Source organism: Pseudomonas sp. RIT-To-2 (genome assembly GCF_029623465.1).
In the GTDB taxonomy this organism is placed as follows: domain Bacteria; phylum Pseudomonadota; class Gammaproteobacteria; order Pseudomonadales; family Pseudomonadaceae; genus Aquipseudomonas; species Aquipseudomonas silvicola.
This window is the reverse complement of the sequence record NZ_JAPYKM010000011.1, coordinates 1-57,671: the sequence shown is the minus strand read 5'-3', so window position 1 is coordinate 57,671 and position 57,671 is coordinate 1. Positions and strand designations below refer to the sequence as shown.

General features: G+C 64.2%; 42 protein-coding genes (1 of these 42 running past the window's edge). 25 read left to right on the top strand and 17 right to left on the bottom strand.

The annotated features are described in order from the left end of the window. On the top strand, positions 1-370 hold the 3' end of the coding sequence (glyA, locus tag QBK88_RS12285; RefSeq protein ID WP_277962249.1) for a serine hydroxymethyltransferase. The gene continues 869 nt to the left of window position 1, outside the view; 370 of the gene's 1,239 nt are visible here — the last part of the coding sequence; its start codon lies beyond the left edge, outside the window; it ends in the stop codon at positions 368-370. A gap of 211 nt (positions 371-581) precedes the next feature. Further along, positions 582-1,481: a DUF2242 domain-containing protein gene (locus QBK88_RS12280; protein WP_277962248.1), complete on the top strand. Its 900-nt coding sequence runs from the start codon at positions 582-584 to the stop codon at positions 1,479-1,481. 273 nt (positions 1,482-1,754) lie between these two features. On the opposite strand, the gene QBK88_RS12275 is transcribed toward QBK88_RS12280, so the two are convergent. Continuing rightward, the gene (locus QBK88_RS12275; RefSeq protein ID WP_277962247.1) at positions 1,755-2,795 is read right to left on the bottom strand and encodes an AraC family transcriptional regulator; all 1,041 of its coding nucleotides are present in this window, start codon (positions 2,793-2,795) and stop codon (positions 1,755-1,757) included. Positions 2,796-2,798: 3 nt separating this feature from the next. Continuing rightward, positions 2,799-3,908: a carbon-nitrogen hydrolase family protein gene (locus QBK88_RS12270; protein WP_277962246.1), complete on the bottom strand. Its 1,110-nt coding sequence runs from the start codon at positions 3,906-3,908 to the stop codon at positions 2,799-2,801. 305 nt (positions 3,909-4,213) lie between these two features. Between QBK88_RS12270 and QBK88_RS12265 the strand changes: the two genes are divergently transcribed. The 3 genes from QBK88_RS12265 to QBK88_RS12255 all read left to right on the top strand — a co-directional run bounded on the left by QBK88_RS12265 (position 4,214) and on the right by QBK88_RS12255 (position 10,980). Beyond that, complete coding sequence (locus QBK88_RS12265; protein WP_277962245.1) at positions 4,214-6,250, top strand: NADPH-dependent 2,4-dienoyl-CoA reductase; 2,037 nt, start codon at positions 4,214-4,216, stop codon at positions 6,248-6,250. A gap of 157 nt (positions 6,251-6,407) precedes the next feature. Then, positions 6,408-10,046, top strand: a complete 3,639-nt coding sequence (locus QBK88_RS12260) for a dermonecrotic toxin domain-containing protein (protein ID WP_277962244.1) — start codon at positions 6,408-6,410, stop codon at positions 10,044-10,046. Positions 10,047-10,095: 49 nt separating this feature from the next. Further along, complete coding sequence (locus tag QBK88_RS12255; RefSeq protein WP_277962243.1) at positions 10,096-10,980, top strand: 1-aminocyclopropane-1-carboxylate deaminase; 885 nt, start codon at positions 10,096-10,098, stop codon at positions 10,978-10,980. An 8-nt stretch (positions 10,981-10,988) separates the two neighbouring features. On the opposite strand, the gene QBK88_RS12250 is transcribed toward QBK88_RS12255, so the two are convergent. Together QBK88_RS12250 and QBK88_RS12245 are read right to left on the bottom strand one after the other, a co-directional pair. Further along, a complete protein-coding gene (locus QBK88_RS12250; protein WP_277962242.1) occupies positions 10,989-11,537 on the bottom strand; it encodes a cytochrome b in 549 nt (182 codons plus the stop codon). A 34-nt stretch (positions 11,538-11,571) separates the two neighbouring features. Next, complete coding sequence (locus QBK88_RS12245) at positions 11,572-12,525, bottom strand: DUF1853 family protein (protein WP_277962241.1); 954 nt, start codon at positions 12,523-12,525, stop codon at positions 11,572-11,574. 196 nt (positions 12,526-12,721) lie between these two features. On the opposite strand from QBK88_RS12245, the gene QBK88_RS12240 reads away from it, so the two are divergent. From QBK88_RS12240 to QBK88_RS12195, 10 genes are all read left to right on the top strand, one after another. Then, entirely contained in the window at positions 12,722-13,612 is an 891-nt protein-coding gene (locus QBK88_RS12240) for an NAD(+) kinase (RefSeq protein ID WP_268144419.1), read from the top strand. Beyond that, positions 13,612-14,583 carry a metallophosphoesterase gene (locus QBK88_RS12235; RefSeq protein ID WP_277962240.1) on the top strand — a complete coding sequence of 324 codons (972 nt, stop codon included), beginning with the start codon at positions 13,612-13,614 and terminating at the stop codon, positions 14,581-14,583. The genes QBK88_RS12240 and QBK88_RS12235 overlap by 1 nt, the downstream gene beginning before the upstream one ends. Beyond that, complete coding sequence (locus QBK88_RS12230) at positions 14,580-15,449, top strand: rhomboid family intramembrane serine protease (protein WP_277962239.1); 870 nt, start codon at positions 14,580-14,582, stop codon at positions 15,447-15,449. The genes QBK88_RS12235 and QBK88_RS12230 overlap by 4 nt, the downstream gene beginning before the upstream one ends. A 14-nt stretch (positions 15,450-15,463) precedes the next feature. Then, positions 15,464-15,724 (top strand): YeaC family protein, encoded by a 261-nt coding sequence (locus QBK88_RS12225; protein ID WP_158153667.1) that lies wholly within the window; start codon positions 15,464-15,466, stop codon positions 15,722-15,724. Then, positions 15,721-16,551 carry a DUF2797 domain-containing protein gene (locus tag QBK88_RS12220; protein WP_277962238.1) on the top strand — a complete coding sequence of 277 codons (831 nt, stop codon included), beginning with the start codon at positions 15,721-15,723 and terminating at the stop codon, positions 16,549-16,551. Before QBK88_RS12225 ends, QBK88_RS12220 begins: the two co-directional genes overlap by 4 nt. Positions 16,552-16,563: 12 nt before the next feature. After that, positions 16,564-19,221: an aminopeptidase N gene (gene pepN, locus QBK88_RS12215; RefSeq protein ID WP_277962237.1), complete on the top strand. Its 2,658-nt coding sequence runs from the start codon at positions 16,564-16,566 to the stop codon at positions 19,219-19,221. 331 nt (positions 19,222-19,552) lie between these two features. After that, positions 19,553-21,562: a DUF1302 domain-containing protein gene (locus QBK88_RS12210; RefSeq protein ID WP_277962236.1), complete on the top strand. Its 2,010-nt coding sequence runs from the start codon at positions 19,553-19,555 to the stop codon at positions 21,560-21,562. An 11-nt stretch (positions 21,563-21,573) separates the two neighbouring features. After that, the gene (locus QBK88_RS12205; protein ID WP_277962235.1) at positions 21,574-22,941 is read left to right on the top strand and encodes a DUF1329 domain-containing protein; all 1,368 of its coding nucleotides are present in this window, start codon (positions 21,574-21,576) and stop codon (positions 22,939-22,941) included. A gap of 307 nt (positions 22,942-23,248) precedes the next feature. Next, positions 23,249-24,316: a YCF48-related protein gene (locus tag QBK88_RS12200; protein ID WP_277962234.1), complete on the top strand. Its 1,068-nt coding sequence runs from the start codon at positions 23,249-23,251 to the stop codon at positions 24,314-24,316. A 20-nt stretch (positions 24,317-24,336) separates the two neighbouring features. Further along, on the top strand, positions 24,337-26,712 hold the full coding sequence (locus QBK88_RS12195; protein WP_277962233.1) for an efflux RND transporter permease subunit: 2,376 nt from the start codon (positions 24,337-24,339) through the stop codon (positions 26,710-26,712). A gap of 185 nt (positions 26,713-26,897) precedes the next feature. On the opposite strand, the gene QBK88_RS12190 is transcribed toward QBK88_RS12195, so the two are convergent. The 7 genes from QBK88_RS12190 to puuE form a co-directional block, all read right to left on the bottom strand. After that, positions 26,898-27,689, bottom strand: coding sequence for an outer membrane protein OmpK (locus QBK88_RS12190; RefSeq protein ID WP_268144405.1), 792 nt, complete (start codon positions 27,687-27,689; stop codon positions 26,898-26,900). A 397-nt stretch (positions 27,690-28,086) separates the two neighbouring features. Next, on the bottom strand, positions 28,087-29,442 hold the full coding sequence (locus tag QBK88_RS12185) for a nucleobase:cation symporter-2 family protein (RefSeq protein ID WP_268144403.1): 1,356 nt from the start codon (positions 29,440-29,442) through the stop codon (positions 28,087-28,089). Between the two features lie 131 nt (positions 29,443-29,573). Continuing rightward, on the bottom strand, positions 29,574-30,878 hold the full coding sequence (locus tag QBK88_RS12180) for a urate hydroxylase PuuD (protein WP_277962232.1): 1,305 nt from the start codon (positions 30,876-30,878) through the stop codon (positions 29,574-29,576). A 47-nt stretch (positions 30,879-30,925) separates the two neighbouring features. After that, on the bottom strand, positions 30,926-31,429 hold the full coding sequence (locus QBK88_RS12175) for an ureidoglycolate lyase (protein WP_277962231.1): 504 nt from the start codon (positions 31,427-31,429) through the stop codon (positions 30,926-30,928). A gap of 139 nt (positions 31,430-31,568) precedes the next feature. Next, positions 31,569-32,564, bottom strand: coding sequence for an allantoicase (gene alc / locus QBK88_RS12170; RefSeq protein WP_277962230.1), 996 nt, complete (start codon positions 32,562-32,564; stop codon positions 31,569-31,571). Between the two features lie 40 nt (positions 32,565-32,604). Further along, positions 32,605-33,120: a 2-oxo-4-hydroxy-4-carboxy-5-ureidoimidazoline decarboxylase gene (uraD, locus tag QBK88_RS12165; RefSeq protein WP_277962229.1), complete on the bottom strand. Its 516-nt coding sequence runs from the start codon at positions 33,118-33,120 to the stop codon at positions 32,605-32,607. Further along, complete coding sequence (gene puuE / locus QBK88_RS12160; RefSeq protein ID WP_277962228.1) at positions 33,117-34,046, bottom strand: allantoinase PuuE; 930 nt, start codon at positions 34,044-34,046, stop codon at positions 33,117-33,119. Before puuE ends, uraD begins: the two co-directional genes overlap by 4 nt. 379 nt (positions 34,047-34,425) lie before the next feature. Here puuE and uraH point away from each other — a divergent pair, with 379 nt between their 5' ends. The 3 genes from uraH to QBK88_RS12145 all read left to right on the top strand — a co-directional run bounded on the left by uraH (position 34,426) and on the right by QBK88_RS12145 (position 37,038). Next, positions 34,426-34,779, top strand: a complete 354-nt coding sequence (gene uraH, locus QBK88_RS12155) for a hydroxyisourate hydrolase (protein WP_176570148.1) — start codon at positions 34,426-34,428, stop codon at positions 34,777-34,779. Positions 34,780-34,946: 167 nt separating this feature from the next. After that, positions 34,947-35,402 carry a hypothetical protein gene (locus tag QBK88_RS12150; RefSeq protein ID WP_277962227.1) on the top strand — a complete coding sequence of 152 codons (456 nt, stop codon included), beginning with the start codon at positions 34,947-34,949 and terminating at the stop codon, positions 35,400-35,402. A 151-nt stretch (positions 35,403-35,553) separates the two neighbouring features. After that, a complete protein-coding gene (locus QBK88_RS12145) occupies positions 35,554-37,038 on the top strand; it encodes a YdgA family protein (RefSeq protein ID WP_277962226.1) in 1,485 nt (494 codons plus the stop codon). A 54-nt stretch (positions 37,039-37,092) separates the two neighbouring features. On the opposite strand, the gene QBK88_RS12140 is transcribed toward QBK88_RS12145, so the two are convergent. Both QBK88_RS12140 and QBK88_RS12135 read right to left on the bottom strand, forming a co-directional pair. Further along, positions 37,093-37,719, bottom strand: a complete 627-nt coding sequence (locus QBK88_RS12140; protein ID WP_277962225.1) for a LysE family translocator — start codon at positions 37,717-37,719, stop codon at positions 37,093-37,095. Positions 37,720-37,730: 11 nt separating this feature from the next. Next, a complete protein-coding gene (locus QBK88_RS12135; RefSeq protein WP_277962224.1) occupies positions 37,731-39,080 on the bottom strand; it encodes an NCS2 family permease in 1,350 nt (449 codons plus the stop codon). A gap of 322 nt (positions 39,081-39,402) precedes the next feature. Here QBK88_RS12135 and QBK88_RS12130 point away from each other — a divergent pair, with 322 nt between their 5' ends. Next, positions 39,403-40,155 carry a GntR family transcriptional regulator gene (locus QBK88_RS12130; RefSeq protein ID WP_277962223.1) on the top strand — a complete coding sequence of 251 codons (753 nt, stop codon included), beginning with the start codon at positions 39,403-39,405 and terminating at the stop codon, positions 40,153-40,155. 141 nt (positions 40,156-40,296) lie between these two features. Here the strand turns inward: QBK88_RS12130 and guaD are convergent, their stop codons facing one another. The 4 genes from guaD to xdhA all read right to left on the bottom strand — a co-directional run bounded on the left by guaD (position 40,297) and on the right by xdhA (position 46,398). Beyond that, positions 40,297-41,601 carry a guanine deaminase gene (gene guaD, locus QBK88_RS12125; RefSeq protein ID WP_277962222.1) on the bottom strand — a complete coding sequence of 435 codons (1,305 nt, stop codon included), beginning with the start codon at positions 41,599-41,601 and terminating at the stop codon, positions 40,297-40,299. A 13-nt stretch (positions 41,602-41,614) separates the two neighbouring features. Next, positions 41,615-42,451: a xanthine dehydrogenase accessory protein XdhC gene (gene xdhC, locus QBK88_RS12120; RefSeq protein WP_277962221.1), complete on the bottom strand. Its 837-nt coding sequence runs from the start codon at positions 42,449-42,451 to the stop codon at positions 41,615-41,617. Positions 42,452-42,572: 121 nt separating this feature from the next. Further along, on the bottom strand, positions 42,573-44,966 hold the full coding sequence (gene xdhB / locus QBK88_RS12115; protein ID WP_277962220.1) for a xanthine dehydrogenase molybdopterin binding subunit: 2,394 nt from the start codon (positions 44,964-44,966) through the stop codon (positions 42,573-42,575). Continuing rightward, positions 44,959-46,398: a xanthine dehydrogenase small subunit gene (gene xdhA, locus QBK88_RS12110; RefSeq protein ID WP_277962219.1), complete on the bottom strand. Its 1,440-nt coding sequence runs from the start codon at positions 46,396-46,398 to the stop codon at positions 44,959-44,961. Before xdhA ends, xdhB begins: the two co-directional genes overlap by 8 nt. A 361-nt stretch (positions 46,399-46,759) precedes the next feature. On the opposite strand from xdhA, the gene QBK88_RS12105 reads away from it, so the two are divergent. From QBK88_RS12105 to QBK88_RS12080, 6 genes are all read left to right on the top strand, one after another. Continuing rightward, the gene (locus QBK88_RS12105) at positions 46,760-47,419 is read left to right on the top strand and encodes a GntR family transcriptional regulator (protein WP_268144379.1); all 660 of its coding nucleotides are present in this window, start codon (positions 46,760-46,762) and stop codon (positions 47,417-47,419) included. A gap of 2 nt (positions 47,420-47,421) precedes the next feature. Further along, entirely contained in the window at positions 47,422-50,910 is a 3,489-nt protein-coding gene (gene smc, locus QBK88_RS12100) for a chromosome segregation protein SMC (RefSeq protein WP_277962218.1), read from the top strand. Positions 50,911-51,115: 205 nt separating this feature from the next. After that, a complete protein-coding gene (zipA, locus tag QBK88_RS12095) occupies positions 51,116-52,009 on the top strand; it encodes a cell division protein ZipA (RefSeq protein WP_277962217.1) in 894 nt (297 codons plus the stop codon). A 113-nt stretch (positions 52,010-52,122) separates the two neighbouring features. Continuing rightward, complete coding sequence (ligA, locus tag QBK88_RS12090; RefSeq protein ID WP_277962216.1) at positions 52,123-54,480, top strand: NAD-dependent DNA ligase LigA; 2,358 nt, start codon at positions 52,123-52,125, stop codon at positions 54,478-54,480. Between the two features lie 194 nt (positions 54,481-54,674). Then, on the top strand, positions 54,675-56,738 hold the full coding sequence (gene treS, locus QBK88_RS12085) for a maltose alpha-D-glucosyltransferase (RefSeq protein WP_277962215.1): 2,064 nt from the start codon (positions 54,675-54,677) through the stop codon (positions 56,736-56,738). Between the two features lie 39 nt (positions 56,739-56,777). Further along, a partial coding sequence (locus QBK88_RS12080; RefSeq protein ID WP_277962214.1) for a putative zinc-binding peptidase occupies positions 56,778-57,671 on the top strand: 894 nt, incomplete at its 3' end.

The following is a 57,671-nucleotide window of genomic DNA, read 5'->3' as shown; positions in this document are numbered from 1 at the left end:
CATGGCCCAGGTGCTGACCGAGCGTGGCCTACGGGTGATTTCCGGCGGCACCGATTGCCACATGTTCCTGGTCGACCTGCAGGCCATGAACATCACTGGCAAGGATGCGGAGGCGTTGCTGGAGAGCGCGCACATCACCCTGAACAAGAATGCCATCCCCAATGACCCGCAGAAGCCTGCCGTCACCAGTGGTATTCGCGTGGGTACGCCGGCGTTGACCAGCCGGGGCTTTGGCCTGGAGGAGGCGAGGGAAGTGGCGCACCTGATGGCCGATCTGTTGTCGGCGCCCACCGACATCCAGGTGCGTGAGCGTGTGCGTCAGCGCATCATGGCGCTGTGCGAGAGCCATCCTGTGTATGTGCGCGCTTGAGTGAAGGGCGCCTGTCCGAGCGGTGCTCGGGCAGGCGCTGCATTGCTGGCGGGATGATGTCATTTGCCTTCGTCCATCGGCCAAGCGTCAATTCGACTTTTCTCCTGAGCGCAGCCGTAGTAGGGTTACAGGTTGTCTAAAACTCATTTCATGCGCCTTGCCTTGCGGTTGTGAGGCACAATAGGGGCTGATAGTTTGCCCAGGATTCGCAATGTCTAAGTCACCGAGCTTGAGTGCCCCGCGGTTGGGGTGTGCTTTGGCGTTTTCGCTGGCCGCCCTGAGCGGTTGTTCGTCGAACAAACCGGCCATGTACGAACACGAGGAATTCTCGGATTCGGGCACCTACTCGCGCAATTATCCGGTCAGCGACTCCTCGTCCTGCGAGGCTGCCCGGCGGGCGCTGCTCAGCCAGGGCTACATCATCACCAGCAGCGACCCCAAGCAGCTCAGTGGCCACAAGAGCTTCCAGCAGACGGGCGAGACCCACATGGAGATCAGCTTCAGCGTGACCTGCGCCGCTGACGGCAACGGCAATACGTCGTCGACCATGTTCGCCAACGCCCTGCAGGACCGGTATGCGCTGAAGAAGGTCAACAACTCCGCCAGCCTGGGCGTGGGTGTGTTGGGCTCGGTGTCGATGCCAATCGGGTCCACCGACGATTCCATGGTCAAGGTGGCCAGCGAGACCGTGACGTCGGCCAAGTTCTACGACCGCTACTTCGCGCTCGTGGACGTGTACCTGCCCGCCGAAGTGAAGAAAGCCGCGCATATCGCCGATAAGCCCAAGGCTGACCTGGGCGTGCCCGAGCCCAAGGCCGAAGCCAAGCCCGAGGCGAAGGCGCAAACCAAGGCCGAACCGGTCAAGCCAGCGGAACCGGTGGCTGCAGCCACGCCGACGCCGACGCCAGCCCCGGCGCCCGCGACCCCAGCCCCAGCGGCGGCCACTCCGGAACCGGCTGCGACGCCGGCCGAGGGTTCGCAACCGGTGACGCCACCGGCTGAAGCCGCGCCGATTACCCCAACCTCGACCACCACCGAGACCACCACGCCGGCGGCCAGTACGCCAGCGGAAGCAGCCCCTGCGGCGACCACCCCGGCTGCCAGCCAGTAAGGGCTGGCAGGCGCTGAGCCCCATGTCGCGCGGCGCCCTCCTTGTGCAGGCGCTGGCGCCGCGCGACCATCACGCGGTGCTCCGCCACCGCTAAATTTCCATCGCCCTCGCGCGTTCATCCCCTGACCCACGTCATTTTATATTCACGGGCAGGCGCTATCCTGCCCGGACATCGAACAGAGGACATGAGCAATGGATGAGTACCAGGAAGAACTGCTTGAATCGCGCGCCGTGGAGCTGGACCCGCTGGAACCCGCCGAAGACGCCACCGAGCTATAGCGCCCGCACGCTCTGGCGCCGGTATTCCCCCGGTGTCTGCCCCTTCCAGCGCTTGAAGGCGCGCGCAAAGGCTTCAGCCGAAGCAAACCCCAGCAGGTAGGCGATCTCGCCAAACGCCAATTCCGTGTCGCGGATATAGGCCATGGCCAGGTCACGCCGCGTGTCATTGAGAATGGCGCGGAACTGCGTGCCCTCGTCAGCCAGTTTGCGCCGCAAGGTCCAGGTCGGCAGTTTCAGCCGCGCCGCCACTTCCTCCAGGTCCGGCTCCCGCCCGCCATCGAGCAGCGGCCCCAGCAATTGGGTGATGCGCTCGCGCAGGCCGCGGGTGCGGGTCAGCTGTTGCAGTTCCTGCTCGCACAGGCCCAGCAGGTAGCGGTAGGTGCTGGGGCAGTGGTCCGGGTTGCGCAAGGCCAGGTTGGCCAGGCTCAGGCGCAACTGGTTGTGGCTCGCGCCGAAGGTGACTGGCCCGCTGCTCAGGGCCTGGTACTGCTCGGCATAGGGCGGTGTCTGGTATTCGACGTCCACGCGCTCGGCGTGCAAGGTCTGCCCGCACAGTGTGCCCAGTTGCTGCAGCCACCCAGCCAGCACCGAGTCCACCACGAAGCAGTTGTAGGCGTTGTACGGGCTGATGGAATAGAAGCGCAACCAGGCCCCGCGCGAATCTTCGTGCAGGCTGGCCTGGCCACGGTAGTTGGATTGGTTCAGCGGGGCGAAGCGGATCAGCGTGCGCGCCGCTTCGCGCACTGTCGGCGCCTGGGCCGCGGTGACACCGGCCAGGCCTGCCTGGGCCATGCGCGATGCCCGCCCCATGCGTAGCCCCAGGGCCGGGTCGCCGGTGAGCTGGATGGCCGCATGGCCCAGGCGCATGTAGCGGGGAATCGACAGCCGCGCGCCGGCTTCGGCCAGGCGCAAGGGCTCAAGGCCGTATTGCAGCAGCAGTGGGGCGGGGTCCAGGCCATGGCTGGCCACGGCATCGGCCAGGCTGTGGATGAAACCCACGGACAGGTCGCCCAGCCTCACCGGTGTGCTTGGCATGGGCTACAACCACACATTGATCAGCCGCGCACCGCGGCCGTCATCGGTGGGGTGAGTCAGGCCATCGTGGTTGGCGAAGCTCTGGCCACCGCTGAACTGGTCCCAGAACTGCCCGCGCAGGAACACGCTGACGCTGGCCCGGTCGGCGTGGCTGAGGCGGTGCCAGGCTTCGCCCTCGCTGACCTCTCCCGGCTTGATGCTCAATGGCTCGGCGTCGCGGCGGTCGGGGTTGCCACGCCAGGGTTCACGCCATACGTCCTTGCCATTGAGGGCCGCAGGGACGGCGATCAGCTCGCAGCCCTGGGCGTCGAGCCTTGCATAGTTGGCCGGGTACCAGCTGTCGTTGCCAATCAGCACGCCCAGCCGTCCGGCCGGGGTATCCAGCACCTGCAAGGTCGAATCGGGGCTGGGCTGCACGTAGCGGCGCTGGACGAAGTCGGGGTACAGCTGGCGCTGCGGTTCGCCCAGGGGTTTGCCGTCGGCACCGAACACCAGGCTGACGTTGTAAAGCCCGCCACGGCCGGTCACCAGGGTGCCGTCGCGCAGCCTAGGATCGGGCAGGATGATGGAACCCGCCACCAGGGTGACGCCGAACTCCTTGGCGAGGCCGCCAAACACCTGCTGGTAGTCACTGGCCATGCTGCGAGCCTTCATGCGCAGGCGGGTGTCCTGGGCGCGGTCGTCGCTGGTGGCGTCCAGCCAGGCGCGGGCGAACAGCAGGGGGTTGCTGTAGCCCAGCCACTGGTTGGCCTCGGCCAGGCGCGGCGCCTGGTACAGCTCATCCTTCTCGCCCCGTGCCCACAGCAGGGTGCCGATATGTTCAGGCAACACCACCACGGTCCTGGCGCTGATCATGCCCAGGTCCCGGGCCTGGCTCAGATAGGCCGCCAGCTTGCGGTGCAGGCGTTCCAGGCTCTGGTAGTCGGTGGCGAACAACTCAGGCTGAACCCCCAGCAGGTTGCCACGCCCGGTGCTCACCCCCTGGTCAACGGCCACCTGAATACGCAGGTCGGACAAGTAATGGCCGGCGGGGCGGTCCTGGGTCCACACGCCATAGGCGCCCAGCGCCACGAGCAGGGTCAGGGAAAGCAGGCTTAGCAGCAAACGGGCCATGGGCTGGCGTGGGGCTCCTCGATCAGTGGCACTAGGGTACGGGAAAACAGCGGGTGGCGGTCGCATTACCGCGCAGCACACTGTTTCTGCCGCGGCGGATTTTACCCGGTGGCGCAACAGAGCGACACACACCGCCAGGGTAAGCCTCCACCGCGCCCTGTGCAATTGGATCAATAACTTGTCATTTTCGGTCATTGAGACCCATACACCTTGGCCGTAAATTCAACGACAGATAAACGACGGGGCCCGCCAGCTATTTCCCGAGGCCACCGCATACCGTGATTTGCCTGTTGATGGAGTGACACATGGCCGCCGCTCGCTACCCGCACTTGCTCGCCCCCCTGGACCTGGGGTTCACCACCTTGCGCAACCGCAGCCTGATGGGTTCGATGCACACCGGCCTGGAGGAAAAGCCCGGCGGGTTCGAGCGCATGGCAGCCTATTTCGCCGAGCGCGCCCGTGGCGGCGTGGGCTTGATGGTTACCGGCGGCATCGCGCCGAACGAGGAAGGCGGCGTCTATGCCGGGGCGGCCAAACTCAGCACTGCGCAAGAGGCGGACAACCACAGGGTGGTGACCCAGGCCGTGCATGACGCGGGCGGCAAGATTTGCCTGCAGATTCTGCATGCCGGGCGGTATGCCTACAGCCCCAAGCAGGTGGCGCCCAGCGCCCTGCAGGCGCCCATCAACCCGTTCACACCGCGTGAACTGGACGAGGAGGGCATCGAGAAGCAGATCGTCGATTTCGTCAATTGCTCGCGACTGGCCCAAAGCGCCGGTTACGACGGTGTCGAGATCATGGGCTCGGAAGGCTATTTCATTAACCAGTTTCTTGCCGCCCACACCAACCGCCGCACTGACCGCTGGGGGGGCAGTTACGAAAACCGCATGCGCCTGGCAGTGGCGATCGTCACCCGCGTGCGTGAGGCGGTCGGCCCGCATTTCATCATCATCTTCCGCTTGTCGATGCTTGACCTTGTGGAAGGCGGCAGTGACTGGGATGAAATCGTCACCCTGGCCAAGGCCATCGAGCAGGCCGGCGCGACGCTGATCAACACCGGTATCGGCTGGCATGAAGCGCGTATTCCCACCATTGCCACCAAGGTGCCACGCGCCGCATTCAGCAAGGTCACGGCCAAGTTGCGCGGCGCGGTGCAGATACCGTTGATCACCACCAACCGCATCAACACCCCGGAAGTGGCCGAGCAGATCCTCGCCGAGGGGGACGCCGACATGGTGTCCATGGCCCGGCCGTTCCTGGCCGACCCCGACTTCATCAACAAGGCCGCCGAAGGCCGTGCCGATGAAATCAATACCTGTATCGGATGCAACCAGGCCTGCCTGGACCACACCTTTGGCGGCAAGCTCACCAGTTGCCTGGTCAACCCGCGGGCGTGCCACGAGACCGAACTCAACTACCTGCCCACCCCGCAAGTGAAGAAAATAGCCGTGGTCGGCGCCGGCCCGGCGGGTCTGGCGGCGGCAACGGTGGCGGCCGAGCGGGGGCATCAGGTGGTGCTGTTCGATTCCGCCAGCGAGATCGGTGGGCAGTTCAACGTCGCCAAGCGCGTGCCGGGCAAGGAAGAGTTCTACGAGACGCTGCGCTATTTCAACCGTAAGTTGCAGACCACTGGCGTGGAAGTGTGCTTGCAGCGTCGTGTCGACGTGGCGCAACTGGTGGAAGGCCGGTTCGATGAAATCATTCTCGCCACGGGCATCGCGCCACGCACGCCGGCCATTCCCGGCATTGACCACCCCAAGGTGCTGAGTTATTTGGACGTCTTGTTGCAACGTCGACCGGTGGGCCCGTCGGTAGCGGTCATCGGTGCCGGGGGCATCGGCTTCGATGTCAGTGAATTCCTGGTGCACGAAGGCGTGGCCACCAGCCAGGATCGGGATGCTTTCTGGAAGGAATGGGGTATCGACACCGCCCTTCAGGCCCGCGGTGGCGTCGCCGGGATCAAGGCCCAGCCCCACGCCCCGGCACGCCAGGTGTACCTGTTGCAGCGCAAGGCCAGCAAAGTGGGTGATGGCCTGGGCAAGACCACCGGCTGGATTCACCGTACGGGCCTGAAGAACAAAGGGGTGCAGATGCTCAACAGCGTCGACTACCTGAGCATCGACGATGCGGGCCTGCGGGTGAGTATCGCTGGCGGTGAGCCCCAGCTGCTGGCGGTGGATAACGTGGTGATCTGCGCGGGTCAGGATCCGCTGCGTGAACTGCACGATGGCCTTGTTGGCGCTGGCCAGTCGGTGCACCTGATCGGCGGTGCCGATGTAGCCGCCGAACTGGATGCCAAGCGCGCGATCAATCAGGGTTCGCGGTTGGCGGCGCAGTTGTAAGCCGTGTGACGGCTGCAAGTGTTGCTGCCTGGGCGCCATGCACCTGATGTTCCGGTTGTCGAACGCGAACACCCGGCATGGCGCACTCTCATTATCTAACACCTCGGGTGGCGGGTGCCTTGGCAGGCTGCGGGTTTCTGACCAAGGAGTAGAAACCATGTTGCCCCTGATTCCCGACCCTGTGCCCCGGCGCGCACCGTTGCCCGACGGCCTGCCTGATCTTGCCCTGTTGCCCCGTCATGACCCAGTTGACCCCGCCACGTTCATCAGCGCTTCCCTGGCGTACTGGCAGTTGCCCATCGACCAGCATCACACCACCCGCCAGTTGCAGCAGGAGGTGCGGCTGCGCGACAACTTCCTCGAACAGGCCCGGCTGCATCGGTTGTTCGACGGGCTATCGGAAGAGGCCTACAACCTGGCCCGTGAATGTGTTCGCTACCCGCGCTGGCAAGACCGCGCCAGCGGCCGCGAGGTGTATGGCCTGCACCTGGTGGATGACACCGGGCAGCGTACCGCGCCCCTCCCTGGGCTGTTCGTCCTGACCGAAACGCCCGCTGGCGTGGACTACAGCACCCGCCAAGTGGTGGCGCGTGCTACGGCCACAGGTCCGACCCTGGCTCACTGCACCGGCACCTTCGGTTTTCTGCAGGGCTTCGACCACCTGCAGCAGGCCCTGGATACGCTGGCCCGGCGGTTTCATGACGACGCTTTGCAACGTTGCCTGATGCTGGCGCGCCTGTCGGTTCCGGACCAGGCCCAGTGGCTGAAGGCCCTGGCGGCCGGGGTGCCTGAGCTGGTAGCAGTGCCGTTGCGTGACAATGTGTTTAGCGCTGCCGTCAGCCAGCAGGTCGCCGCTTGGAAAAGCAACGAGGAACAGGCCCAGGGCAACCTGTGGCAAGCGTTGATTGGCCTGGACGTGTCCATGAGTGGCAAAGCCCAGGCCTGGAAGGGCTACTCACATTTTCGGCAGGTGATTCGTGCGCAGTGGCCGGTCGCCTTGCTGGCGGATGAGCCGGCGTTGGATAGCCTCCTGGCCCTGCAATGGCAGCGCCAGCGCCAGGCTCATGAGTATTTCGGCGACCTGCCGAGTTTTCATGACTACGCCCGCCAGCGCATCGGTGCCGAGGTGGCGGGGGTGGACCCGACGGCTGTCGGTTTCATGATCTACACCGCGGCCTATGCCCCCGACCCGCCGATCAGCGAGCTGGTGCCTGCCACCCCTGGGCGCCAAGCCAGCCACGAAGTCAGCAGCGATTACGTTTCGCTGCTGGAGTACATCGCCTTGCGCCTGGACCGCACAGGCCTGGAGGCGCGTCGCATCGAGCCCGTGGGCCTGCACCCCGATCAGCTCAGCCTGGCCCAGGCCGACCGGCTGGCCCAACGGCTGAAATTGCAGGAGGGCTATGAAGCACTGCTGGAGGCGCGCCTGGCGCGCCCGCAGGCGGCCGTCGCGCGCAAGGCGTATGACACAGCGCGAGCCGCCGCCGAAGGGCTGATCGACGGCCAGTTGCGCCTGGATGCGCGGGTCGCCAGCGCCGCGGGGCATCTGGACGAGGCAGGCCTGCGGACGGTGCTGCAGGTGCTCGACCACCCCACCGCGCACGGGCGGCCCTTGCTGGACGGCCACAAGGTGCAGGTCCAGGGGCTGGTAATGGCGGGCAACAGCCTGCGTGATGTCTTTGTGTTCAACCTGGAGGGCGAGCCTTCGTTGATCCTGTACCGCCCCGGTTACCCCGGTGGTGCGGCATTCCAGCGTTTTGCGTCGGTGCGCAACATGCTTCGGCAGTTCAAGGCCGACCTGGCCGGGATCGCGTCGCCAACCAGCAGTGCGCCTGCGCGCTACTGGCTAGGCCGCTTCGGTGCCCATCAGCAAGGCGCGGCGTTGCGGGTGCTCAGCGCATTGGCGGGCGGGCGCGGTGGCAGTGACGTGGCGATGCGGCCCCTGGAGAGGCCATTGCCCCAGGTGGCGTTCGACTACCGTAGCCGCTACCTGCGCAGCGATGCCGATGCCCAGGCGGTGTCCGATACCGAGGTGGCGGTGGACAAAGGTCTGGCCATTGCCGTGGCGCTGTTTCGTATCGCCAGCCTGGTGCTGCCGGGGCGCTTGATGACGGTGCTGGACGTGGCCGAGCTGGGCTTTCTGGCCTTCAAGGGCTACGAGGCCTACCAGGACGACCAGAAGCAGCTGGCGGCCGAGTACACCCTGGAAGCCCTGAGCAGTGCCGTCGGTTTGCACAATGCCAAGCGTCCCTGGAATGCCCGGCCCGGTACACGGGCGCCTTTGGTGCGGCTCGCCTTGCCCGCCCGTGCGGTGGCGGGCCAGGCACCCCAGCTTCAGCGTCTGCTCGGCACCCAGCCTTCGGCACAGCCCTTTCAGTTCAAGCAAGGCCCGCGGCACGGGTTGTACGTGTTCGATGGGGCGCTGCACGCGCGGCTGGACGATGGACGCTACCACCGGGTGTACGAGGTGCGTGACCCGCTGGGCGGCCCGTCCACTTTCCGGCTTGGCGCGGGTGAGGGGCCCTTGCACGCATCGCACTTTTCCAACCCCGACCCGCTGCTGCGCCACGAGGGTGGGGGGCGCTGGCGCCTGACGCCGCAGCCAAGCCTCAAGGGTGGCATGGACGCTCAACAAGCCCTGGAGGAGGCGCGATATGTACTCGCTGGCGTGGAGTTGGACCAGCAGGCGATCCGCGACAGTGGCGAGGTCAGTTATACCCTGCGCATGGCCGGTGGGCGCCTGTCGGTCAAATACGACCTGGACAGTCATCAGTGGTACTGCGCTGACAACGGTTACTACTACCGCCTGGACCGCGATACCGGGCAGTTCATCGCCAGCCGCGAGGGTACGCGGCTGGCCGATGCCGCCGAACAACAGCGCGCCCGGCGTGCGCTGGGCTGTCCCGACCGCCCGGCCTTCTCACCTGCCACGCGCCCCTTGGGGACCGATGTCGTGCCCGCCCATGTCCACCAGGTCTGGATTGGCGATGCGAAAACCTTGATCGACACCCACCAGGCCGCGCTGGTCAATAATATGCTGCAGTTGCGCGGCCGACCGACTGCGCACACGGTGCATTTTCTGGCCCGGGGCGGTGACACCCACACGGCGCAGCAACTGCAAGTGCTGCAGCAGCGTTTCAAAGGCGTGGCGTTCGAAGCCCTTGAAGATGACGCCTTTTTCCAGGCGTTTCTAGCCAGCCCCCATGCCGAACCCTTCAACTTCTTTCTGCAGCCCGGCAGCCGCAACTACGCGGCTGCCTGTGACGTGCTGCGTTACCGGCTGATGTTCGCCAAGGGCGGCGTGTACCTGGACATGGACGACAAACTGCTGAAACCGCTGCCGATCCTGCGGATAAGGCCGGGCGACGTGATGACGGGGGGAGCGGTCAACCATGTGCTGCTGGGGCTGGACGCGATGCCGAACAACAGCCATTTCGCGACATTGGCGCAGAACCCGTTGCTCGACGCCATTTCCCAGGAACTGCTGCGGCGCTTCGCCACCGCCCGCGAGCACTTGGCCGCACGGCCGTTCGACCTGGCCCCGGGCATGCGCGACTACATGACCCGAATATCCACCACCACGGGGCCGGGGCTGTTCAACGACGTGGTACGTCTGGCGCAACCGCGTCATGCTGAATACTGGCGGTTGAGAGCGTACATGTTCGAATTGTACGAGCGCGGCGTGCTCTGCGAAGAGCAGGTGCGCCGAACCGTGCTGACGCTGCAGGCATGGCTGGCACCGCTTGAAGGGGTGGTCCAGGGCGGCAGTACCCACAGCTGGCTCTGGGGGCGCTGAGCACAATGCTAGACTGCGAGCCCTTCCAGCGCTTCAGGTAGCCATCGTCGTGTTCACCGCTGTTCCTCCTTTGCAGCCACTGGCATTGGGCTGGCTGAGTGCCGCCTGCGTACAGGTAGCGGTATTGCGCCTGGACCTGATAGACCCGCTGATCAGCGGCAACAAGTGGTACAAGCTCAGCGAACACCTGCACCACATGGAGGCCCTGGGCGCCAGCGGGGTCATGAGCCTGGGCGGCGCCCATTCCAACCACCTGCATGCCCTGGCGGCGGCGGGGCAACGCCTGGGTTTCGAGACGGTCGGGTTGCTGCGCGGGCACCCGCAGGTGACCCCGACCGTCACAGACCTGCAAGCCTTTGGCATGGCCCTGCACTGGTTGGGCTATGGTGGCTACCGGCAGCGCCATGACCCCGGTTTCTGGGCGCCCTGGCAAGCCCTTTACCCGCACCTGCTGGCGGTCCCGGAAGGGGGCGGCGGGGAAGCGGGCGCCCGCGGCTGCCAGGTGTTGCTCGACCAGGTGCGCGGGCAGTTGCCGGCCTTGGGCTGGGACGGTTTCGATGGCTGGTGGCTGGCCGTGGGCACCGGCACCACCTTGGCCGGGTTGGTGCAGGCCGGGGGCGCGCCGGTGTACGGGGCCATGGCAGTGCCTGAGGGGCATGGGGTGGCGGATAATGTTTCGGCGCTGGTGGGCGAGGCGGGCGGCTATGAGTTGGTCGACGCCAGCCGTGGCGGTTTTGCCAAGGTGGATGACGAACTACTGGAGTTCATGCTGGCCGCCGAGGCAGAAAGCGGCGTGCCCCTGGAGCCGCTGTACACCGGCAAGGCACTGCTGGCCTTGCGTCACAACCTGCACCGCTTCGCCCCGGGCACCCGCCTGGTGTTCGTGCACACCGGTGGCCTGCAGGGGCGCCGTGCCATGCCCGGCTTTCGGTAGGTGCCGGCTCAGCTTTTGCCCGGCAGCATCCGCACCAGCGTGTTGTCGCGCACCAGGTAGTGGTGGAACAGCCCTGCCAGCGCATGGAGGCCAATCAACCAGTAACCCCACACGCCAATCTGTTCATGCCAATGCTTGATCTGCTTGGCGGCGTCCTCGTTCGGCCCGATCAGGTGCGGCAGTTCCAGGCCCCAGAAGGGCACTGGCTTGTCCGCTGCGCTCAGGGTCAGCCAGCCCAGCAGCGGCATGGCGACCATCAGGGCGTACAGCAACGCGTGCATCAGGTGCGCCAGGCCGGTCTGCCAGGCCGGTGGCTTGGGCACGATCCTGGGCGCGGCCCCGACGATTTTCGCTGCCAGGCGTATCCACACCAGTACGAATACGGTCAGGCCGGTCATGAAGTGCAATTGCACGATCAAAACTCGTGCGTCACTGCCCTTGGCGAAATTGCCGCGCAGTTCGATACAGGCGTAGACGATGGCCAGCAGGATCAGCATCAGCCAGTGCAGTGCAATGGACAGGCTGCCGTAGCGGGCCTCGGTATTCTTCCAGGTCATGGGCGTTTCTCACGGTCGTTGCTGATTGTTATGGTCAAGCATTACCGGGCACATTGGGCCACAGGTCCGAGACCAGGAACAGCCGTTCAGCCTCATCCCACACGCCGGCGCCGGTTTCGACCAGGCGCACCAGCAATTGTGCCGGGGCCAGTGGGTCCAGGGCATGCAGCCAGCCCTGCAATTGCTCCGGCAGCCAGGTGTCGTTGCCAGCATAGCGCGCAGGCGCCAGCCAGGCATGGCGCGGCAGCACCTGCCAGCGCCCCGGTGGGCTGTCGGCGTGGAAGGCCGCCCAGTGGCACTGGTGCAGCCAGCGCCCGCGCAGGTGCCGGGGGTGAGCACCTGCCGGCGAGGCTGCGACAGCGGGCCAGGGGTACAACAGGTATCCACCCAGCCATAGCTGGGCACTGAAGGCATGGATGCCCAATTGCGCCAGGGCTTCGCGGCTTTCTTCGCGGGCGGAGATGGGCAGTTGGTGCTGGGCCAGATGAGCCAGTTTGCGGTCCAGCCTGTCGTGGCTGCCGGGCCCCAGCCACCGGCTCGCATCCGCGCCGTCCCCGCCCTGCGGGCCCAGGTACAGCTTGATGGCCAGCTCCAGGTGATGGTCGCCTTCGTCGTCACGCAGCAGGATGTCCAATTCCCCGAGGGTATGGCCTTCACGGCGAATGGGCAGGTTGGCGGCCACCAGCTCGATCCCCGGTGCCTGGCTCAAGGCAAACTGCCACAGCCGCTCGTAATAGAGGCCCAGTCGCCGGGTAGCGGCGCCGCGCGCCAGCCAGTCCAGCAGCGGGCGGTGGTCGTCGTCCAGGGCCCGCAGCCATTGTTCCAGGCGCCAGGGCTGCGCCACCCAGTGGCTGGCGGTCAGGGGGTGACGCTGGGGCCACGGGGTTTCGGCCAGCATCGGCGGGGCCAGAATCACCCAGGCAAGGTCGCGCACCTGGGGCTGGCGCAGGTCGCGGGGCAGGTCGGAGAGGGTCGGGAACAGGTTCATGCAGCGAGCATAGCGGGTTGCCGGTGCCCTTGGGCGCGAACGCGGCGCTGTGAGGCCGGGCAATGGGTCTGGGTGCGAAGTGGGCCGTAATCACAAAGGTTTTTGTCCTGCCCGTTGCTTTCGCCCATAATCGACCCCACGTTTCCCAAGGTGCCGCCCCGTGGCCGCACCCGTGCCAGACCCCCGCAGGAGCCCCATGGAGCAATTTCGCAATATCGGTATCATCGGCCGCCTCGGCAGTTCCCAGGTGCTAGATACCATTCGCCGCCTGAAAAAATTCCTGCTCGACCGGCACCTGCACGTCATCCTCGAAGACACCATCGCCGAGGTGCTGCCGGGCCACGGCCTGCAGACATCCACGCGCAAGATGCTGGGCGAGGTATGCGACATGGTCATCGTCGTCGGTGGCGACGGCAGCCTGCTGGGCGCCGCCCGCGCCCTGGCCCGGCACAATGTGCCGGTGCTGGGTATCAACCGCGGCAGCCTGGGCTTTCTCACCGATATCCGCCCCGACGAGCTGGAGGTCAAGGTCGCCGAGGTGCTGGACGGTCACTACCTGGTGGAGAACCGTTTCCTGCTTCAGGCCGAAGTGCGCCGCCATGGCGAAACCATCGGCCAGGGCGACGCGCTCAACGACGTGGTGCTGCACCCCGGCAAGTCCACGCGCATGATCGAGTTCGAGATCTACATCGACGGCCAGTTCGTGTGCAGCCAGAAGGCCGACGGCCTGATCGTCGCCACGCCCACCGGCTCCACGGCCTATGCGCTGTCGGCTGGCGGGCCGATCATGCACCCCAAGCTCGACGCCATCGTCATCGTGCCCATGTACCCGCACACCCTGTCGGGCCGGCCCATCGTGGTGGATGGCAACAGCGAGCTGAAAATCGTCGTGGCCAAGGACATGACCATCTACCCGCAGGTGTCCTGTGACGGCCAGAACCATTTCACCTGCGCGCCCGGCGACACGGTCACGGTCAGCAAAAAGGCCCAGAAGCTGCGCCTGATCCACCCGCTGGACCATAATTACTACGAAGTCTGCCGCACCAAACTGGGCTGGGGCAGCCGGCTGGGGGGTAACGGAGACTGATGCTCGATCCCGCACGCAGCTACGATCTTATCGGTGACGTGCACGGTTGCGCTCATACCCTTGAGCACTTGCTCGACACCCTCGGTTACCGCAAACAGGGCGGCGTGTGGCGCCATGCCCAGCGCCAGGCGCTGTTCCTGGGCGATATCATCGACCGCGGCCCGCGCATCCGCGAGGCGCTGCACATCGTCCACGACATGGTCGATGCCGGCCAGGCGCGCTGCATCATGGGTAACCATGAATTCAACGCCCTGGGCTGGTGTACGGCGGCGCCCCCTGGCAGCGGCAAACAACATGTGCGCGAGCATACGCCGCGCCATGCCCGCCTGATCGGCGATACATTGGCCCAGTTCGAACAGCACCCCCAGGACTGGAAAGACTTCGTGCAGTGGTTCTATGACCTGCCGCTGTTTATCGACGCCGGGCGCTTCCGCCTGGTGCATGCCTGCTGGGACACCAGCATGATCGGCCTGCTGCGCGGCCAGTACCCTGATGGCTGCATCGACGAGCATTTCCTGCAGGCCGCGGCCGTGCCCGGCAGCTTTGCCTGCAACGTGTTCGACCGCCTGCTGCGCGGCACCGACATGCGCCTGCCCGACGGCCTGACCCTGACCGGCGGTGACGGCCTGACCCGCGCGTTCTTCCGCACCAAATTCTGGGAAGACGACCCGCAGACCTACGGCGACATCGTCTTCCAGCCCGACGCCCTGCCGGAAGAGGTGGCCAGCACGCCGCTGTCCAGCAGCCAGAAAAACAACCTGCTGCGCTATGGCGTCGACGAACCCCTGCTGTTCGTCGGCCATTACTGGCGCAGCGGCCGGCCATCGGCCATCCGCCCCAACCTGGCCTGCCTGGACTACAGCGCCGTGCTCTACGGCAAGCTGGTGGCCTACCGCCTGGACCAGGAAGCCGTCATCGACCCGCACAAGTTCGTGTGGGTCGATGTCGAGCGGGTGCAGGTGCAGCCATGAAGCCGGTCAGCGTGATGCGCCTGCCGCTGACCACCGACCTGAGCGGCTTCGTCAGCCTGCTGGAGCGCCTGCAAGTGCCGCACCGGGTCAGTGAAGAAAGCGGCCAGCAGGTGCTGTGGGCGCTGGACGAGCACATGGCCGCCGATATCCGCGAGCTGTACCAGCGCTTTCCCGAGGGCAACGACGATATCGACCTCAGCCATTTGCAGCCACGCCCGGCCCTGACCCGGCCAAGCCTCGCCTGGCAGGTCCGCGCCTGCCCGGCTACCGCCCTGGTGCTGGTGCTGTGTTTTCTCGTGGCGGCGGTGACCCTGCTGGGTGACAACTTCGACGCCTTGCACTGGCTGACCTTCCAGGACTTCAGCTTCGACAGCGAGCACCTCTACTTTCTGCCCCTGGGCGCCAGCCTCGACGCCGGCCAATGGTGGCGGCTGTTCACCCCCATGTTGCTGCACTTCGGCGTGTTGCACCTGGCCATGAACGCCTTGTGGTACTGGGAGCTGGGCAAGCGCGTGGAAATCCTGCAGGGGCGCATCAACCTGGTGGGCCTGACGCTGCTGTTCGGCCTGTTGTCAAACACTGCGCAGTACTGGTACAGCGGGCCCACGCTGTTCGGCGGGCTGTCGGGTGTGCTCTACGGCCTGCTGGGGCACGTGTGGGTGTACCAGTGGCTGGCGCCCAACAACGTCTACCGCATGCCCCGCAGCGTGATGGTGATGATGCTGGTGTGGCTGCTGGTGTGCATGACCCCGTTGATCAGCATGTTCGGCCAGATCGCCAATGCCGCCCATGTCGGCGGGCTGTTGGTCGGTTGTGTGACAGGGCTATTGGGTGGCGCCTTCGCGCGCCGTAAACTACGCGCATAAATTCTGGAGACGCCATGACTTCGTTCGCTCACATGATTGAAAACATCACCCCCGAGATCTACGAAAGCCTGAAACTGGCCGTGGAAATCGGCAAGTGGTCCGACGGCCGCAAGCTGACCACCGAGCAGAAGGAATTGTCCCTGCAAGCGGTGATCGCCTGGGAAATGCAGAACCTGCCCGAAGACCAGCGCACCGGCTACATGGGCCCGCAGGAATGTGCCTCGAAATCGGCGCCGGTGCCCAACATTCTGTTCAAGTCGGATGCTGTCCATTGAACGAGATTGCCCGCGGTTCCATCAGCAAGATGACCACCCGGCTCGACGGCCCGGTGGTGCAGTACAGCTTTCGCCTCGGTGACGTGGAAGTACCGGTCAACCCGCTGATCGGCAAGACCGTGCGCCTGGAATACCTGGGCGCCATCCACTGCAGCCACTGTGGCCGCAAGACCAAGACCAGCTTCAGCCAGGGCTACTGCTACCCCTGCATGACCAAGCTGGCTCAGTGCGACGTGTGCATCATGAGCCCCGAGCGCTGCCACTACGACGCCGGCACCTGCCGCGAGCCGTCTTGGGGCGAGCAGTTCTGCATGACCGACCATGTGGTGTACCTGGCCAACTCCTCGGGCATCAAGGTGGGCATCACCCGCGCCACCCAACTCCCTACCCGCTGGCTCGACCAGGGCGCCAGCCAGGCGCTGCCGATCGTACGCGTTGCCACTCGCCAGCAATCCGGGCTGGTGGAAGACCTGTTTCGCTCGCAAGTGGCCGACCGTACCAACTGGCGCGCGTTGCTCAAGGGTGACGCAGCGCCGGTGGATCTTGGCGAAGTGCGCGACATGCTGTTCGACACCTGCGGCGCGGGCCTGACCCTGCTGCAGGAACGCTTCGGCCTGCAGGCGATCCAACCCCTTCATGACACCCCGGTGCTTGAAATCCGCTACCCCGTGCAGGCCTACCCGGCCAAGATCGCCAGTTTCAACCTGGACAAGAACCCCGTGGCAGAAGGCACGCTGCTGGGCATCAAGGGCCAGTACCTGATCTTCGATACCGGCGTGATCAACATTCGCAAATACACGGCGTATCAACTCGCCGTGCATCAGTAGAGGGACGTCAGCATGCGCACCGAACAGCCAAAAATGATTTACCTCAAGGACTACCAGGCGCCTGAGTACCTGATCGACGAAACGCACCTGACCTTCGAGCTGCACGACGACCATACCCTGGTCCACGCCCAACTGGTCATGCGCCGCAACCCGGCCCGTGGCGCCGGTCTGCCACCGCTGGTGCTCGACGGCCAGCAGCTGGAACTGCTGTCGGTGAGCCTGGGCGACGTGGAACTGGGCGCCAGCGACTACCAGGTCGACGACAGCTACCTGACCCTGCACCCCACGGCCGAGGCCTTCACGGTCGACACCAGCGTGCGCATCCACCCCGAGACCAACACGGCGCTTGAAGGCCTGTACAAGTCCGGCACGATGTTCTGCACCCAGTGCGAGGCCGAGGGCTTTCGCAAGATCACCTATTATCTCGACCGCCCGGACGTGATGAGCAAGTTCACCACCACGGTCAGTGCCCAACAGCACAGCTACCCGGTGCTGCTGTCCAACGGCAACCCCATCGCCAGCGGCCCTGGCGAGGACGGCCGCCACTGGGCCACCTGGGAAGATCCGTTCATGAAGCCGGCTTACCTGTTCGCGCTGGTGGCCGGTGACCTGTGGTGCGTGGAAGACAAGTTCACCACGATGTCGGCCCGGGAAGTGACCCTGCGCATCTACGTCGAGCCGGAAAACATCGACAAATGCCAGCACGCCATGACCAGCCTGAAGAAGTCCATGCGCTGGGACGAAGAGGTGTATGGCCGCGAGTACGACCTGGACATCTTCATGATCGTCGCGGTCAACGACTTCAACATGGGCGCCATGGAGAACAAGGGCCTCAACATCTTCAACTCCAGCGCCGTACTGGCGCGTGCCGAAACCGCCACCGACGCCGCTCACCAGCGCGTGGAGGCCATCGTCGCCCACGAATATTTCCACAACTGGTCGGGCAACCGCGTCACCTGCCGCGACTGGTTCCAGCTGTCGCTCAAGGAAGGCTTCACGGTGTACCGCGACGCCGGTTTCTCCTCGGACATGAACTCGGCCACGGTCAAGCGCATCCAGGACGTGGCGTACCTGCGCACCCACCAGTTCGCCGAAGACGCCGGCCCCATGGCCCACGCCGTGCGCCCGGACAGCTTCATCGAAATCTCCAACTTCTACACCCTGACCGTGTACGAGAAGGGCGCCGAAGTGGTGGGTATGCTCCACACCCTGCTGGGCGCCGAGGGCTTCCGCAAGGGTAGTGACCTGTACTTCGAGCGCCATGACGGCCAGGCCGTGACCTGCGATGACTTCGTCAAGGCCATGGAAGATGCCAACGGTGTCGACCTGACGCAGTTCAAGCGCTGGTACAGCCAGGCCGGCACACCGCGGCTGCAAGTGACCGAGGCTTACGATGCCGCGGCGAAAACCTACAGCCTGCACTTCCACCAGACCTGCCCGGCCACCCCGGACAAGGTCGAGAAGTTGCCGTTCGTGATCCCCGTGGCCCTGGGCCTGCTCGACGCCCATGGCAACGACCTGCCGCTGCGCCTGGCCGGTGAAACCGAGGCCGTGGGCACCACCCGCGTCATCTCGGTCACCGAAGAAGACCAGACCTTCGTCTTCGAAGGCATTGACGCCAAACCGCTGCCCTCGCTGCTGCGCGGCTTCAGCGCGCCGGTGAAGCTGAGCTTCGACTACGACCGCGACCAGTTGATGGTGCTGATGCAGCACGACAGCGACGGCTTCAACCGTTGGGACGCCGGCCAGCGTCTGGCCGTGCAGTGCTTGCAGGACCTGACGCAGCAATACATGCAGAACAGCCCCATGGTGCTCGACCCGCGGCTGATCACGGCGCTGGGCACGGTATTGGCCGACCACAGCCTGGACCAGGCCATGGTCGCCGAAATGCTCTCGTTGCCGAGCGAAGCCTACCTGGCCGAACTCAGCGACCGCGCCGAAGTGGATGCCATCCACGCCGCCCGTGAATTTGCCCGCGCACAGATCGCCGAGCACCTGTACGGCGCCCTGTGGCAGCGCTACCAGGCCAACCGGGCGATTTCCCGCGACACTGCCTACATCCCCGAGGCCGAGCACTTCGCCCGTCGCGCCCTGCAGAACATTGCGCTGTCGTACCTGATGCTCACGGCCAAGCCCGAAGTGTTGGAAGCGACGCTTGAGCAGTACGAAGCCTGTGACAACATGACCGAGCGCCTCACCGCTCTCGCCGTGCTGGTGAACTCGCGGTTCGACGCCGAGAAGGAAAAGGCGTTGGCGGCGTTCGCCGAGCACTTCAAGGACAACCCGCTGGTCATGGACCAATGGTTCAGCGTCCAGGCCGGCAGCACGCTGCCAGGCGGCCTGGCGCGGGTCAAGGCGCTCATGCAGCACCCGGCCTTCACCCTGAAGAACCCCAACAAGGTGCGTGCCTTGATCGGCGCGTTCGCCCAGCAGAACCTGGTCAACTTCCACGCCGTGGATGGTTCGGGTTACCGCTTCCTGGCGGACCTGGTGATCGAGCTGAACGCCTTGAACCCGCAGATCGCCTCGCGCCAACTGTCGCCGCTGACCCGCTGGCGCAAGTACGACCCGCATCGCCAGGCGCTGATGCGCGGCGAGCTGGAGCGGATTCTGGCGTCGGGGGCGTTGTCGAGTGATGTGTATGAGGTGGTGAGCAAGAGTTTGGCTTGAGTTTTTGGTTGTTCACAAGATCGAGCGCCGCCCGCGCGGCGCTCGATCTTGAGAACGCCTAAAGCCCCAAGTCTTGCCTCCTGCATGCACTACACCTCTCAAGCCCCATATTCAATCACCCCATTCTGTAAGAATAATTACCCACCGCTGTAAGCCTATTCAGAAGAACACGCTTCCCCCCAAAAAAACCTTTCTATCCCCGCCAACCCTTGGCACTCTTGCTCCCTGATCCACATCTGCCAATCATACAAAACAGTCAAACTTGGGAAACTTCCTACGGATAAGGCTTGGCTGTTCGAACAATAATAATATTTTCAGGGAGAACATCGCGATGCCCATCAAAACCAGCCGCACGCCCCTGGGCGCTGCACCGGCGCGAGCCGGGTATACCTTGGCCGGGCTGCTGCCCTTCATGGCCTGTGTGCCCGCGGAGGCCGTGGAGTTCAGTTTTCTCGAAGATGAAGTGCACGGCTCTTTCGATACCACGGTTTCCTATGGCCAATTATGGCGTGTGCAAGGTCGCGACAAGAATAACGACGATATAAATGCCAATGACGGCAATCGCAACTTCGACCCTGGTCTGGTTTCTTCGGTATATAAGATTACAAGTGAGCTGGAAACTTCCTACAGGAACTACGGATTGTTCCTAAGGGCGAGCGGCTTTTACGATCGCCGTATCATGAATGAGCATACGGATTACAATCATAACAACGCTCCGGCGCAGCCCAGCCAGAGTTCCCCTGACAACCGCCACTTCACCCGTGCCACCCGCCGCAACGCTGGCAGTGACGTGCAGATCCTCGACGCCTATGTACGTGGCGACTGGGAGGTGGCGGGCAAACCGGTGGCCGGGCGCCTGGGCCGCCAGGTGTTCAACTGGGGGGAGGGGCTGTTCTACCGCGGTGGGGTGAACACCACCAACCCCATCGACGCAGCCCAGTTCCGCCTGCCCGGGGCGGAGCTCAAGGAAGTGCTGATGCCGGTGGAGGCGCTGAACTTCAGCGTCGGCCTCACGGACAACCTGTCCATGGAAAGCTTCTACCAGTTCAACTGGAAGGAAACCGCCATCGACCCGGTGGGCACCTATTTCGCCGAGACCGACCTGTTCGCCAAGGGCGGCCACAGCGCCTATGCCACGGTGCCGCAACTGCGCGCCGTGAGTGCCCTGCATCAGGGGCTGAGCGCCTTGGGCGTGGGTGGGTTGCAGGGCGGTCCGGGGCTGGATGGCAATGGCAACCTCAAGGTAGCCAGCATCGGGCCCGACATCAATGCCCGGGATGATGGCCAGTTCGGCGTAGCGTTCCGCTACAACGCCGAACAGTTGAACAACACCGAGTTCGGCTTCTACTTCGTCAATTACCACAGCAAGGAGCCCACCATCCACGCTGACCTGGGCGCCTACAAAGGCCTGAACATGGCGCAGATCAAGGGCGCCGCGGCCCCTGGCGTGCAGCAGCAGGTGGCGCAGGCCATGGGCGTCAGTGTCGCGCAGTTGCAGGCCGCCATGGCCGCTGACCCCTCCGGGCAGGTCGCCCGCACCTACCAGGCTACCCTGCAATCGGCCGCCGACGGCGTTGCCGCGCTGGACGTGGCCAACCAGGTAAGCGGGCGCCGGGAGTATGCCGAGGACATCCGCATGTTCGGCGTCAGCTTCAACACCCGGGTCGGCGAGGCGGCGCTATTCGGCGAGCTGGCCTACCGGCCGAACATGCCCATCGGCATCGGCACCACCGGCGACCTGCTCGACGACCTGCTGACCCAGGCCGGAAAGCTGGCGAACGGCGAGCTGGTGAACATCGGTGGCCAGTACGTGCGCCTGGGCGACGAGGTCAAGAGCAGCGAGCGGGTACAGATGTTCAACGCCTCCCTGGGCACGCTCTACAACTTCGGCCCGCGCCTGGGCTTCGACGGTGTCACGGCGGTGGCCGAGGTGGCCTCCGAGCACCTGCGTGGCAGCAGCCTGCAATACACCGCCTTCGATGGCTCCCGCCGCTACTACTCCAGCCGTGCCAACGCCGCTTATGCCGTGGGTTTCGGTGACGAAGCGCAGATCACCCGCGACGCCTACGGCGCCACGCTGATGCTGATGGGCACCTGGAACAACGTGCTGGGCGGCATGAACGTCACGCCGTTCGTCACCTACAAGGATGACTTCAAGGGCAACTCGCACCAGACCGGCAATTTCATCGAGGGCCGCAAGGCCTATTCGGTGGGCCTCAAGGCCAGCTACCAGAACCGCCTGGAAGGCGAATTGCAGTACACCGAGTTCTATGGCGCCGGCCAGAAAAATGCCACGCGCGACCGCGACAACCTCGGTTTCAACGTCAAATACTCGTTCTAAGGAAGCGTCCGATGCCACCTGTTTTCCGTTTGTCCGGTCTTTCCTTGCTGCTGGTGCTGTTCGCCACCCCCGTGCTGGCCGCCGACCCCGCTGGCGCTGCCAGGCTGGGCCAGGCACTGACGCCCCTGGGCGCCGAACAGGCAGGGAATGCCGCTGGCACCATCCCGGCCTGGACCGGCGGCCTGGTCACGCCACCGGCAGGGTATGGCGGCCCTGGCCGCCACCATGTCGACCCGTTCCCCACGGACACGCCGCTGTTCACCATCACCGCCGCCAACCTGGCCCAGTACCGCGACCACCTGAGCCCGGGGCAGATGGCGCTGTTCGCGGCCTACCCCGACACGTTCCGCATGCCGGTCTACGCCACCCGGCGCACGGGCGCCGCGCCGCAGTGGGTCTACGACAACACTCGTTACAATGCCGCCAACACCGGGTTGGTCGCGGATGGCAACGGCTTCAGCAACGCGCGTGGCGGCATTCCATTCCCGCTGCCCGCCAGTGGCGTTGAAGCGGTGTGGAACCATATTGCCCGCTACCGTGGCGTCTATGTGGAGCGGCGCGCCGCGGAGGTGGCCGTGCAACGCAATGGCAGCTACCTGCCGATCATTTCCCAGCAGCGCGGCCTGTTTCGCTTCCACGACCAGCAGGCCACCGATGCCCAGCAGGACAACATCCTGTTCTACTACATGAACCAGATCCGCAGCCCGGCCCGGCTGGCCGGTGGGGTGGTGCTGGTGCACGAGACCATCGACCAGGTGCGTGAACCGCGCCAGGCGTGGGCCTACAACGCCGGCCAACGGCGCGTGCGGCGTGCGCCGAGCCTGGCGTATGACACACCCATCACCGCCGCCGACGGCCTGCGCACCGCCGATGACACCGACATGTTCAACGGCGCACCGGACCGCTATGACTGGAAGCTGGTCGGCAAGCAGGAGGTCTATATCCCCTACAACAACTACCGCCTGGGCCAGCAGTCGGTCAAATACGCCGACCTGCTCAAGCCCGGGCACCTGAACCCTGACCTGGCGCGCTATGAACTGCATCGGGTCTGGGTAGTGGAGGGCACCTTGAAGCCTGGCGCACGGCACCTGTACGCCAAGCGCAGGTTGTACCTGGACGAAGACAGCTGGCAGGCGGCGGTGGTCGACCAGTACGACGGCCGGGGCGAGCTATGGCGGGTGTCGATGGCGTACCTGAAGAACTTCTACGAACTGCCCACCACCTGGTCGGCGCTGGACGTGTTCCACGACCTGCAGGCCCGGCGATATCACGTGCAGAACCTGGACAGCGAAGAGGCCAGCACAGTCGACTTCAGCCAGCCGGTGCCAGGGGTGGCTGAGTTCAGCCCGGCAGCGTTGCGGCGCACAGGCACCCGCTAGCCATCAGGGCCGATGATGCTCCGACATTCAGCCTTGCCACGGCTTTTACGCGATGGCATGGCTCGCCGCGCTCGCGATGTTCTTCGCCGAGGCTCTGGCCTGCAGGTGCGCGGCGTTCTGCTAGGGTTTCGAGAGCAGCAGGTGGCGGGGGCGGGGTAACAATTCATTACGCCATGCGCGTTGTCAGCCCGATTCAAGGCTGGCTAGGATAGGACAGCTTTCGCGGCCCTCTGGCCTGCAGGTTTCAGCCACTGCAGGGCGGGGCGCCAACCCAGGCGCGTCCAATAACAATAATGGGGAGTGCTCTATGAGCGAGCCGGTCAGGGGTGGCGGCACGTGCGCCACAGGGAAAAGAGCGTGGCCGGGGTGTTGGGCGCTGGCTCTGGGGCTGGCCATGGCGGGCCTTGGGTCTGCTGCCCTGGCCAGCGAGCCCGCTGCCGATGACGGCGCCTGGTCGGTGGTGTCGGCCAAGTCGGTGCGCAGCCTGGTGCTGGATGTGGTGGCGGCCGGCCCGCGGCTGGTCGCGGTGGGTGACCGTGGGCATATCCTCTACTCCGACGACCAGGGCCAGCACTGGACCCAGGCCAAGGTCCCCAGCCGGCAACTGCTGACCGCCGTGGTCTTTGTCGACGCCCAGCATGGCTGGGCCGTGGGCCACGACGCGCAGATCCTCGCCACAACCGATGGTGGCGTCACCTGGAGCAAGCAGTTCGAGGACCTCAAGCGTCAGGCGCCGCTGCTGGACCTGTGGTTCAAGGATGCCAGCACGGGTTTCGCCGTGGGCGCCTATGGCGCCTTCCTGGCGACCACCGATGGCGGGCAGCACTGGGAAGACGTCAGCGAGCGCATCGACAACCCCGATCAGTTTCACTTCAACGCCATCGGCGCGGTGAAGGACAGCGGCTTGTTCATTGTCGGCGAGCAGGGCAGCCTGTTCCGCTCCCGGGACTGGGGCCACAGCTGGGAAAAGGTCCAGGGACCTTATGAAGGCTCGTTGTTTGGCCTGCTGCCCACCGGCGAGCCGCAGACCCTGCTGGTGTACGGCTTGCGCGGCAACCTGTACCGCTCCACCGATTTCGGCGACACCTGGGCCAACATCCCCTTGCAGGGCCCCCGTGGCCCGCTGGAGTTCGCGCTGTCCGGGGCCACCCGCCTGGCCGATGGCACGCTGGTGCTGGTGGGCAACAGCGGCACGGTGCTGCGCAGCAGCGATGACGGCAAGACCTTCAGCCTGTTCAACCGCCCAGACCGTCTGTCGCTCTCGGCGGTCACCGCCGGTGCCAACGGCACCCTCGTACTGGCCGGCCAAGGCGGTGTGCGTGTTGCAGCCGCCACCGGCGCCGACCTGAGTCAACAACAGGTGAGCCAACCATGACCGTCCGGGAGCAGATTGCCATGAGCCGCCATCATCAGGACAAGGCCACCTTCCTTGAACGCCTGATCTTCAACCACCGCCCCGCGGTGATCATCCTCTGCCTGCTGGTCAGCGTTTTCCTGTTCTGGCAGGCCACGCTGATTCGCCCCTCCACCAGCTTCGAGAAAATGATTCCGCTCAAGCACCCGTTCATCGAGCGCATGCTGGAGCACCGCAACGACCTGGCCAACCTGGGCAACACCGTGCGCATCTCGGTAGAGGCGGTGAACGGTGACATCTTCAACAAGGACTACATGGAGACCTTGCGCCAGATTCACGACGAGGCCTTCTACATTCCCGGTGTCGACCGCTCGGGCATGAAATCGTTGTGGAGCCCCAGCGTGCGCTGGACTGAAGTGACCGAGGAGGGCTTTGCCGGTGGCGAGGTGATTCCCCAGAGCTACGATGGTTCGCCCGACAGCCTGGAACTGCTGCGCAGCAACATCCTCAAGTCCGGCCAGGTAGGGCGGCTGGTGGCCAACGACTTCAAGTCGAGCATCGTCGATATTCCGCTGCTGGAGGCCTACCCCGACCCCAATGACCAGGGCACCCTGGTCAAGCTCGACTACCAGCAGTTTTCCCACAGCCTGGAAGAGAAGATCCGCGACAAATTCCAGGCCCAGAACCCTAACGTGAAGGTACACATCGTCGGCTTCGCCAAGAAGGTCGGCGACCTGATCGACGGGTTGCTGATGGTGGTGATGTTCTTCGGCGTGGCCTTCGTCATTACCCTGGTATTGCTCTATTTCTTCACCTGGTGCATCCGCAGCACCATTGCCGTGCTGGTCACCACCCTGGTGGCGGTCACCTGGCAACTGGGCTTGATGCACGCCTTCGGCTTTGGCCTGGACCCGTACTCGATGCTGGTGCCGTTCCTGATCTTCGCCATCGGCATTTCCCACGGCGTGCAGAAGATCAATGGCATTGCCCTGCAGTCCAGCGACGCCGACAACGCCCTGACGGCGGCGCGGCGTACCTTTCGGCAACTGTTCCTGCCGGGCATGATCGCGATTCTGGCCGACGCCGTGGGCTTCATTACCCTGCTGATCATCGACATCGGCGTGATCCGCGAGCTCGCCCTGGGGGCGTCGATCGGGGTGGCGGTGATCGTCTTCACCAACCTGATTCTATTGCCGGTGGCCATTTCCTACGTAGGCATCAGCAAGCGCGCCATCGAGCGCAGCAAAAAGGACTCCGTGCGGGAACACCCGTTCTGGCGGGCGCTGTCAAACTTCGCCAGCGCGAAAGTGGCGCCTGTCTCGGTGGGCCTAGCCATCGTGGCGATGGCCGGTGGCCTGTGGTACGGCCACAACCTGAAGATCGGCGACCTCGACCAGGGTGCACCGGAGCTGCGCCCGGACTCGCGCTACAACCGCGACAACCAGTTCATCATCGACCACTACGCCACCAGTTCCGACGTGCTGGTGGTCATGGTCAAGACCGCCGCCGAAGGTTGCTCGCACTACGAGACCATGCAGCCGATGGACGAGCTGATGTGGCAACTGGACAACACCGCCGGGGTGCAGTCGACGATATCGCTGGTGACCGTGTCCAAGCAGGTGATCAAGGGCATGAACGAGGGCAACCTGAAATGGGAAAGCCTGTCGCGCAACCCCGAGGTGCTCAACAGCTCGGTGGCCCGTGCCGACGGCCTGTACAACGGCGACTGTTCGCTGGCGCCGCTCTTGGTGTTCCTCAACGACCACAAGGCCGAGACCCTCGACCGCGCCGTGGCAGTGGTCAAGCAGTTCGCCGCCAGCCATGACCGGGACGGCCTGCAGTTCCAGCTGGCGGCGGGCAATGCCGGTATCGAGGCGGCCACCAACGAAGTCATCAAACAGGCCGAGCTCACCATCCTGGTGCTGGTGTACCTCTGCGTGGCGGTGATGTGCCTGATCACCTTCCGGTCCTTCGCCGCCACCCTGTGCATCGTCTTGCCGCTGGTGCTCACCTCGGTGCTGGGCAACGCGCTGATGGCCTTCATGGGCATCGGCGTAAAGGTCGCCACCTTGCCGGTGGTGGCCCTGGGCGTGGGCATAGGCGTGGACTACGGCATCTACATCTACAGCCGCCTGGAAAGCTTCCTGCGCGCCGGGCTGCCGTTGCAGGAAGCCTATTACCAGACGCTCAAATCCACCGGCAAGGCGGTACTGTTCACCGGGTTATGCCTGGCCATTGGCGTGTGCACCTGGATCTTCTCGGCCATCAAGTTCCAGGCCGACATGGGCTTGATGCTCACGTTCATGTTGCTATGGAACATGTTCGGCGCGCTGTGGCTGCTGCCGGCGCTGGCACGGTTCCTGATCAAGCCGGAGAAAATGGCGGGCAAGCAGGGCGGCTCGTTGTTTGCCCATTGACCGGCAGCGCGTGGCGTCGCACCCCAGTGGGACCGGGCAGGTGGTAAGGGGCTCGTTCGCGACGCGGGTCGATGAAGGAATGCCGCGGCGGGGAAGAGCGGCAGAGGGGCAGCTTTAAGCGTCAAGCTGCAAGCAAAGGCAATCCGCGTACCGCCGTTGCCTTGGCCTGCAGCTTGCAATTGAGCTTAGAAGAACACTTTCAGCAACAGGCTGGCAGTATTCTGGTTGGTCTCGAAGCTATGGGTGCTCTGGATACCATACTTGTCTTTCCAGTAGTCGTACTCAAAGCCCACGTAGACCTTCTGCGGCGTCCAGCTCAAGGCCTTGCCCAGGTCATACTTGACCTGCGGGTTGAAGTGCAGGTTCTTGTGGTAGTCGCCGTTCTTGTTCGAGTCGCTGCCGATGACCCAGTCCATGTAGCCGTCGATGAGGATGTCGGACTTGCCGACCGGAATGGTGTAGGACCACACCGGCGTGATCTGCCAGACGTTGTTGCCCGCACGGTCGCCGTCGACGATACGGTCGTAGAAGTTCAGCTGGAAGTAGTCGAAGCCTGGGATGTTCAGGTCAAAGCCCGGGCCGATCAGGTAGGACTCCACGTCACCCTCGCCGAACTCGTAGGTCATGGCCAGGAGCACGTCCTTGACCGGGCCGTAACCGATCTGCTGGCCGAAGATCTTGCTGGCAGAGAGGCGCGGGCTGAACTCGCCGTACAGGGTGTTGCGGCCTACGCCGGAATCCTTTTTGCCGTTGTAGAAGATGTTATCCACGAACAGGAAGTTATCGCCGTACTTCCAGCTGTCGGCGTGTTCAAACGTGACGGTCTGCTGATTTTCCGGGTTGACCTTGAAGTTCTGGCCATACAGGTAGGTCAGGCTGTTGCTTTGCCATTGCAGCCAGCCATTATCGTCGGCTGCAGCGTAGCCACCCGCCAGCAGGCCACCGGCCGCCATCAGGCTCGAAAGAACACGTTTCATTGTTTTGCTCCCAGGTTTTATTTCAGTCTGTGTTGCTAGGTGGCGCTCTGTGGTGGCGCCTTTTGGTTCACTTGAAAAGTCGTCCAACTGGTCAACTTCCCCCGCGGCGCATCTGTGATAGCAAGAGCCTTGCCAAGGTCATCGAAAGGCCAAAGAAATCCCGTCGGCTGTTGTTGATAAACAGTCGAATAGTGTTCGATTGGCTGCAAACGAAGACGCGGCGGGGCGGGCGCCCGGTCCTGTACAAGAGGTCAGCTTTATCGGGGAAAATATCCCCCCGGTTTTACGCGGGCGCGCAGATTACTGACTCGCGCGGCGCGGCTCAAGTGCTCTGTTACAGAGCAGGCGCAGCAAAAGTGGGGCACTTGGTCAGCTTTTCTACCCGGTGCCCCTGCTTTCAGTGCTGATGCGCCTCTCTGGCCAGGGCCTCGCGCTCGGCACCGCCGAGTACGTTGAACAGCAGGTTGAGCAGCACCGCGCTCAACGTGGCCATGGCAATACCGCTGTGGGTGATGGGGCCCATCCACAAGGGCAACTGGGAAAAGAACTCCGGGCGCACCACCGGGATCAGGCCCATGCCGATGCTCACCGCCACCAGCAACTGGTTGCGGCGGTCACCGATATCGGCTTCCTGGAGGATCTTGATCCCGGTGGCCGCGACCATGCCGAACATGGCGATGGCGGCGCCGCCCAATACCGCCGGAGGAATCGAAGCCACCAGGTACGCAGCCTTGGGCACCAGGCTCAGGGCGATCAGAAAGCTGCCGGCGACGATGGTCACCGAGCGGCAACGCACGCCGGTCATCTGCACCAGGCCGATGTTCTGGGCGAACGAGGAGTGGGTGAAGGTATTGAAGAAACCGGCCACGAACGAGGCGGCAGCGTCGCACAGCAGGCCGCGGCGAAGCATGCCGGGGGTGACTTCGCGGTCGGTGATCTTGCCCAGGGCCAGGAACATGCCCGTGGACTCGACGAAGATGATCACCACCACCAGGCACATGGACAGCACCGGTGCCAGGCTGAAGGTGGGCAGGCCGAAGTGCAGGGGCGTGACCACCTGCAACCACGGCGCGGCAGCCAGCCCGGAAAGGTCGACCATGCCGATCAGGCCCGACAGCACATAGCCCAGCACCATGCCGATGAGCACCGAAATGTTGACCCAGAAACCGCTCATGAAACGGTGGATCAGCAGAATCGTCGCCAGCACCAGGCCGGCCACGATGAGGTAGACAGGCGAGCCGAAAGGCAGCGCCTTGGCACCACCACCGGCCCAGTTGACCGCCACGGGGAACAGCGACAGGCCGATGGACGTGATCACGGTGCCAGTGACCAGCGGGGGAAAGAACCGCACGATCTTGGACATGAACGGCGCGATGATCATGCCGAAGAACCCCGCGGCGATGGTGGCGCCGAAGATGCCCGGCAGCCCCACGCCCTGCATGCCAGCCATGGCCACCATGCTGGCGACCGCGGCGAAGCTGGCGCCCATCATCACCGGCATGCGAATGCCCAGGGCGCCTATGCCCATGGACTGCACCACGGTGGCCACACCGGCCACCAGCAGGTCGGCGTTGATGAGAAAGGCGATTTCTTCACGGGAGAGGCCAGCTGCCTGCCCAACGATCAGTGGCACCGCGATGGCGCCCCCGTACATCAGCAACACATGCTGCAAACCCACCAGAATCAGTTGCATCAACGGCAGGGGCTGTCTGGGTGGCGCAGGGGGGATGCGCGCGTGGCTTGACTCGGACATGCAACACCTCGGATTTTGTTGTTATTGAGGAGAAGCAGCTGCAAGCGGCAAGCTATCAGCTTCAGGCAGGCGTTCGCCGGTGCCGTTGCTTCAACTTGCAGCTTGCCGCTCAACGCTTGCAACGGTTTGCTTCAGTTCACCTGCGCACCCTTGGCGATCCACTGCCCCACCAGGTTGCGCTCTTCCTGGGTCATTTGCGTGATATTGCCCAGCGGCATGATCTGGCTGGCCACGGCCTGCGCCTGGATGCGCGGGGCCAGCTGCTGGATCTGCTGCGGGGTGTCGAACATGATCCCGGCCGGGGCGCTGGAGAACAGCGGGCTGGTTGGCTTGGCCGAATGGCACACCGCGCAGCGCTCCTGGATCACCCCATGCACCTGGTCGAAGTTCACCCCGCTGCTGGCCTGCGCTGGCTGTTCGGCCGGCGCGGGTTCAGGGGTGGGGGCGGGCATTTCATCGGCGCGCTTGCCGCCAATGGCGGTGCCGGGCAGCGGCTGGTACTCGATCTTCGGTGCCTGGGCCACATCGCTGGTGTTGGCCATTTGCAGGGGGCCGGTGACGAAGGCCAGGCAGATCATCCCCAGGGCGCCAGCGGGCAGGGCCCAGGCGAACTTGTGGCTGTTGTGGCGGGTGTTGAAGTAGTGACGCACCACCACCGCGACCACCGCGATGCCCGCCAGGATCAGCCAGTTGTAGTGGCTGCCGTAGGTGCTGGGGAAGTGGTTGCTGATCATGATGAACAGCACGGGCAGGGTGAAGTAGTTGTTGTGCCGCGAACGCAGCAGGCCCTTGGCTGGCAGGGTCGGGTCCGGCGTGCGGTTTTCGGCGATGGCCGCCACCAGTGCGCGCTGGGCGGGCATGATGATGCGGAACACGTTACCCACCATGATGGTGCCGATGATGGCGCCGGTGTGCAGGTATGCGCCGCGGCCGCTGAACACCTGGCTGAAGCCATAGCACGCGGCGATGATCAGCACGAACAGCACCAGGCCCAGCAGGCCGGGGCGCTTGCCCAGGGGCGAGTCGCACAGCACGTCATAGATGAACCAGCTGGCGATCAGCGCGCCCACGCCGATGGCGATGCCTTCCGGCCCGCTGAGGGTGCTGCCGGGGGCCAGCAGGTAAAGGGTGGGGTTGGAGTAGAACACCACGCACAGCAGCACGATGCCCGACATCCAGGTCCAGTAGGCTTCCCATTTGAACCAGTGCAGGTTGTCCGGCATGGTCGGTGGGGCCAGCTTGTATTTTTCCAGGTGGTAGATGCCGCCACCGTGAATGGCCCACAGGTCGCCACTCAGGCCTTCGCGGGGGTTGCTGCGGTTGAGGTTGTTCTCCAGCCAGACGAAATAGAAGGACGCGCCGATCCAGGCGATCCCGACGATCATGTGAATCCAGCGCACGCCCAGATTCAGCCATTCCATCAGATGTGCTTGCACAGTCGTTACCTCATGCGGGCCACGGCGTTGCCATGGCTCGCCTTCTCTTATTGGTGGGGGGCGAGGACCAGCAGCTCGTCCTCATTGAAGAAATGCTCGTCGCAGTTGTTGCCGGAACCACTGCGATCAACCACCAGGAAGTCATCCCGCTTTTCGATCGTCAGCACCGGGTGGTGCCATACGCCGCGATGGTAATTGATGCCCTGCCTGCCATTGGTGATGAAGGCGCGGACCAAGCCTGATACAGGTGCATCGCCAAGTGGCGCGACCACGATCAGAAAGGGGTTGCCCAGCAGCGGCACGAAGGCCTGGCTGCCAAGCGGATGGCGCTCCAGCATGCGCACGGTCAACGGCATGTCCAGCACGTCGGCGCGGAAGATGCTGATGATCGCCTTGTCGTCGGGCGTGGCGGTCTCGACCGTGGCCAGACGGTGAAAACGCATGGTCGAGCCATTGTTGATCATGAAGTGGTCGCTGCCGTCGGTTTCGATCACGTCACCGAAGGGGGCGAAGGCTTCTTTGGTCAGGGGCTCGATCACTAGTGTGCGCATTGTTCTGTCTCTGTTCGATGTGCTTGATCACTGCGGGGCCGGGCGTGGTTCGGGAAGCGGGCGGCGCGGTAGGGCTGAAGCGCCGCAGTGTCCTTTTCCCGAGCTTCGCCCGGTCCCACAGGGTTTTGCGACCTGCCCGTTATTTGGCGACCTTGCCGAGCACGCGCAAGCGGCTCACGCCACCGTCCGGGAACACGTTCAGGCGGATGTGGGTGATGGGCCCCAGGTCCTTGATCTGCTCCTGGAAGCTGTGCTCCTGGTGCATCTGCAGTTTCTGGCTGGGCAGCAGCTCACGCCAGAACAGGCTCTGGGTTTCGATCTGGCTGTCGGTGCCGCCTTTGACGAACGCGCCCTGAATGGAGCAGCTGTCCGGGTAGTTGCCCTTGAAGTGCAGGGTATCGACGATCACTTGCTCCACGGTGCCGGCGTGGCCCAGGGCGACGATCACCCAGTCATTGCCCGGCGTGCGGCGGCGCGCGGTTTCCCAGCCGTCACCCATGTTGATGCCACGGCCCGGGTTGAGGATGTTGCTCATGCGCCCGAAGTGTTCGTCCGAACAGGCCAGGGCACGGCCGCCATTGAGGGCGCTGGCCAGGTCCACCTGTTCGTTGTCACCGGTGGCCGACCAGTCGCGGAACGGCACGCCGTACACACGCAGGCGGGCTACGCCGCCGTCCGGGTAGATGTTGAAGCGCAGGTGGGTGTACGCCTGGGCATCGTTGATTTCGTGGTAGTGGTGGCTGTTGCCCTGCAGCTCGACCGCCGGCAGCACTTCAGTCCACTGGGTGGCATCGGTCGGGTCACCCTCCGCCACGAAACAGCCTTCCAGCGAAGCCGAGGGCGGGAAGTTGCCGGTAAAGAACGAGGTGTCGATGTCCACGCCCTTGATCGAGCCTGGCACGCCCAGGCGGATCACCGCGCTGTCGTAGCCTTCGAAGCGCTTGCGGCGCGATTCCCAGCCGTCCATCCACTTGCCGTTGTCGTCGAACACACCCTCTTTCCACACCGCAGGGGTGGGCTGGAACAGGCGGTTGACGTCGGCGAACCAGTCGTCGGTGACCGAGATGGCCTGGGTTCCCAGGCGCGCGTCGGCCAGGTTGACGAACTTCTCGAAGGGTACGGCGTATGCTTTCATTTTTTCTTGTCTGCCTTGAATGAGGGGCTGGGGAGGGCGGTTACAGGGTCAGTAATCGGAACAGGGCAATCTTGTTGATCTGCGCCAGGGCTTCCTTGAACTCGGCCTCGACCGAGTTGTGGATGCGCACTTCGAACGCGGCGAGGATCTGATGCCGGTTGCTGCCTTTGACTGCCATGATGAAGGGGAACCTGAACTTGGCCTTGTAGGCGTCGTTCAGCTCCGTGAAGCGCTGGAACTCTTCGGTGGTGCATTGGTGAATACCGGCGCCGGCCTGCTCGTGGGTGCTGGCTTCGGTCAGTTCGCCCTGGACGGCGGCTTTGCCGGCCAGGTCGGGGTGCGCGTTGATCAACGCCAGCTGGCTGGCGTGGTCGGCGCTCAACAGGATGTCGCTCATGCGCTGGTGCAGGGTTTCGATCTGGTCGAGCTCGGGGCCATGGCCCAGGTCGAAGGCCTTGCGGGCCACCCACGGCGAGTGCTCGTAGATGTCGGCGAAGGCGGCGACAAAGGCGTCGCGGTCCAGGGTGGAGGGCTTGAGGGTCTGGAAAGCGGTCATTGCGCGGCCCCCGCCTGGTACGGGTGGGTCTCGTACCAGTGCCGGGCGATGTCGACGCGGCGGGCGAACCACACCTGGTCGTGGCCCTGCACGTAGTCGATGAAGCGCTTGAGCGAGGCCAGCCGCGCCGGGCGGCCGATCAGCCGGCAGTGCAGGCCGATGGAAAGCATCTTCGGTGCTTCGGCACCCTCGGCATACAGCACGTCGAAGGCGTCCTTGAGGTATTCGAAGAAGTCATCGCCCTTGTTGAAACCTTGCACCTGGGTAAAGCGCATGTCGTTGGTGTCCAGGGTGTAGGGGATCACCAGGTGCGGCTTGCCGGTGGGGTTGTTGCCTTCCCAGTAGGGCAGGTCATCGTCATAGGTGTCGGAGTCGTAGAGGAAGCCGCCTTCCTCCATCACCAGCCGGCGGGTGTTCGGGCCGGTGCGGCCGGTGTACCAGCCCAGCGGGCGCTCGCCGCTGATTTCGGTGAGGATGCGGATGGCTTCGAGCATGTGCTCGCGCTCCTGGGCCTCGTCCATGTACTGGTAGTCGATCCAGCGATAGCCGTGGCTGCAGATCTCGTGGCCGGCGGCGACCATGGCACGGATCACGTCCGGGTGGCGCTGGGCGGCCATGGCCACGGCGAAGATGGTCAATGGAATGCCGGCATCCTTGAACACCTTGAGCACCCGCCAAACGCCGGCACGGCTGCCGTATTCGTATAGCGACTCCATGCTCATGTTGCGTTCGCCCTGCAACGGCTGGGCGGCGACCATTTCGGACAGGAAGGCTTCGGACTCTTTGTCACCGTGCAGGATATTGCGCTCGCCGCCTTCCTCGTAATTGAGCACGAACGACAGGGCGATGCGCGCATTGCCCGGCCAGCGGGGGTGGGGCGGGTTGGGGCCGTAACCGATCAGGTCGCGTGGGTAGTCAGCGCTCACTGCATTCTTCCTTCTTCGCGTCATGGGTTGGCGGGAGGCCCCGATGAGGTTGGCCGCCCGGCGATGACTTGATTGTATACAACTTTATCGACGACTTGTAAGCCTGTTTTTTGCCAATCATCGCATCAAGCGGTGGATTCTTCTCCTGCAAAATACTTGCCTACTTGGTCAGGTATCTTCAGCGAGAGCGCTGCACGGCTTGTGTTTGGCAGCATAGTCCCTGTTCTCGGCAGGGAGCGCGAGCAGTGAAAAAAAGCGCTATTTATTGTGTACAATATCCTTTAAAAGTGTCTTAATAATCTCATCTTCGGCTTCCGTTACGCCCCATGATGGGGCGCCAACAACCGGGTAAATGAACGAAAATGAGGCGCGAGACCCAATGGGACGTTTGACTACGCATGTGCTGGATGCCGCCCACGGCTGCCCCGGCAGCTCCATCGCGGTGCAGCTCTACCGCGTCGAAGGCCAGCAATTGACCCTGGTGGCCACGGCGTTGACCAACAGTGATGGTCGTTGTGACGCACCGTTGTTGCAGGGTGATGACTACCGCACCGGCGTCTACCAGCTGCAATTTGCCGCTGGCGACTACTACCGCGCCAAATCGGTGCAAATGCCGGACCAGCCTTTCCTGGATGTGGTGGTGCTGCGTTTTGGTATCAGCGCCGAACAGGACCATTACCACGTGCCGTTGCTGCTCTCGCCTTACAGCTATTCCACCTACCGCGGCAGTTGATCCGCCGCGTTGCTTCGTTGGTACCTCTTGCCCGCCCACACTGCGGGCTTTTTTACGTGTCGGGATTGGGCTTACTGTCAAAGTTGACAGTATCCGGATCGCGCAGGCTCAAAATACGATGATGCTCGCACAGTGGTGTGCGATTCACTGAAGTGGAGAGCCCTGACATGAGCCTGAAAGTATGGAAATTGGAAAGCCCCAAAGACGTGAGCCTTCCAGAGGTGAGCATCACAATCGGTACGCCAACCCCCGGCGTGATTAAATTTTCTGAGTTGTTTGACGAGGGAGAAATTCCCTGGCCTCTTCCCGCCGGCATTCAGTGGGGGGTGCCGATTTTCGGCGTGAGAGCAAAAACCGATCCCAGAGAAACGTTGTACTTGAACGTCTATAAAGGCGACCACAAGCTTAAAGAGTTAGGCCAGGCAGAAGGGAGTTCCAGTGGGCTCGTAACCATCTTGAATATTCCCGACTTCAGGCCTTGGTTGGACGATCGTGAGGCTGATCTGGAGATCGAGTTTGCGTACGGGGGCGATGTGGCCAGCTTGACGTCTGTAAGAGCGCCTCTGCGGGTTATAGACGACCTTGAGAATGTCAGATTGCTACGAGGTCGACTGATTGGCTAGCTCTGTTCAATCGTGCGCCAGGCAACCTGCGTCGCCACGGCGGCGCAGTCGCTATCGCCACCGCTAAACCTTTTCCCGACGAAACACTCTAAACGCCCGTTCGCGCTACTATTGTCATCCTCCTACCGAACGGAACTCGTCGAGTCGATCTATGAAAAAAGCAGCAGGTATTGCAGCAGGTGTCGTCATTGCCGTGGGCGTCATCGCCACCGCCGGCGCCTGGTACACCGGCACGCGCCTGGAAGGCGTGCTGCAGGATGCGGTTCGCCAGGCCAACGAACAGTTCGCCCAGTCCGGCACCACCGCCGAGGGCAAACCGCAGTTCAGCGCCGAGCTGGTTTCCCTGGACCGCCACCTGTTCAGCAGCACCGCCCACTACCGCCTGAACGTGCAAATGCCGCATTCCCAGGTGGCCCACTTCCAGTTGGTCGACCATATCGAGCATGGCCCCTTTCCTTTGTCGCGGGTGACGTCCCTGCGCCTGACACCGGTGATGGCGGCCAGCAACACGCAACTGGAAAAGACCGCCGACACCGAGAAGTGGTTTGCCCTGAACAAGGACCAGACCCCGGTGACCGGCCACGCGGTCATTCATTACGACCGCAGCAGCGAGACCACCTTCGACTTTCTGCCACTGGAGGCCAGGGAACCGGGCAGAACGCTCAAGTTCTCGGGCCTGACGTTGCAGGTCAACGGCACGGCTGATGCGCAGAAGTACGAGCTCAACGGCAGCATGGACAGCCTGTCCGTCGACGTGGCGGGTGAAAATGGTCCGGTACACGCCGACGCCAGCGGCCTGACCTTGTACAGCGGTGGTACCAAGGGCCAGTCCGGGTTCTACCTGGGCCATACCGAATTGAAGCTGGCCACCGCCAATGTGCAGGTTCCGAATGCACCGGGCGTGGCCTTGAAGGATTTCTCCGGCGCGGGGCTGATGCAGGAAGTGGAGGGCAAACTGTCCGCCGAGGCCACTTACCAGATCGGCGGCCTGACCCTGGGCAACCAGGACGTGGGCAGCGCGCAGATGGTGTGGAAGCTGGACAACTTCGACATCCAGGCCACCAAGTCGCTGTATGCCCTGTACCTGAGCAAGATCGCTCCGCAGCAGCAGGCTGCCGCCGCCGCGGGTGTGCCCCTGCAGGTCCGCCTGAGTGATGTGGACCAGAAGCAGCTCAATGCCGACCTGCTGGCCCTGCTCGCCGCCAAGCCGCACGTCGAGCTGCAGCGCCTGTCGCTGAAGACGGCCAACGGCGAGAGCCAGGCCAGCATGGCGCTGGACTTCACCAGCCCGGGTTCGCTGGACAACCAGACCCAGGACCTGGGCAAGAAAGCCATTGGCCTGCTGGATGCCAAGGTCACCCTGTCCAAGCCCATGCTGGCGGACCTGGCGACGGTGCAGGCGCACCTGCAAGGCCAGACCGACAAGGACGCCGTGGCGCTGCAAGCCAAGAACGTCAGTGACTCGGTCGGTGGCATGGCGGTGATGACCCAGTTGGGCAAGGTGGAAGGCGACAACGTCACCAGCCGCCTGCATTACGCCGACGGCGTGGTGGACTTCAACGGCCAGAAGATGACGCCCGAGCAATTCGCCGGCTTCATCGCCAACCTGTTGGGCCAGGAGCAAGCCCAACGCTGATCGCGGCAATCACCGATAGCCTCCTGTGGGACCGGCGTTCCCACAGGGGGCGGCTCAATGGCTGATCAACGCCGCCGCACCCGCGCCGCCGAACAGCGCGGCGCTCACCCGGTTGAACCAGCTTTGCCCGCGCCCGGTGCGCAGGTAGCGTGCCGCGCCGTGCGCGCCCAGGCCGTAACCCAGTTTGCACAGCAGGTCGAGCACCGCCCAGGTGGCGATCATGACGCCCAACTGCGCCGCCAGGGAATGCTCGGCGTTGAGAAACTGCGGCAGAAACGCAGCGAAGAACAGGATGTCCTTGGGGTTGCTGGCGCCCAGCGCAAAGGCGCGCCAAAACAGCGGGCCAAAGCGTGGGGCGGGCAGGGCAGCGGGTACCTCGGCGGCGCTGGGGGCCTGGCGCGACTGCTGCCAGCTCTGCCAGGCCAGGTAGAACAGGTACAACGCGCCCAGCAGTTTCAATGCACTGAACACCTGCTCCGAAGCCATCAGCAAGGCACCCAGCCCCAACGCCGAGGCGCTGAGCAGGCAGATGGAGGCACTGACCCCGCCCAAAAACGCCGGGTAGGAGCGGCGCACGCCGTAGTTCAGGCTGTTGCCGATCATCAGCAGCGACAGCGGCCCGGGAATCACGATCACTACCAGGGCGGCGGCACTGAACAACAGCCAGGTTTCCACACTCATTGTTCTCTCCTCTACAGAAACACGAACTTGGCAATGAAAATGACGCACAGCACCCACAGGCTCAGGGAAATCTCCTTCCACTTGCCCGTGCCCGCCTTCAGCGCCACATAGGTAATGAACCCCAGGGCGATACCGTCCGCCACCGAGAAGGTCAGGGGCATCATGATGGCCGTGACGATCGCCGGAATACTGTCAGTGGCATCGTCCCAATTGATATGCGCCATGCCGCTCATCATCAGCATGGCCACGTAGATCAGTGCGCCGGCCGTAGCATAAGCCGGAATCATGCCAGCCAACGGCGCGAAAAACATCGCGGCGATGAACAGCAAGCCCACGGTGACAGCGGTCAGCCCGGTACGGCCACCCGCTGCCACACCGGCGGCGCTTTCCACGTAGCTGGTCACCGGCGGCACGCCGACCATGGCGCCGAACACACTGGAAGCGCTATCCGCCTTCAACGCCCGGGACAGGTTGTCGATGCGCCCATCGGCCTGCACCAGCCCGGCGCGCTGGGCCACGCCCATCAGGGTGCCCGCGGTGTCGAACATGTGTACGAACAGGAACGCCAGCACCACGCTGATCATGCTCACGTTGAATACCCCGGCGATGTCCATGGCCATCCAAGTGGGCGCCAGGCTGGGCGGCAGCGAAAACACCCCGCCATACTGCACGATGCCCAGGCCCCAGCCGATCAGGGTGACCGTGACGATGCTGATGAGGATGGCGCCAAACACCCGGTGGTAGCTGAGCACGGCGATCATCAGAAAGCACAGGGCACTGAGCAGGGGCCCGGCCTGGTGCAACGAGCCCAGCTTGATCAGCGTGGCTGAACTGGCAACGATCAGGCCCGAGGTCTTCAGGCCGATCACCCCCAGGAACAGGCCCACCCCCGCGCCCATGGCATGGCGCAGGCTCACCGGAATGCTGTTGAGCAACCATTCGCGGACGCGCGACAGGGTCAGCACCATGAACAGCACGCCCGAGATGAACACCGCGCCCAGGGCGGTCTGCCAGGAATAGCCCATGGTGCCCACAACCGTATAGGTGAAGAAGGCATTCAGGCCCATGCCGGGCGCCAGGCCTACCGGCCAGTTGGCGTACAGGCCCATCAACAGGCAGCCCAGGGCGGCGGCGATGCAGGTGGCGACGAAAGCGGCGCCATGGTCGATGCCGGCGTCGGCCATGATGTTGGGGTTGACGAAAATGATGTACGCCATGGTGATGAAGGTCGTCAGCCCGGCGATCAGTTCGGTGCGCACCGTAGTGCCGTGCAGGCTGAACTTGAACAGGCGCTCCAGCAGGCCGCGGCGCGGCGGCGATGCGAGGTCCAGGGGTGCGGCTTCGGTTTTGTGGCTTTCCACAGCAAGTTACTCCTCAAGGCTTTTGTTGTTGTCCGGTGCCGCCGTGCGAAGGACGGCGGCACCGTGAGGCAGGTAAAAGTGGCGGAGCGCGCGACGGTTTGTTATTTGACCTTTGAGTCAGGTTTGTCGCTGTGACGGATTATGCGGTTGTATACAAATAAATCCAATAATGTTTTTTGATTTGTACGCAGGTTATTTTCCGATGCTGGCATATAGGGGGTCAGGGGTAGTTGCCAAGTGCCGCTATGCTTGACCTGACACAAGCCCGTGGCCCTGTGTACAATGGGCCATACTGCCGCCGCTACCACGCCTTCGAGTGCCCATGAACGAACAGCTGCAACCTCTCAAGAAACCTTCGCGCACGGCCAAGGCCGGGCGCCTCGGTACCCAGGACGACATTGTCTACGCCCACATTTTCGAGGCCATTCTCGAACAGCGCCTGGCACCCGGGACCAAATTGAGCGAGGAAGCGCTGGGCGAGATTTTTGGCGTCAGCCGCACCATCATCCGCCGCGCTTTGTCGCGCCTGGCCCACGAAGGTGTGGTGCTGTTGCGGCCCAACCGCGGCGCAGTGGTGGCCAGCCCCAGCGTGGAGGAAGCCCGGCAGGTGTTCTTCGCCCGGCGCATGGTCGAGCGCGCCATCACGGAGCTTGCGGTAGAGCACGCCACTGCCGAGCAGTTGGCCGAACTGCGGCAGATGGTGCTGGATGAACGCGACAGCTTTTCGCGCGGCGACCGTGGCGCCGGCATTCGCCTGTCCGGCGAGTTCCACCTCAAACTGGCCGAGGCGGCGAAGAATGCGCCACTGATCAGCTTCCAGCGCAGCCTGGTATCGCAGACCTCGCTGATCATCGCCCAGTACGAAAGCGGCAACCGCTCGCACTGCTCCTACGACGAGCACACCCAGCTGATCGACGCTATCGAAGCGCGCGACGCGGTGAAAGCGGTGGACCTGATGATGCACCACATGGACCACATCGACAGCAAGCTCAACCTGGACGACGACAGTGCGTCGGATGACCTGCACGCAGTGTTCTCACACCTGCTGCAAGGCAAGAAAACCACCAAAGCGTAGCAGCGGACCCGGCCGCGTCACAGGCGCCGCGCAGCATCAGGCCCACCGCATGCACCGCCGACGCAGCCAGGCCCACCGCATGCACCGCCGACGCAGCCAGGTCCGCTGCTACGCGGCTCGCAGGGACCCGGCCGGCGCGGGTTAACGCTGGTGTACCTTGGCGCCAGCGGCGTAGGTGGCCTGCACCGTGCGGTCGTCACCCAGGGTGGTCAACACGAACAGGGTCTCTTCGATGCTTTTGGACTGCTTGATGCGGTACGACAGCAACGGCGTGGCGTTGTAGTCCAGCACCAGGAAGTCGGCATCGCTGCCCGCCTGCAGGCTGCCCACCTTGTCTTCCAGGCGCAACGCCCGCGCGCCGCCCAGGGTCGCCAGGTACAGCGACTTGAAGGGGCTCAACCGCGCACCCTGCAGTTGCATCACCTTGTAGGCCTCGTTCAGGGTTTGCAGCAGCGAGAAGCTGGTACCACCCCCCACGTCCGTGCCCAGGCCTACGTTGAGCTTGTGTTTCTCGGCCATGGGCAGGTTGAAGAGGCCGCTGCCCAGGAAGAAGTTCGACGTCGGGCAGAACGACACCGCCGAGCCGGTTTCGGCCAGGCGTGCGCATTCGTCATCGCACAGGTGCACGCCGTGGGCGAACACCGAGCGCTCACCCAGCAGCTTGTAGTGGTCGTAGACGTCCAGGTAGCCCTTGCGCTCGGGGAACAGCGCCTTGACCCATTCGATTTCCTTGAGGTTTTCGCTGATGTGGGTCTGCATGTACACGTCAGGGTATTCGGCCAGCAACTGCCCGGCCACGGTCAATTGTTCCGGGGTGCTGGTAGGGGCGAAGCGCGGGGTGACCGCGTAGTGCAGGCGGCCCTTGCCGTGCCAGCGCTCGATCAGCGCCTTGCTGTCGGTGTAGCTGCTTTGAGCCGTGTCCACCAGGTAGTCGGGGGCGTTGCGGTCCATCATCACCTTGCCGGCGATCATGCGCAGGTCGAGCTTCTCGGCCGCTTCGAAGAAGGCATTCACCGACTCGGGGTGCACGCTGCCGAACACCAGGGCGGTGGTGGTGCCGTTGCGCAGCAGTTCCTTGATGAAGATGTCGGCCACTTCATCGGCGTGGGCCTTGTCGGCGAACTGGCTTTCGAACGGGAAGGTGTAGGTGTTCAACCAGTCCAGCAATTGCTCGCCGTAGGAGCCGATCATGCCGGTTTGCGGCAGGTGGATGTGCGTGTCAATGAACCCCGGGGTAATCAGGGCGTCGGTGTACTGCTCGATCATGAGGTCGCCAGGCAGCGTTGGCAGCAACGCTTCGGCGTGGCCGACGGCACTGATCTTGCCGTCCTCGACCACCAGCAGGCCGTCGGCGAAGTATTCGTAAGAAGCGTCGATGCCCACTTCTGCGGGGTCGCCAATGCTGTGCAAAATGGCGGCGCGGTAGGCTTTGCGGGTCAGGCTCATGGGGTTCCTTGTTTCAGGCTTGGCTGCGTCGCGAGTGCGGCAGCAGTTGGGCAATGGGTTCGGCGCTGGCAGTGGCCTGGCCGAAGTTTACGTTGTAGGTGGCGATGATTTCAGCGGCGACCGAAACCGCGATTTCCATCGGCAATTTGCCTTTGACGTCCGCCAGGCCCATGGGGCACTTCATGCGTTGCACCACCTGGGGGTCGAAGCCGCGGTCGCGCAGGCGATGCTCGAACTTGACGCGTTTGGTTTTCGAGCCGATCAGGCCGAACCAGGTGAAATCGTTGCGTTTGAGGATGGCCGCGGTCAGTTCAAGGTCCAGGGCGTGGTTGTGGGTCATGACGATGCAATAACAGCCCTTGGGCAGGTCATCCACCTCATCCACGGGTTCATCATTGACGATGGTGCGCACACCTTCAGGGATGAATGCGGGAAATTCCTGTGGCCGCGAGTCGATCCAGCGCACCCGGCAGGGCAGGCTGGCCAGCAAGGGCACCAGGGCGCGGCCGACGTGGCCGGCGCCAAACACGGCGATGTGCGCCTGCACCTGGCCCATGGGTTCGAACAGCAACACCGTGACGCCGCCGCAGCATTGGCCCAGGCTGGCGCCGAGGCTGAAGCGCTCCAGGCGCGTGCCGTGCTGGCCGTTGGCGAGCATCTCGCGGGCGATGTGCATGGCCTTGTATTCCAGGTGGCCGCCACCGATGGTGTCGTACAGCCGGGTGGCGCTGACCACCATCTTGGAGCCAGCATTGCGCGGCGTGGAGCCCTGTTCCTCGATGATGGTCACCAGTACGCAGGGTTCGCCTTGTTGCTGCAGTTCGGCCAGGGCGCTGATCCAGTTGTTCATGGTCTGGGTTCCTTGGTGTGTTCAATGGCCTCTTCGCAAGCAAGCTTGGCTTCCACAGGGTGAACCCCGGGGGCGGGTGTACGCTGTGGGAGCCAAGCTTGCTCGCGAAGAGGCCGGCCCATCAAACGACTTCTTCCGTGACGGGCGCCGCGGCAGCCGCCACCGCCTTGCGCATCTGCTCACACCCCCACAACACCCGCTCGGGCGTCGCCGGCGCATCGATCAGCGGCTGCACCTTGTAGTCCGCCAGGCTCGCCACCGCGTCCTTGATCGCGCACCAGGCGGCAATCCCCAGCATGAACGGCGGCTCGCCCACGGCCTTGGAATGGAACACCGTGTCTTCCGGGTTCTTGCGGTTCTCCACCAGCTTCACCCGCAGGTCGGCGGGCATGTCGGCCACCGCTGGGATCTTGTAGCTGGCCGGGCCGTTGGTCATCAGCTTGCCCTTGGCGTTCCACACCAGTTCCTCGGTGGTCAGCCAGCCCATGCCCTGAATATAGCCACCTTCCACTTGGCCGATGTCGATGGCCGGGTTCAGCGACGCACCCACGTCATGCAGGATGTCGGTGCGCAGCATCTTGTACTCGCCGGTCAGGGTATCGACCACCACTTCAGCGCAGGCCGCGCCGAAGGCGAAATAATAGAACGGCCGGCCGCGCGCCTGGCTGCGGTCGTAGAAGATCTTCGGGGTTTTGTAGTAGCCGGTGCTGGACAGCGACACCTGGCCCATCCACGCCTGCACGATCAGGTCAGCAAAGGGCATGATCAGCTCGCGTACACGCACATGGCCGTTGCGAAATTCCACGTCTTCATCGCTGACGCCGTATTTGCGCGCAGCGAATTCCACCAGCCGCTGCTTGATGGTTTCGGCAGCGTTCTGCGCGGCCTTGCCGTTCAGGTCGGCGCCGCTGGAGGCCGCCGTGGGCGAGGTGTTGGGCACCTTGTCGGTATTGGTGGCGGTGATCTGGATGCGGTCTATGCCCACCTGGAACACTTCGGCCACCACCTGGGCGACCTTGGTGTTCAGGCCCTGGCCCATCTCGGTGCCGCCGTGGTTCAAGTGGATGCTGCCATCGGTGTAGATGTGGATCAGGGCGCCCGCCTGGTTGAGGAAGCTGGCGGTGAACGAGATGCCGAATTTGACCGGTGTCAGCGCCAGGCCCTTCTTCAGCACCGGGCTGTGGGCGTTGAAGCGGCGGATCGACTCGCGACGCTCGTGGTACTCGCTACTGGCTTCCAGTTCCGCGGTCATTTCTTCCAGCAGGTTGTGTTCCACCGTCTGGTAGTAGTGGGTGACGTTGCGGTCGGTCTTGCCGTAGTAATTCGCCTTGCGCACGGCCAACGGGTCCAGGGCCAGGTGGCGGGCGATGCGGTCCATCACTTCCTCGATGGCGACCATGCCTTGCGGCCCGCCAAAGCCGCGGTAGGCGGTGTTGGAGGCGGTGTTGGTCTTGCAGCGGTGGCCGTTGATGGTGGCGTCGCCCAGGTAGTACGAGTTATCGGCGTGAAACATGGCGCGGTCGACGATGGAGGCCGACAGGTCCGGCGAGTAGCCGCAGTTGCCCGCCAGGTCCATGTGGATGCCATGCAGGCGGCCGCTGTCGTCGAAACCCACGTCGTATTCGACATAGAAGGGGTGGCGCTTGCCGGTCATCGACATGTCTTCCACCCGCGGCAGGCGCATCTTGGTGGGCTGGCCGGTGAGGTGGGCGACCACCGCGCACAGGCAGGCGGGGCTGGCAGCCTGGGTTTCCTTGCCGCCGAAGCCGCCGCCCATGCGGCGCATGTCCACCACCACCTTGTTCATCGACACGTCCAGCACCTCGGCCACCAGTTTCTGCACTTCGGTGGGGTTCTGGGTGGAGCAATAGACGATCATGCCGCCGTCCTCGGTGGGCATCACCGAGGAGATCTGGGTTTCCAGGTAGAAGTGCTCCTGGCCGCCGATGTGCAGGCTGCCTTGCAGGCGGTGCGGGGCGCTGGCCAGGGCGGTGTCCGAATCGCCGCGCTTGTGGGTGTGGCTGTCGAGCACGTAGTGCTGCTTGCGGAAGGCTTCGACCACGTCGAGCACCGGTTCCAGGTCTTCGTATTCGATGACCGCCGCCATGGCGGCCTTGCGTGCGGTTTCCAGGTCGCGCGCGGCCACGGCCACCACCGGCTGGCCGACGAACTCCACCCGGTCGATGGCCAGCAACGGGTCGCCTGGCAACAGCGGGCCGATGTCCTTCAACCCTGGGATGTCTTCGTGGGTGATGGCGATGCGCACCCCCTCGAAGTCGTAGCAGGGCGCGGTGTCGACCTTGAGAATGCGCGCGTGGGCGCGGTCGGACAGCCGTGCATACACATGCAACTGGTTGGGAAATTCGAGGCGGTCATCGATGTACTGCGCCTCGCCCGAGACGTGCTTGTCGGCGCTGTCATGCTTGACGCTGCGGCCCACGCCGGTGGTCAGGCCGGCGGCGAAGCGCTCGGCCAGTTGCGCCTGGGTCAGGGGTTCTGCGTGGTGGTTAGACATAGGCGGTCACCCGGGTCTCGGTGTGGGGCGATTGCTGCTCGATGAAATACTTGCGCAGCAGGTTCTGGGCGGCCAGCAGGCGGTATTCCTTGCTGGCACGAAAGTCCGACAGCGGCGTGAAGTCTTCGGCCAGGGCCGCGCAGGCGGCTTCCAGGGTCGCGTTGTTGAACACCTTGCCCAGCAACGCTGCTTCGCAGGCGCGGGCGCGTTTGGGAATGGCGGCCATGCCGCCGAAACCGGTGCGCACCTCGGTGATCACCTGGTCTTCGATGCGCAGGCTGAACGCCGCGCACACCGCCGAAATATCGTCGTCCAGGCGCTTGGACACCTTGTAGGCGCGGAAGCGGTGGCTGGCCTGGGCCCGTGGCACGATGATCTTCTCGATGAACTCGCTGTCCTGCCGCGCGGTGATGCGGTAGTCGATGAAATAGTCTTCCAGCGCCAGGGTGCGAGTGGTGTCGCCCTTGCGCAGCACGATCTGCGCGCCCAGGGCGATCAGCAGGGGCGGGCTGTCGCCGATGGGCGAAGCGTTGCCGATATTGCCGCCCAGGGTGCCCTGGTTACGGATCTGCAACGACGCGAAGCGCTGCAGCAGGTCACCGAAGTCGGGGTACTCGGCCTTCAAGGCTTCGTAGCAATCGGTAAGCGCGGTGGCGGCACCGATCTCCAGGCGGTCGTCAAAGTGCTCGATGCGTTTCATCTCGGCCACGTTGCCCACGTAGATCATCACCGGCAGCGTGCGGTGGAACTGGGTGACTTCCAGGGCCAGGTCGGTACCGCCCGCCAGCAGCCTGGCTTCGGGGTGCGAGCCATACAGGTCGGCCAGGTCCGCCACGGTCAGCGGTACCAGGCAGCGTTTGTCGCCGCTGTTGAGTTCACCGGTTTCGCGCGGGGCGATGGCTTTCAGCTGGGCGATGGTCTCGGCCTGGGCCTGGTCGAACTGGTCGGGGGCCTGCTGGCCGCAGGCCTGGTCGGCGGCCGCCAGGATGGGCCGGTAACCGGTGCAGCGGCACAGGTTACCGGCCAGGGCCTCATGGGCCTTGTGGTGGTCGGGCTGGTCGATGTTCTTTTGCAGGGCAAACAGCGACATCACGAAGCCTGGCGTGCAGAACCCGCACTGGGAACCATGGCAGTCGACCATGGCCTGCTGCACGCTGTGCAGACGGCCCTTGTGCTTGAGGTCTTCGACGCTGATCAGTTGCTTGCCGTGCAGGGAGGCGACGAACGTCAGGCAGGAGTTGAGGCTGCGGTAGCGCAGGCCATCACCTTCCAGTTCCGCCACCACCACGGTACAGGCGCCGCAGTCGCCGCTGGCACAGCCTTCCTTGGTGCCAGGCTTTTTCAGGTGCGTGCGCAGGTACTCCAGCACGGTCAGGTTGGGGTCCAGCGCATGTTCACTGCGCAATTCCCGGTTGAGTAGAAACTGGATCACGGTATGGCCTCACTGACACATTTTGTTGTTGTCGGCCCAGAATCTCGCAAGTCTGGCTGGGCGGTCAACAATTTTCTGACTTTAAAGTCAGGTTTTCAGGCGAGCGGCAATTCCCCAGTCCCGGGGGTGCTTTTTTGTGGGACCGGGCGAAGCTCGGGAAACAGACGACGCGGCCTCTTTGCCGGACGGTGGTATTGCCTTCCCGAGCTGCGCCCGGTCCCACAGTGGAATGCGTTGCCTGTCCTTCCCCCGATTATTTTGCTTAATTCATGCCAATTGGCCATGAACCCCTCTGCGATTGTGGGGGGCAAGTGCGCTACACTTCGCCGCTTGCCACGTTCAACGAGTTTGAAGGACAACCATGACGTTCAAGGCGCCGGACAGTCTCTCCGAGCAAATCGCCGATTACCTGGCCGACCGCATCATTCAGGGCGAACTCGCGCCCGGTGAGCGCATTCAGGAACAGAAAGTCACGGCTGCCCTCAATGTCAGCCGCGGCTCGGTGCGTGAAGCGCTGCTGATCCTGGAACGCCGCCACCTGATCGCGATCCTGCCGCGTCGTGGTGCACACGTGACCGAATTGAGCGCCCACAAGGTGCAGAGCCTGTGCGCGCTGATGAGCGAGATGTACATCCTGCTCGGCACTGCCGTGGCCGAACGCTGGAAAGCCCAGGCCGACCTGGCGCCGTTCCTGGTGATCCAGCAACGCCTGATGGCGAGCCTGGAGCGCAAGGACATCAAGGCCTTCGTTGAGGATAGCTTCAACGTGATGCGCGCGACCTATCCGTTCGCCGACAACCCGTACCTGCAGGAAACCGTCGAGAACCTGCAGCCGGCCATGAGCCGTACCTATTACCTGGCGCTGGAACAGCGCAAGGCCACCATGGGCGATTACATGCACCTGTTCAACAGCCTGCTCGAAGCCGTGGTGGCCCGTGACCTGCCGCGTATCCGCCAGGTACTGGGCGACTACACCCAGCGCAGTTGCCAGCTGGTGCTGGCCGCGCTGGCGGCGGACTGACCATGCGGCTCAAATGCATCAAGCTGGCCGGGTTCAAGTCGTTCGTGGACCCCACCACGGTGAACTTTCCCAGCAACATGGCGGCGGTGGTAGGCCCCAACGGCTGCGGCAAGTCCAACATCATCGACGCCGTGCGCTGGGTGATGGGCGAAAGCTCGGCGAAGAACCTGCGCGGCGAGTCGATGACCGACGTCATCTTCAACGGCTCCACCAGCCGCAAGCCCGTAAGCCAGGCCAGCATCGAACTGGTGTTCGACAACAGCGACAGCACCCTGGTGGGCGAATACGCCGCCTACGCGGAAATTTCCATCCGCCGCAAGGTGACCCGCGACAGCCAGAACACCTACTACCTCAACGGCACCAAGTGCCGACGCAAGGACATCACCGACATTTTCCTGGGCACCGGCCTGGGCCCGCGCAGCTATTCGATCATCGAGCAGGGCATGATCAGCAAACTGATCGAGGCCAAGCCCGAAGACCTGCGCAACTTCATCGAGGAAGCGGCTGGCATCTCCAAATACAAGGAGCGCCGCCGCGAGACCGAGAACCGTATTCGCCGCACCCACGAGAACCTGGAGCGCCTGACCGACCTGCGCGAAGAGCTGGAACGCCAGCTCGAACGTCTGCACCGCCAGGCCCAGGCCGCCGAGAAATACCAGGAGTACAAGGCCGAGGAACGTCAGCTCAAGGCGCAACTGTCGGCCTTGCGCTGGCAGGCCCTGAACGAGCAGGTGGCCCAGCGCGAAGCCGTCATCGGCACCCAGGAAGTCAGCTTCGAAGCCCTGGTGGCCGAGCAGCGCAACGCCGATGCCGCCATCGAGCGCCTGCGTGACGGCCACCACGACCTGTCCGAGCGCTTCAACCTGGTGCAGGGGCGCTTCTACTCGGTGGGCGGCGACATCGCCCGGGTCGAGCAGAACATTCAGCACGGCCAGCAGCGCCTCAGGCAGTTGCAGGATGACCTGCGCGAAGCCGAACGCTCGCGCCAGGAAACCGAGTCGCACCTGGGCCACGACCGCACCTTGCTGGCCACCCTGGGCGAAGAACTGGAAATGCTCGCGCCCGAGCAGGAAATGACCAGCGCCGCCGCCGAAGAGGCCGCCGCCGCCCTGGAAGAATCCGAAGCGACCATGCAGGGCTGGCAGGAGCAGTGGGATGTGTTCAACACCCGTTCCGCCGAGCCTCGGCGCCAGGCCGAGGTGCAGCAGTCACGCATCCAGCAACTGGACCAGTCCATGGAGCGCCTGGGTGAACGCCAGCGGCGCCTGAGTGAAGAACGCGCGCAACTGGCCGCCGACCCCGAGGACGCGGCCATTCTGGAACTGGGCGAACAACTGGCCGCCAGCGACATGCTCATCGAGGAGTTGCAAGCCGGCGAAGCCCAGCAGGTGGAGCGCCTTGAACAGGTGCGCGAGCAATTGCAGCAGGCCACCCGCGAGCAACAGCAGGCCCAGGGCGAACTGCAACGCCTGAACGGCCGCCTTGCCTCCCTGGAAGCCCTGCAACAGGCCGCCCTGGACCCCGGCACCGGTACCGCCGAGTGGCTGCGCGACCAGCACCTGGACCAGCGTCCGCGCCTGGCCGAGGGGCTGCGGGTGGACGCCGGCTGGGAGCTGGCGGTGGAAACCGTGCTGGGTGCCGACCTGCAAGCCGTGCTGGTGGATGATTTCAACGGCCTGGCGCTGGAAGCGTTCGAGCAAGGCGAGTTGCGCCTGCTCACCGCTGCCGGTGGTAGCCCGAGCGTGCCCGGCAGCCTGCTGGACAAGGTGCACAGCAGCACCGACCTCAGCGCCTGGCTGGGCCAGGTCAAACCGGTGGAAACCCTGGACGACGCCCTGGCCGGCCGCGCCCACCTGCAACCGGGCCAGAGCCTGATCAGCCGTGACGGCTACTGGGTGGGCCGGCACTTCCTGCGCGTCAGCCGTGCCAGCGATGCCCAGGGCAGCGTGCTGGCCCGCGGTCAGGAGCTGGAAAACCTGGGCCTGGAGCGCGACGAACGTGAAGCGGCCCTGGCCACCCTGGACGAGCGTCTTGAGCACCTGCGCGAGCAACAGGTCGTGCAGGAAGAAGCCCGCGAGCAACTGCGCCGCCAACTGGCCGAAGAGGCTCGTCAACAAGGTGAGCTCAAGGCGCAGCTGTCCGCCGGCCGCGCCAAGGCCGAGCAGTTGGCCCTGCGCCGCCGTCGCCTGGATGAGGAGCTGGCGGAACTGGCCGAGCAGCGCGCCCTGGAGAGCGAAGAGCTGGGCGAGTCGCGCCTGCAACTGCAGGACGCCCTCGACGCCATGGCCCAGGACACCGAGCAGCGCGAATTGCTGATGGCCCAGCGCGACAGCCTGCGCGAGCGCCTCGACCAGGTGCGCCAGGACGCCCGCCAGCACAAGGACCACGCCCACCAGTTGGCCGTGCGCCTGGGCTCGTTGCGCGCCCAGCACGACTCCACCCGCCAGGCCCTTGAACGCCTGGAATTGCAGGCCGAGCGCCTGACCGAGAAGCGCGAGCAGTTGTCGCTGAACCTGGAGGAGGGCGAGGCCCCCCTGGAAGAGCTGCGCCTCAAACTCGAAGAACTGCTGGAACGGCGCATGGCCGTCGACGACGAAATGCGCCTGGCCAAGGCCGCCCTGGAAGACGCCGACACCGAGCTGCGCGACGCCGAGAAGCGCCGCACCCAGGCCGAGCAGCAGTCGCAGATGATCCGCGGCCAACTGGAACAGCACCGCATGGAATGGCAGGGCCTGAGCGTCAAGCGCACGGCCCTGCAGGAACAGTTGCACGAGGATGGCTACGACCTGCAAGGCGTGATCGCCACCCTCGACGCCCTGGCCAACGAAAAAGAGGCCGAGGAAGAGCTGGAACGCATCAACGCCCGCATCCAACGCCTGGGCGCCATCAACCTGGCGGCCATTGACGAGTACCAGCAGCAGTCCGAACGCAAACGCTACCTGGACGCGCAGAACGCCGACCTGGTGGAAGCCCTGGACACCCTGGAAAACGTCATTCGCAAGATCGACAAGGAAACCCGTAACCGCTTCAAGGATACCTTTGATCAGATAAACGGTGGCCTGCAGGCCCTGTTTCCGAAGGTTTTCGGCGGTGGTAGCGCTTATTTGGAACTGACGGGCGAAGATTTACTCGATACAGGGGTCACAATCATGGCGAGACCCCCTGGCAAGAAGAACAGCACCATCCATTTGCTGTCTGGCGGCGAAAAAGCCCTGACGGCCCTGGCCCTGGTGTTTTCCATCTTCCAGCTCAACCCGGCGCCATTCTGCATGCTCGACGAAGTTGACGCACCGCTGGATGACGCTAACGTTGGACGCTACGCCCGGCTGGTGAAGGAAATGTCCCAGACGGTTCAATTCATCTACATCACCCACAACAAGATCGCCATGGAAATGGCCGACCAGTTGATGGGCGTGACCATGCACGAGCCCGGTTGCTCGCGCCTGGTAGCGGTGGACGTAGAGGAGGCGATGGCGATGGTCGACGCCTGACGCGCGAGCGAATTTGGACCGCTTGCACTTAATTGGCGTATCTGCTGCGACAGACGGTGTAAAGTTATCTTTGGTCGTGCTAGTTTATTAGACATATTTTCGTACGCGTGGGGAAAACGCCTGTCAGAACATAGAGTTGGCGCCACGTTTTAAAGGGGTTTAAACCCTTTATTTTTCAGCATTTTTCATAGAGGCACAGGATTAAATGGAAATCGGTCTGCGCGAATGGCTGATCGTCATCGGCGTGATTGTCATCGCCGGTATTCTCTTCGATGGCTGGCGCCGCATGCGCGGCGGCAAGGGCAAATTGAAATTCAGGCTCGACCGCAGCTTCTCCAACCTGCCGGACGAAGAGCACAGTGCCGAGGTACTGGGCCCGTCGCGGGTACTGGAAGAGGCCCGCGAGCCCTCGCTGGACGAGCATGACCTGCCGTCCATGAGCGCCCCTGCGCGTGAGCCGGTGGCCAAGCGCGGCAAACGCGAAAAACAGGAACAGCGTGAACGCGAGCGTGAGCGCGTGGCCGCCGAATCCACCCAGGGCGACCTGGCGCTGGAACCCGAGCAACCGACCCTGTTCAGTGCCCGCGACGACGACTTCCCGGACGACAAGGCCCCGGCCTTCAATGCCTCTGGCACCGCGCCGGCCGAGCACCGCGACGTGCCCCAGGCCGAGGAAGTGCTGGTGATCAGCGTGATCTCCCGTTCCGAAGGTGGCTTCAAAGGCCCGGCCCTGCTGCAGAACATCCTGGAAAGCGGCCTGCGCTTTGGCGAAATGGATATTTTCCACCGCCACGAAAGCATGGCCGGCAACGGTGAAGTGCTGTTCTCCATGGCCAATGCCGTGAAGCCCGGCATCTTCGACCTGGACGACATCGACCACTTCAGCACCCGTGCGGTCAGCTTCTTCCTGGGCCTGCCAGGCCCGCGCCATCCCAAGCAGGCCTTCGACGTCATGGTCGCCGCGGCCCGCAAGCTGGCGCACGAACTGGACGGTGAACTCAAAGATGACCAACGCAGCGTGCTGACGGCCCAGACCATCGAACACTACCGCCAGCGCATTGTCGAATTCGAACGTCGGGCGTTGACGCAAAAGCGTTGATCGGTGGCGGCTTGTTCCCGGGCTAAGCTCGGGAAGGCCGCACCAGGAAAACCTCGCCGAACACCCGAAGAGCAGCCCAGGCTGCTCTTTTGCTTTACACGAGAACACACAAGATGACCGCCGCCAACACCCGGATCCTCGAGCTGCGCGCCGAACTGGACCAGCACAACTACCGCTACCACGTGCTCGATGAGCCGAGCATCCCGGACGCCGAGTACGACCGCCTGTTCCGCGAACTCAAGGAACTGGAAGCCGCGCACCCCGACCTGGTGACGGCCGACTCACCGACCCAGCGCGTGGGCAACGTGGCCCTGACCGCGTTCAGCCAGGTGCGCCATGAAATCCCCATGCTCAGCCTGGGCAACGCCTTCGAAGAAACCGACATGCGCGACTTCGACCGCCGGGTGAACGAAGGCCTGGACCTGCCGGTGGGTGACCTGTTCGGTGGCGGCGCGGCGGTGGAATACAGCTGCGAACCCAAGCTCGATGGCCTGGCCGTGAGCCTGCTGTACCAGGACGGCCTGCTGGTGCGCGGCGCCACCCGTGGCGACGGCACCACCGGTGAAGACATCAGCGTCAACGTGCGCACCATCCGCAACGTGCCGCTCAAGCTGCACGGCAGCGGCTGGCCCGCCACCCTGGAGGTGCGCGGCGAAGTGTTCATGTCCAAGGCCGGTTTCGAACGCCTCAACGAAGCGCAGATGGAAGTGGGCGGCAAGACCTTCGCCAACCCGCGCAACGCCGCCGCCGGCAGCCTGCGCCAGCTGGACTCGAAGATCACTGCCAGCCGCCCGCTGGAATTCTGCTGCTACGGCCTGGGCCAGGTCTCGGAAAACATCGCCGAGACCCACATCGGCAACCTGGAAAAGCTCAAGACCTGGGGCATGCCCATCAGCCGCGAGCTGAAACTGGCCAAGGGCATCGACGAGTGCCTGGCGTACTACCGCGACATCGGCGAGCGCCGCAACGCCCTGGCCTACGAGATCGACGGCGTGGTGTTCAAGGTCAACAGCCTGGCCAGCCAGCGTGAGCTGGGCTTCCGCGCCCGCGAACCGCGCTGGGCCATCGCCCACAAGTTCCCGGCCATGGAAGAGCTGACCGAGCTGCTGGACGTGGAGTTCCAGGTGGGCCGTACCGGCGCCGTCACCCCGGTCGCCCGCCTGAAGCCGGTGAAGGTGGCCGGCGTGACCGTGGCCAACGCCACCCTGCACAACATGGACGAAGTAGCGCGCCTGGGCCTGATGATCGGTGACACCGTGATCATCCGCCGTGCCGGCGACGTGATCCCCCAGGTGATGCAGGTGGTCACCGAGCGCCGCCCGGAAAACGCCCGCCCTGTGCACATCCCCGAAACCTGCCCGGTGTGCGGCTCCCACGTTGAGCGCACGCAACTGGTCAAGCGCAGCAAGGGCAAGGAAACCGTCAGCGAAGGCGCGGTGTACCGCTGCGTCGGCCGCCTGGCCTGTGGCGCGCAACTGAAGCAGGCGATCATCCACTTCGTGTCCCGCCGCGCCATGGACATCGACGGCCTGGGCGAAAAAAGCGTCGAGCAACTGGTGGACGAAGGCCTGGTGAGCTCGCCAGCGGACCTGTACATCCTCACCCCCGAGCAGATCATCGACCTGGAAGGCTTCGCCGAGGTGTCCACCCGCAAGCTGCTGGACGCCATCGCCGCCAGCAAGCGGCCGACCCTGGCGCGCTTCATCTTTGCCCTGGGCATTCCCGATGTGGGCGAGGAAACCGCCAAAGTGCTGGCCCGCTCCCTGGGCTCGCTGGAGCGCATCATGGTGGCGCTGCCCCAGGTGCTGACCTACCTGCCCGACATTGGCCTGGAAGTGGCCTACGAAATTCACAGCTTCTTCGAGGACCCGCACAACCGCAACGTCATCGCTGAATTGCTGGGCCATGGTCTGGCACTGCAAGACCAGGGTGACGTACACGCCGAATTCGCCGCCAGCACCAGCCTGGCCGGGCTGATCGCCAAACTGGACATCAACTCGGTAGGCCCCACCGGCGCCGAGAAACTGGTGGCCAAGCTGGGCAGCCTGGACAAGATCATCGCCGCCGACGGCATCGACCTGCGCCAGGCCCTGGCCGCCAAGCAGGCGGACGCGGTGCGCGAATACTTCCGCGACCCGGCCAACGCCGAGCGGGCACTGAAGCTGGAACAGCAGCTGCAAGCCTTCGGCATGCACTGGGCCAGCGAGAAAAAGGTCGTCGAAGGCCTGCCCCTGGCCGGCCAGACCTGGGTGCTGACGGGCAGCCTGGAGCGCATGAGCCGCGACGTGGGCAAGGAGAAACTGGAAAGCCTGGGCGCCAAGGTGGCCGGTTCCGTGTCGGCCAAGACCCATTGCGTGGTCGCAGGGCCGGGTGCGGGCTCCAAACTGACCAAGGCCAACGAACTGGGCATCCAGGTGCTGGACGAAGACGCCTTCGTCGACTTCCTGCAAACCCACAACATCACTGTCTGACTTACGGCACACGCTTGTCTCTGTAGGACCGGGCGAAGCTCGGGAACAGGCCACCGCGCATTTGCGCAATGTTCACGTCGGCCTTTTCCCAGGCGTCGCCCGATCCTGCAAAGGGCTAACACCGGCCCTATGTTTATGCAACGATCCCACCGCCAGGCACTCATAAGGAAATGCCAAAATAGCGGGGGTCACCCATGTCAAAGCCGGACAAGGACTACATTCAATGGCTCGTGGACCAGTCCATGCTCCACGCGGCCAAACAGCGCGCCCTTCACTACGCCGGCCAGGCCCGGCTGTGGCAACGGCCCTTCGCCGAAGCCCGGCCACGGGACGCCTCGGCCATCGCTTCGGTCTGGTTCACCGCCTACCCAGCTTCCATCATTACCCGTGATGGCGGCTCGGTGCTGCAAGCCCTGGGCGATGAAACCCTGTGGCACGCGCTGTCGGACATCGGCATCCAGGGCATCCACAACGGCCCGCTAAAACTCTCCGGCGGCCTGCGTGGCCGCGAACGCACCCCCAGCGTCGACGGCAACTTCGACCGCATGAGCTTCGACATCGACCCGGACCTGGGCACCGAAGCGGAAATGCTCAACCTCAGCCGCATCGCTGCCGCCCACAACGCCATCGTCATCGACGACGCCATTCCGTCGCACACCGGCAAGGGCGCTGACTTCCGCCTGGCCGAGCGCGCCCACGCCGACTACCCCGGCCTGTACCACATGGTCGAAATCAAGGAAGAAGACTGGCCCCTGCTGCCCGACGTCGCCGACGGCCGCGACGCCTGCAACCTGCACCCCGAAACCGTCGACCTGCTCAAGGCCAAGCACTACATCGTCGGCCAACTGCAACGGGTGATCTTCTTCGAGCCGGGGGTCAAGGAGACCGACTGGAGCGTCACCCCGGTCATCGTCGGCGTCGACGGCAAGGCGCGCCGCTGGGTGTACCTGCACTACTTCAAGGAAGGCCAGCCCTCGTTGAACTGGCTGGACCCCACCTTCGCCGCGCAACAGATGATCATCGGCGATGCCCTGCATTCCATCGACATCATGGGGGCGCGCATCCTGCGCCTGGACGCCAACGGCTTCCTGGGCGTGGAGCGCCGCGCCGAAGGCAACGCCTGGTCCGAGAGCCACCCGCTGTCGGTCAACGGCAACCAGTTGCTGGCCGGCACCATCCGCAAGGCCGGTGGTTTCAGCTTCCAGGAACTGAACCTGACCATCGACGACATCGCCGCCATGGGCAAGGGCGGCGCCGACCTGTCCTACGACTTCATCACCCGCCCGGCCTACCAGCATGCGCTGCTGACCGGCAATACCGAGTTCCTGCGGCTGATGCTGCGCCAGGTGCACAGCTTCGGCATCGACCCGGCCTCGTTGATCCATGCCCTGCAGAACCACGACGAACTGACCCTGGAACTGGTGCACTTCTGGACCCTGCACGCCCACGACACCTACCTGTACCAAGGCCAGACGTTCCCGGGCAACATCCTGCGCGAGCACATTCGCGAGGAAATGTACGAGCGCCTGGCCGGCGAGCACGCGCCGTACAACCTGAAATTCGTCACCAACGGCGTGTCCTGCACCACCGCCAGCATCATCACCGCGGCCCTGGGCATACGCGACCTGGACGCCATCACCCCTGAGGATGTGCGCAAGATCCAGCACATCCACCTGCTGCTGGTGATGTACAACGCCATGCAGCCGGGGGTATTCGCCTTGTCGGGCTGGGACCTGGTGGGCGCCTTGCCGCTGCCGGCCGAAAAGGTGGCGCACCTGATGCAGGACGGCGACACCCGCTGGATTCACCGCGGCGCCTACGACCTGGTCGACCTGGACCCGGAAGCCGAGGTGTCTGCCGGTGGCATGCCGCGGCCGAAAACCCTGTATGGCAGCATCACGGCCCAGTTGCAGCAGCCGGACTCGTTCGCCACCCAGCTGAAAAAGATCCTGGCCGTGCGCCGTGCCTACGACATCGCCGCCAGCCGGCAGATTCTCATTCCCGACGTGCAGCACCCGGGCCTGTTGGTACTGGTGCACGAATTGCCGGCAGGGAAGGGCACGCAGATCACCGCGCTGAACTTCAGCGCCGAAAGCCTGGTGGAAACCCTGCACCTGCCGGGCATCGCCCCCGGCCCGGTGGTGGACATCATCAACGAACGGGTGGAAGGCGACCTCACCGACAGCGGCGACTTCACCATCACCCTCGACCCTTATGAAGGCCTCGCCCTGCGCGTGGTCAGCAGCACCCCATTGTAAGTACCACCACCGCTGGCCCCTGTCGTCCGGAGAAAGTGCATGTACCGTCTTTTCGAACAGTTGAGCACCCGCATCGCCGCCCCCTTCGTGCGCCAGCCCGAACGCAACAGCAAGGTCTGGCAGTGCCAGTGTGGCCAGGCGGTGTTCTTTCGCAACAGCCAGTGCCTGGCCTGCACTGCGGCCCTGGGCTACTGGCCGGACGCCAACGTTCTCTCCTCGCTGCAGCCCGCGGCCGACCCCGGCACCTGGCAGCTCGACGCCCGCCCGGACGCCGGCCCGTTCCGCCGCTGCGCCAACCTGGAAACGGCCGCAGCGTGCAACTGGCTGATCCCGGCCAGCAGCGGCCAGACCTTCTGCGCCTCGTGCGCCCTGAACCGCACCATCCCCGACCTCTCCGTACCGGAGAACCCCGAGCGCTGGGGCAAAGTGGAAACCGCCAAGCGGCGCATGGTTGCCCAACTGATCAACCTGGGCCTGCCCGTGGTGCCCAAGAGCGTGGACGAAGAAACCGGCCTGGCCTTTGACTTCGTCGGCATCGACCTGGAAGGCAACGCCCCCACCACGGGCCACGCCAACGGGCTGATCACCCTGGACATCAAGGAAGCGGACGACGCCCACCGGGAAAAAGTGCGGGTGATGATGCGCGAACCCTACCGCACCCTGCTGGGCCATTTCCGCCACGAAGTGGGTCATTACTACTGGGACCGCCTGGTAGCGCCCAGCCACTGGCTGGGTGAATTCCGCAGCCTGTTCGGTGACGAAACCCAAAGCTACGCCGACGCCCTGCAGCGCCACTACGACCAGGGCGCGCCGCTGGACTGGCAACAGTCCTACGTCAGCGCCTACGCCACCATGCACCCCTGGGAAGACTGGGCCGAAACCTGGGCCCACTACCTGCATATGATGGACGCCGTCGACACCGCCCAGGGCTTC

Coding starts and splice junctions, on each gene's coding strand:
- QBK88_RS12280 (WP_277962248.1), top strand. CDS start 582: ATGTCTAAGTCACCGAGCTTGAGTGCCCCGCGGTTGGGGTGTGCTTTG.
- QBK88_RS12275 (WP_277962247.1), bottom strand. CDS start 2,795: ATGCCAAGCACACCGGTGAGGCTGGGCGACCTGTCCGTGGGTTTCATC.
- QBK88_RS12270 (WP_277962246.1), bottom strand. CDS start 3,908: ATGGCCCGTTTGCTGCTAAGCCTGCTTTCCCTGACCCTGCTCGTGGCG.
- QBK88_RS12265 (WP_277962245.1), top strand. CDS start 4,214: ATGGCCGCCGCTCGCTACCCGCACTTGCTCGCCCCCCTGGACCTGGGG.
- QBK88_RS12260 (WP_277962244.1), top strand. CDS start 6,408: ATGTTGCCCCTGATTCCCGACCCTGTGCCCCGGCGCGCACCGTTGCCC.
- QBK88_RS12250 (WP_277962242.1), bottom strand. CDS start 11,537: ATGACCTGGAAGAATACCGAGGCCCGCTACGGCAGCCTGTCCATTGCA.
- QBK88_RS12245 (WP_277962241.1), bottom strand. CDS start 12,525: ATGAACCTGTTCCCGACCCTCTCCGACCTGCCCCGCGACCTGCGCCAG.
- QBK88_RS12240 (WP_268144419.1), top strand. CDS start 12,722: ATGGAGCAATTTCGCAATATCGGTATCATCGGCCGCCTCGGCAGTTCC.
- QBK88_RS12235 (WP_277962240.1), top strand. CDS start 13,612: ATGCTCGATCCCGCACGCAGCTACGATCTTATCGGTGACGTGCACGGT.
- QBK88_RS12230 (WP_277962239.1), top strand. CDS start 14,580: ATGAAGCCGGTCAGCGTGATGCGCCTGCCGCTGACCACCGACCTGAGC.
- QBK88_RS12225 (WP_158153667.1), top strand. CDS start 15,464: ATGACTTCGTTCGCTCACATGATTGAAAACATCACCCCCGAGATCTAC.
- pepN (WP_277962237.1), top strand. CDS start 16,564: ATGCGCACCGAACAGCCAAAAATGATTTACCTCAAGGACTACCAGGCG.
- QBK88_RS12210 (WP_277962236.1), top strand. CDS start 19,553: ATGCCCATCAAAACCAGCCGCACGCCCCTGGGCGCTGCACCGGCGCGA.
- QBK88_RS12205 (WP_277962235.1), top strand. CDS start 21,574: ATGCCACCTGTTTTCCGTTTGTCCGGTCTTTCCTTGCTGCTGGTGCTG.
- QBK88_RS12200 (WP_277962234.1), top strand. CDS start 23,249: ATGAGCGAGCCGGTCAGGGGTGGCGGCACGTGCGCCACAGGGAAAAGA.
- QBK88_RS12195 (WP_277962233.1), top strand. CDS start 24,337: ATGAGCCGCCATCATCAGGACAAGGCCACCTTCCTTGAACGCCTGATC.
- QBK88_RS12190 (WP_268144405.1), bottom strand. CDS start 27,689: ATGAAACGTGTTCTTTCGAGCCTGATGGCGGCCGGTGGCCTGCTGGCG.
- QBK88_RS12185 (WP_268144403.1), bottom strand. CDS start 29,442: ATGTCCGAGTCAAGCCACGCGCGCATCCCCCCTGCGCCACCCAGACAG.
- QBK88_RS12175 (WP_277962231.1), bottom strand. CDS start 31,429: ATGCGCACACTAGTGATCGAGCCCCTGACCAAAGAAGCCTTCGCCCCC.
- alc (WP_277962230.1), bottom strand. CDS start 32,564: ATGAAAGCATACGCCGTACCCTTCGAGAAGTTCGTCAACCTGGCCGAC.
- uraD (WP_277962229.1), bottom strand. CDS start 33,120: ATGACCGCTTTCCAGACCCTCAAGCCCTCCACCCTGGACCGCGACGCC.
- uraH (WP_176570148.1), top strand. CDS start 34,426: ATGGGACGTTTGACTACGCATGTGCTGGATGCCGCCCACGGCTGCCCC.
- QBK88_RS12150 (WP_277962227.1), top strand. CDS start 34,947: ATGAGCCTGAAAGTATGGAAATTGGAAAGCCCCAAAGACGTGAGCCTT.
- QBK88_RS12145 (WP_277962226.1), top strand. CDS start 35,554: ATGAAAAAAGCAGCAGGTATTGCAGCAGGTGTCGTCATTGCCGTGGGC.
- QBK88_RS12140 (WP_277962225.1), bottom strand. CDS start 37,719: ATGAGTGTGGAAACCTGGCTGTTGTTCAGTGCCGCCGCCCTGGTAGTG.
- QBK88_RS12130 (WP_277962223.1), top strand. CDS start 39,403: ATGAACGAACAGCTGCAACCTCTCAAGAAACCTTCGCGCACGGCCAAG.
- guaD (WP_277962222.1), bottom strand. CDS start 41,601: ATGAGCCTGACCCGCAAAGCCTACCGCGCCGCCATTTTGCACAGCATT.
- xdhC (WP_277962221.1), bottom strand. CDS start 42,451: ATGAACAACTGGATCAGCGCCCTGGCCGAACTGCAGCAACAAGGCGAA.
- xdhB (WP_277962220.1), bottom strand. CDS start 44,966: ATGTCTAACCACCACGCAGAACCCCTGACCCAGGCGCAACTGGCCGAG.
- QBK88_RS12105 (WP_268144379.1), top strand. CDS start 46,760: ATGACGTTCAAGGCGCCGGACAGTCTCTCCGAGCAAATCGCCGATTAC.
- smc (WP_277962218.1), top strand. CDS start 47,422: ATGCGGCTCAAATGCATCAAGCTGGCCGGGTTCAAGTCGTTCGTGGAC.
- zipA (WP_277962217.1), top strand. CDS start 51,116: ATGGAAATCGGTCTGCGCGAATGGCTGATCGTCATCGGCGTGATTGTC.
- ligA (WP_277962216.1), top strand. CDS start 52,123: ATGACCGCCGCCAACACCCGGATCCTCGAGCTGCGCGCCGAACTGGAC.
- treS (WP_277962215.1), top strand. CDS start 54,675: ATGTCAAAGCCGGACAAGGACTACATTCAATGGCTCGTGGACCAGTCC.